At 41.9% G+C, this 57671-nt stretch carries 54 protein-coding genes and 4 pseudogenes (1 of these 58 cut by a window edge); 32 read left to right on the forward strand and 26 right to left on the reverse strand.

Annotation, left to right across the window (positions count from 1 at the left end):
* The first annotated feature begins 104 nt into the window (after positions 1 to 104).
* Entirely contained in the window at positions 105 to 356 is a 252-nt protein-coding gene (locus tag BGC07_RS12740; protein WP_069313417.1) for a hypothetical protein, read from the forward strand.
* Here the strand turns inward: BGC07_RS12740 and BGC07_RS12745 are convergent.
* The gene (locus BGC07_RS12745; RefSeq protein ID WP_069313418.1) at positions 353 to 1498 is read right to left on the reverse strand and encodes a hypothetical protein; all 1146 of its coding nucleotides are present in this window, start codon (positions 1496 to 1498) and stop codon (positions 353 to 355) included. The two genes, BGC07_RS12740 and BGC07_RS12745, sit on opposite strands and share 4 nt — an antisense overlap.
* Positions 1499 to 1658: 160 nt before the next feature.
* On the opposite strand from BGC07_RS12745, the gene miaB reads away from it, so the two are divergent.
* From miaB to lnt, 5 genes are all read left to right on the forward strand, one after another.
* Complete coding sequence (miaB, locus tag BGC07_RS12750) at positions 1659 to 3005, forward strand: tRNA (N6-isopentenyl adenosine(37)-C2)-methylthiotransferase MiaB (RefSeq protein ID WP_069313419.1); 1347 nt, start codon at positions 1659 to 1661, stop codon at positions 3003 to 3005.
* A gap of 114 nt (positions 3006 to 3119) precedes the next feature.
* Positions 3120 to 4124 (forward strand): PhoH family protein, encoded by a 1005-nt coding sequence (locus tag BGC07_RS12755; RefSeq protein WP_069313420.1) that lies wholly within the window; start codon positions 3120 to 3122, stop codon positions 4122 to 4124.
* Positions 4114 to 4605, forward strand: coding sequence for an rRNA maturation RNase YbeY (gene ybeY / locus BGC07_RS12760; RefSeq protein WP_235603181.1), 492 nt, complete (start codon positions 4114 to 4116; stop codon positions 4603 to 4605). Before BGC07_RS12755 ends, ybeY begins: the two co-directional genes overlap by 11 nt.
* Entirely contained in the window at positions 4602 to 5441 is an 840-nt protein-coding gene (locus BGC07_RS12765; RefSeq protein WP_069313421.1) for an HlyC/CorC family transporter, read from the forward strand. Before ybeY ends, BGC07_RS12765 begins: the two co-directional genes overlap by 4 nt.
* Before the next feature lie 50 nt (positions 5442 to 5491).
* Positions 5492 to 6994, forward strand: a complete 1503-nt coding sequence (gene lnt / locus BGC07_RS12770; protein WP_069313422.1) for an apolipoprotein N-acyltransferase — start codon at positions 5492 to 5494, stop codon at positions 6992 to 6994.
* A gap of 151 nt (positions 6995 to 7145) precedes the next feature.
* Here lnt and BGC07_RS12775 read toward each other — a convergent pair whose 3' ends face one another.
* From BGC07_RS12775 to map, 7 genes are all read right to left on the reverse strand, one after another.
* Positions 7146 to 7730 carry a heme NO-binding domain-containing protein gene (locus BGC07_RS12775; protein WP_069313423.1) on the reverse strand — a complete coding sequence of 195 codons (585 nt, stop codon included), beginning with the start codon at positions 7728 to 7730 and terminating at the stop codon, positions 7146 to 7148.
* Positions 7731 to 7763: 33 nt separating this feature from the next.
* On the reverse strand, positions 7764 to 8048 hold the full coding sequence (locus BGC07_RS12780) for a hypothetical protein (RefSeq protein WP_139121695.1): 285 nt from the start codon (positions 8046 to 8048) through the stop codon (positions 7764 to 7766).
* Between the two features lie 234 nt (positions 8049 to 8282).
* Positions 8283 to 9104 (reverse strand): 2,3,4,5-tetrahydropyridine-2,6-dicarboxylate N-succinyltransferase, encoded by an 822-nt coding sequence (gene dapD, locus BGC07_RS12785; protein WP_069313425.1) that lies wholly within the window; start codon positions 9102 to 9104, stop codon positions 8283 to 8285.
* A 2-nt stretch (positions 9105 to 9106) separates the two neighbouring features.
* A complete protein-coding gene (locus BGC07_RS22490; protein ID WP_235603184.1) occupies positions 9107 to 9466 on the reverse strand; it encodes an L-asparaginase family protein in 360 nt (119 codons plus the stop codon).
* 163 nt (positions 9467 to 9629) lie between these two features.
* Positions 9630 to 10133: an asparaginase domain-containing protein gene (locus BGC07_RS22495; protein WP_235603186.1), complete on the reverse strand. Its 504-nt coding sequence runs from the start codon at positions 10131 to 10133 to the stop codon at positions 9630 to 9632.
* Complete coding sequence (gene glnD / locus BGC07_RS12795; RefSeq protein ID WP_069313426.1) at positions 10133 to 12691, reverse strand: [protein-PII] uridylyltransferase; 2559 nt, start codon at positions 12689 to 12691, stop codon at positions 10133 to 10135. Before glnD ends, BGC07_RS22495 begins: the two co-directional genes overlap by 1 nt.
* Positions 12692 to 12721: 30 nt before the next feature.
* Positions 12722 to 13531, reverse strand: coding sequence for a type I methionyl aminopeptidase (gene map / locus BGC07_RS12800; RefSeq protein ID WP_069313427.1), 810 nt, complete (start codon positions 13529 to 13531; stop codon positions 12722 to 12724).
* A 393-nt stretch (positions 13532 to 13924) separates the two neighbouring features.
* Between map and rpsB the strand changes: the two genes are divergently transcribed.
* The 9 genes and pseudogenes from rpsB to BGC07_RS12845 all read left to right on the forward strand — a co-directional run bounded on the left by rpsB (position 13925) and on the right by BGC07_RS12845 (position 21980).
* Positions 13925 to 14677, forward strand: a complete 753-nt coding sequence (gene rpsB, locus BGC07_RS12805) for a 30S ribosomal protein S2 (RefSeq protein WP_069313428.1) — start codon at positions 13925 to 13927, stop codon at positions 14675 to 14677.
* Between the two features lie 107 nt (positions 14678 to 14784).
* Positions 14785 to 15663 carry a translation elongation factor Ts gene (gene tsf / locus BGC07_RS12810; protein WP_069313429.1) on the forward strand — a complete coding sequence of 293 codons (879 nt, stop codon included), beginning with the start codon at positions 14785 to 14787 and terminating at the stop codon, positions 15661 to 15663.
* Between the two features lie 3 nt (positions 15664 to 15666).
* Positions 15667 to 16405, forward strand: a pseudogene (pyrH, locus tag BGC07_RS12815) (UMP kinase).
* Between the two features lie 3 nt (positions 16406 to 16408).
* Complete coding sequence (gene frr, locus BGC07_RS12820) at positions 16409 to 16966, forward strand: ribosome recycling factor (RefSeq protein WP_069313430.1); 558 nt, start codon at positions 16409 to 16411, stop codon at positions 16964 to 16966.
* 16 nt (positions 16967 to 16982) lie between these two features.
* Positions 16983 to 17708, forward strand: coding sequence for an isoprenyl transferase (locus BGC07_RS12825; RefSeq protein WP_394332123.1), 726 nt, complete (start codon positions 16983 to 16985; stop codon positions 17706 to 17708).
* 8 nt (positions 17709 to 17716) lie between these two features.
* Entirely contained in the window at positions 17717 to 18502 is a 786-nt protein-coding gene (locus BGC07_RS12830; protein ID WP_069313432.1) for a phosphatidate cytidylyltransferase, read from the forward strand.
* Between the two features lie 221 nt (positions 18503 to 18723).
* Positions 18724 to 19599 (forward strand): lysophospholipid acyltransferase family protein, encoded by an 876-nt coding sequence (locus BGC07_RS12835; protein WP_069313433.1) that lies wholly within the window; start codon positions 18724 to 18726, stop codon positions 19597 to 19599.
* A 31-nt stretch (positions 19600 to 19630) separates the two neighbouring features.
* Entirely contained in the window at positions 19631 to 20242 is a 612-nt protein-coding gene (locus tag BGC07_RS12840; protein WP_069313434.1) for a hypothetical protein, read from the forward strand.
* Between the two features lie 415 nt (positions 20243 to 20657).
* On the forward strand, positions 20658 to 21980 hold the full coding sequence (locus tag BGC07_RS12845) for an exonuclease/endonuclease/phosphatase family protein (RefSeq protein ID WP_069313435.1): 1323 nt from the start codon (positions 20658 to 20660) through the stop codon (positions 21978 to 21980).
* Between the two features lie 26 nt (positions 21981 to 22006).
* Here BGC07_RS12845 and BGC07_RS12850 read toward each other — a convergent pair whose 3' ends face one another.
* From BGC07_RS12850 to BGC07_RS12870, 5 genes are all read right to left on the reverse strand, one after another.
* Positions 22007 to 22489, reverse strand: a complete 483-nt coding sequence (locus BGC07_RS12850) for an isopentenyl-diphosphate Delta-isomerase (protein WP_235603188.1) — start codon at positions 22487 to 22489, stop codon at positions 22007 to 22009.
* Between the two features lie 106 nt (positions 22490 to 22595).
* Positions 22596 to 23462, reverse strand: coding sequence for a diphosphomevalonate decarboxylase (mvaD, locus tag BGC07_RS12855; RefSeq protein WP_235603189.1), 867 nt, complete (start codon positions 23460 to 23462; stop codon positions 22596 to 22598).
* 91 nt (positions 23463 to 23553) lie between these two features.
* Entirely contained in the window at positions 23554 to 24516 is a 963-nt protein-coding gene (locus BGC07_RS12860; protein ID WP_069313436.1) for a mevalonate kinase family protein, read from the reverse strand.
* Positions 24504 to 26711 carry a hydroxymethylglutaryl-CoA synthase gene (locus tag BGC07_RS12865; RefSeq protein ID WP_069313437.1) on the reverse strand — a complete coding sequence of 736 codons (2208 nt, stop codon included), beginning with the start codon at positions 26709 to 26711 and terminating at the stop codon, positions 24504 to 24506. The genes BGC07_RS12860 and BGC07_RS12865 overlap by 13 nt, the downstream gene beginning before the upstream one ends.
* 1 nt (position 26712) lies before the next feature.
* Entirely contained in the window at positions 26713 to 27771 is a 1059-nt protein-coding gene (locus BGC07_RS12870; RefSeq protein ID WP_139121696.1) for a hydroxymethylglutaryl-CoA reductase, read from the reverse strand.
* 266 nt (positions 27772 to 28037) lie between these two features.
* Between BGC07_RS12870 and bamA the strand changes: the two genes are divergently transcribed.
* The 13 genes and pseudogenes from bamA (at position 28038) to BGC07_RS12925 (ending at position 42559) form a co-directional block, all read left to right on the forward strand.
* Positions 28038 to 30056: an outer membrane protein assembly factor BamA gene (gene bamA / locus BGC07_RS12875; RefSeq protein ID WP_268801666.1), complete on the forward strand. Its 2019-nt coding sequence runs from the start codon at positions 28038 to 28040 to the stop codon at positions 30054 to 30056.
* Positions 30011 to 30439 (forward strand): annotated as a pseudogene (locus tag BGC07_RS23410) (BamA/TamA family outer membrane protein); the annotation flags it as partial. The gene bamA and the pseudogene BGC07_RS23410, both read left to right, overlap by 46 nt.
* Positions 30440 to 30464: 25 nt before the next feature.
* The gene (locus BGC07_RS12880) at positions 30465 to 30992 is read left to right on the forward strand and encodes an OmpH family outer membrane protein (RefSeq protein WP_069313438.1); all 528 of its coding nucleotides are present in this window, start codon (positions 30465 to 30467) and stop codon (positions 30990 to 30992) included.
* A gap of 12 nt (positions 30993 to 31004) precedes the next feature.
* Complete coding sequence (gene lpxD / locus BGC07_RS12885) at positions 31005 to 32036, forward strand: UDP-3-O-(3-hydroxymyristoyl)glucosamine N-acyltransferase (protein WP_069313439.1); 1032 nt, start codon at positions 31005 to 31007, stop codon at positions 32034 to 32036.
* 18 nt (positions 32037 to 32054) lie between these two features.
* Positions 32055 to 32519 (forward strand): 3-hydroxyacyl-ACP dehydratase FabZ, encoded by a 465-nt coding sequence (gene fabZ / locus BGC07_RS12890; RefSeq protein WP_201258146.1) that lies wholly within the window; start codon positions 32055 to 32057, stop codon positions 32517 to 32519.
* The gene (gene lpxA / locus BGC07_RS12895; RefSeq protein WP_069313440.1) at positions 32519 to 33292 is read left to right on the forward strand and encodes an acyl-ACP--UDP-N-acetylglucosamine O-acyltransferase; all 774 of its coding nucleotides are present in this window, start codon (positions 32519 to 32521) and stop codon (positions 33290 to 33292) included. The genes fabZ and lpxA overlap by 1 nt, the downstream gene beginning before the upstream one ends.
* Before the next feature lie 15 nt (positions 33293 to 33307).
* A complete protein-coding gene (locus BGC07_RS19550) occupies positions 33308 to 33562 on the forward strand; it encodes a glycosyltransferase family protein (protein WP_077216902.1) in 255 nt (84 codons plus the stop codon).
* Complete coding sequence (lpxB, locus tag BGC07_RS12900) at positions 33531 to 34448, forward strand: lipid-A-disaccharide synthase (RefSeq protein WP_077216903.1); 918 nt, start codon at positions 33531 to 33533, stop codon at positions 34446 to 34448. Before BGC07_RS19550 ends, lpxB begins: the two co-directional genes overlap by 32 nt.
* Before the next feature lie 56 nt (positions 34449 to 34504).
* Positions 34505 to 35071, forward strand: coding sequence for a ribonuclease HII (rnhB, locus tag BGC07_RS12905; RefSeq protein ID WP_069313441.1), 567 nt, complete (start codon positions 34505 to 34507; stop codon positions 35069 to 35071).
* 9 nt (positions 35072 to 35080) lie between these two features.
* Positions 35081 to 38543: pseudogene (dnaE, locus tag BGC07_RS12910) on the forward strand (DNA polymerase III subunit alpha).
* Between the two features lie 78 nt (positions 38544 to 38621).
* Positions 38622 to 39581: an acetyl-CoA carboxylase carboxyltransferase subunit alpha gene (locus BGC07_RS12915; RefSeq protein WP_069313442.1), complete on the forward strand. Its 960-nt coding sequence runs from the start codon at positions 38622 to 38624 to the stop codon at positions 39579 to 39581.
* The gene (tilS, locus tag BGC07_RS12920; RefSeq protein WP_069313443.1) at positions 39556 to 40920 is read left to right on the forward strand and encodes a tRNA lysidine(34) synthetase TilS; all 1365 of its coding nucleotides are present in this window, start codon (positions 39556 to 39558) and stop codon (positions 40918 to 40920) included. Before BGC07_RS12915 ends, tilS begins: the two co-directional genes overlap by 26 nt.
* A 109-nt stretch (positions 40921 to 41029) precedes the next feature.
* Positions 41030 to 42559 carry a SulP family inorganic anion transporter gene (locus BGC07_RS12925; RefSeq protein WP_069313444.1) on the forward strand — a complete coding sequence of 510 codons (1530 nt, stop codon included), beginning with the start codon at positions 41030 to 41032 and terminating at the stop codon, positions 42557 to 42559.
* A gap of 55 nt (positions 42560 to 42614) precedes the next feature.
* Here the strand turns inward: BGC07_RS12925 and cdd are convergent, their stop codons facing one another.
* The 4 genes from cdd to BGC07_RS12940 all read right to left on the reverse strand — a co-directional run bounded on the left by cdd (position 42615) and on the right by BGC07_RS12940 (position 44573).
* Positions 42615 to 43019 carry a cytidine deaminase gene (gene cdd / locus BGC07_RS12930; protein WP_069313445.1) on the reverse strand — a complete coding sequence of 135 codons (405 nt, stop codon included), beginning with the start codon at positions 43017 to 43019 and terminating at the stop codon, positions 42615 to 42617.
* Positions 43020 to 43241: 222 nt separating this feature from the next.
* Positions 43242 to 43583, reverse strand: coding sequence for a CBS domain-containing protein (locus tag BGC07_RS12935; protein ID WP_158006938.1), 342 nt, complete (start codon positions 43581 to 43583; stop codon positions 43242 to 43244).
* Positions 43584 to 43944: 361 nt separating this feature from the next.
* The gene (locus BGC07_RS20735; protein ID WP_158006939.1) at positions 43945 to 44106 is read right to left on the reverse strand and encodes a hypothetical protein; all 162 of its coding nucleotides are present in this window, start codon (positions 44104 to 44106) and stop codon (positions 43945 to 43947) included.
* A 41-nt stretch (positions 44107 to 44147) separates the two neighbouring features.
* On the reverse strand, positions 44148 to 44573 hold the full coding sequence (locus BGC07_RS12940) for a universal stress protein (RefSeq protein WP_069313447.1): 426 nt from the start codon (positions 44571 to 44573) through the stop codon (positions 44148 to 44150).
* A 426-nt stretch (positions 44574 to 44999) separates the two neighbouring features.
* Here BGC07_RS12940 and BGC07_RS12945 point away from each other — a divergent pair, with 426 nt between their 5' ends.
* Both BGC07_RS12945 and BGC07_RS22500 read left to right on the forward strand, forming a co-directional pair.
* Positions 45000 to 45905: an MBL fold metallo-hydrolase gene (locus BGC07_RS12945; protein ID WP_235603191.1), complete on the forward strand. Its 906-nt coding sequence runs from the start codon at positions 45000 to 45002 to the stop codon at positions 45903 to 45905.
* Positions 45877 to 46359: an MBL fold metallo-hydrolase RNA specificity domain-containing protein gene (locus tag BGC07_RS22500; RefSeq protein WP_235603192.1), complete on the forward strand. Its 483-nt coding sequence runs from the start codon at positions 45877 to 45879 to the stop codon at positions 46357 to 46359. Before BGC07_RS12945 ends, BGC07_RS22500 begins: the two co-directional genes overlap by 29 nt.
* Positions 46360 to 46784: 425 nt before the next feature.
* On the opposite strand, the gene BGC07_RS12950 is transcribed toward BGC07_RS22500, so the two are convergent.
* Both BGC07_RS12950 and BGC07_RS12955 read right to left on the reverse strand, forming a co-directional pair.
* Positions 46785 to 47096, reverse strand: a complete 312-nt coding sequence (locus BGC07_RS12950; protein WP_069313448.1) for a hypothetical protein — start codon at positions 47094 to 47096, stop codon at positions 46785 to 46787.
* Between the two features lie 219 nt (positions 47097 to 47315).
* Positions 47316 to 48188 carry a hypothetical protein gene (locus tag BGC07_RS12955; RefSeq protein ID WP_069313449.1) on the reverse strand — a complete coding sequence of 291 codons (873 nt, stop codon included), beginning with the start codon at positions 48186 to 48188 and terminating at the stop codon, positions 47316 to 47318.
* 215 nt (positions 48189 to 48403) lie between these two features.
* On the opposite strand from BGC07_RS12955, the gene BGC07_RS12960 reads away from it, so the two are divergent.
* Together BGC07_RS12960 and clpB are read left to right on the forward strand one after the other, a co-directional pair.
* Entirely contained in the window at positions 48404 to 49051 is a 648-nt protein-coding gene (locus BGC07_RS12960) for a phospholipase D family nuclease (RefSeq protein WP_069313450.1), read from the forward strand.
* Positions 49052 to 49264: 213 nt separating this feature from the next.
* Positions 49265 to 51850, forward strand: coding sequence for an ATP-dependent chaperone ClpB (gene clpB, locus BGC07_RS12965; RefSeq protein ID WP_069313451.1), 2586 nt, complete (start codon positions 49265 to 49267; stop codon positions 51848 to 51850).
* Between the two features lie 87 nt (positions 51851 to 51937).
* Here clpB and BGC07_RS23415 read toward each other — a convergent pair whose 3' ends face one another.
* From BGC07_RS23415 to carA, 7 genes and pseudogenes are all read right to left on the reverse strand, one after another.
* Positions 51938 to 52264: an orotidine 5'-phosphate decarboxylase / HUMPS family protein gene (locus BGC07_RS23415; RefSeq protein ID WP_268801667.1), complete on the reverse strand. Its 327-nt coding sequence runs from the start codon at positions 52262 to 52264 to the stop codon at positions 51938 to 51940.
* A 34-nt stretch (positions 52265 to 52298) separates the two neighbouring features.
* Positions 52299 to 52700 (reverse strand): orotidine-5'-phosphate decarboxylase, encoded by a 402-nt coding sequence (pyrF, locus tag BGC07_RS23420; RefSeq protein WP_268801668.1) that lies wholly within the window; start codon positions 52698 to 52700, stop codon positions 52299 to 52301.
* Entirely contained in the window at positions 52697 to 53236 is a 540-nt protein-coding gene (gene pyrE / locus BGC07_RS12975; RefSeq protein WP_069313452.1) for an orotate phosphoribosyltransferase, read from the reverse strand. The genes pyrF and pyrE overlap by 4 nt, the downstream gene beginning before the upstream one ends.
* 35 nt (positions 53237 to 53271) lie before the next feature.
* Positions 53272 to 54225 carry an aspartate carbamoyltransferase gene (gene pyrB / locus BGC07_RS12980; protein WP_069313453.1) on the reverse strand — a complete coding sequence of 318 codons (954 nt, stop codon included), beginning with the start codon at positions 54223 to 54225 and terminating at the stop codon, positions 53272 to 53274.
* A 76-nt stretch (positions 54226 to 54301) separates the two neighbouring features.
* The gene (locus tag BGC07_RS23425) at positions 54302 to 55129 is read right to left on the reverse strand and encodes an ATP-binding protein (protein WP_317135155.1); all 828 of its coding nucleotides are present in this window, start codon (positions 55127 to 55129) and stop codon (positions 54302 to 54304) included.
* The gene (gene carB, locus BGC07_RS12985) at positions 55089 to 57488 is read right to left on the reverse strand and encodes a carbamoyl-phosphate synthase (glutamine-hydrolyzing) large subunit (protein ID WP_268801669.1); all 2400 of its coding nucleotides are present in this window, start codon (positions 57486 to 57488) and stop codon (positions 55089 to 55091) included. The genes BGC07_RS23425 and carB overlap by 41 nt, the downstream gene beginning before the upstream one ends.
* Positions 57489 to 57490: 2 nt before the next feature.
* Positions 57491 to 57671 (reverse strand): annotated as a pseudogene (gene carA, locus BGC07_RS12990) (glutamine-hydrolyzing carbamoyl-phosphate synthase small subunit) (it continues 877 nt past the right edge of the window).

A 57671-nucleotide genomic window follows, 5' to 3' on the forward strand; every position in this document is an offset into this window, starting at 1 on the left:
TTCCAAAACCCCGATCTTCTATGAGGTCGGGGTTTTTTATTATCTGAGCAAGATTTATAGTATACTGGCAAAGTGTTTTGATAGTTGTTTTCTACAGAGGTCGTATGCTAAAGCGATTACTATTCATTCCTGTTTTTCCATTGAGCCTATTTTTAGGGGTGGCGAGCGCAAGTGATTTAAGTGACGCAATTGCTTTATCAACAGTACAGACGGTTTTAGGCACAGGCTCGAAAATCATTGAGCGTAATCATGGTATCACTCCAGATAATCAAGCTAATAATCTCTCTATCAATAATAATCCATCAGTAAATAATTCAGATAACTCTCAAAAAGAAGACTTTGCTAATCTTAATTAATTCGATTTGTTTCTCTGTTTTTCAATAAGTTCTAAACGCTTTTCTTTGATTGCTCTACCAATTTGAGCGCCTTGCAAACCTTGTTTTATAAACTGGGCTGGGTTAATGTTTTCTGCAGATTGAATATAATTTTGTAATTCTTCTTTGTGACTAGTCTGATTAGCTTGATTTAAATCACAGGCGTGGGCAAAATGACTGAGAAGTTGAATTTGTCTAAAAGCATCAAGTTGATTGAGTAAATCTAAAATTTGTTCAGAATTTTGCTGAGAAAGTGAATAATAGATGGGATGTAATTGCGCGGTTTTTAAAATTAACTGACTAAATGATTTAGGAATGCGCAAACGTTCAATCATCTCATCAAGATCAGAGTGTTCTAAGTAATGGGTTGTTTTTAATGCACTAGCCAAACGAATATGTGATGCAGCATCTTGATTTAAACAACTTAAAAAGTGTAGCCACAGGTTGCACTTTTTCTCCCAAGCTGTTTTCTTTACTTGGTTAATTAAGGCGTGAATGTCGGGAAATAGAATTTCAAGCGCACCACATTGCTCAAGTGTGGAGAAGAAATAGCTTGGTGTTTTTTCACGTAAAGCTTTTAATGATTCTTGCCAAACACGTTCAGCAACAAGGGAGTCCACTTCGCCCGCTTTAACCATTTGTTGCATGAGTTTTAACGTTTCAGGGGCGATGCGAAAGCCAAGATGATGATAGCGAGCAAGAAAACGGGCAATGCGTAAAATACGGACTGGGTCTTCACGAAACGCCGGGCTGATATGACGCAATAGTTTGTTTTTTATGTCTTTTTGTCCATGATAGGGGTCGATGATTTGCCCTTGATGGTCTTTAGCCATCGCATTAATGGTTAAATCGCGGCGGATGAGGTCTTCTTCGAGGGTGACCTCAGGGTCGGCATGAACAGTAAAACCATGGTAGCCTTCAGCGGTTTTGCGCTCTGTGCGAGCGAGGGCGTATTCTTCTTTGGTTTTTGGGTGTAAAAATACCGGGAAGTCTTTACCGACAGGGCTATAACCTTGTGTTATCATTTGTTTTGGAGTGCTGCCAACGACGACCCAGTCTTTATCTCCCATTGGGTAGCCCAGTAACTCATCACGCACTGCGCCACCGACTAAGAATACTTTCACAAGGACCCCCTTAATTTAGCTTATTGTTATTTTTTAATTATACCCAAAGTGAAAATGGATATTGAGTAGATCCATAGTAATTTTTTTGTAGATTCTGGTATTCTGTAGCGTCTTTTAAGTGCATATTTTAGCGAATTTTTAGGGTGCGTTGGAGCGAGTAATGAGCAAAAAGCTATACATTCAAACTTATGGCTGTCAGATGAACGAATATGATTCGGCAAAGATGGCTGAACTACTCGGTGAAAGTGAAGGGTTTGTTAAAACTGACACGCCGGATGATGCTGATGTGCTGCTGGTCAATACGTGTTCCATACGTGAAAAAGCTCAAGAGAAAGTGTTTCATCAGTTAGGTCGTTGGCGCAAATTTAAAGAGAAAAACCCGAGTGTGATGATAGGTGTCGGTGGCTGTGTTGCCAGTCAAGAAGGCGAGAACATCGTCAAACGTGCGCCTTTTGTGGACTTAGTGTTTGGTCCACAGACTTTGCACCGTTTGCCAGAGATGATGGAAGAGTCTAAGAATGACCAGCGCTCTGTCGTCGATATTTCGTTTCCTGAAGTCGAAAAATTTGATAACTTGCCTGAGCCTAAGGCTGATGGACCAACGGCTTTTGTCTCGATTATGGAAGGGTGTAGCAAGTATTGCACTTTCTGTGTGGTGCCTTATACACGAGGGGATGAAATCTCTCGTCCATTGGATGATGTGCTCGCTGAAGTTGTTTCTTTGGCTGAGCAAGGTGTGCGTGAAATCAACTTTTTAGGACAAAATGTTAATGCTTATCGTGGTGTGATGCATGAGAGTGAAGAAAAGGCTGATTTAGCGATGTTAATTAGCTATACCGCAGCGATAGAAGGCATTGATCGCATTCGCTTTACGACCTCGCACCCTGTTGAGTTCACAGATAGCTTGATCGAAGCCTATGCCACTGTGCCTGAACTTGCCAGTTTCTTACACTTGCCGGTACAAGCCGGTTCTGATCGTATCTTGGCGGCGATGAAGCGCGGACATACGACTTTAGAATATAAGAGTAAAATCCGTAAGTTACGCAAGGCGCGCCCTGATTTGTGCTTATCGTCTGACTTTATTATTGGCTTTCCTGGTGAGACGGATAAAGACTTTGAGGATACGATGAATTTGATCGCTGAAATTGGTTTTGATAATTCGTTTAGCTTTATTTATAGCCGTCGTCCAGGTACCCCGGCTTCTGATCTTCCTGATGATATCCCGATGGAAGTAAAACAAGCGCGTTTAGAACGTTTGCAAGATCGTATTAAACAGCAGACCATGGCAATCAGCCGTCGCATGCTTGGCAGCACTCAAACAGTATTGGTGACAGGGGTGTCTAAGAAAAACCCTAATGAATTACAAGGGCGTACAGAGAATAACCGCGTTGTGAATTTTGTTGCCCCAGAAAGTGCGATTGGTGGCTTTGCTGATGTGAAGGTGACTGAGGTGCTCGGTTTTTCTTTGCGTGGAGAACTTGTTTCTTTAGAAAATAAACTAAACTAAATATGTAGAGGCACACTCTAATTAAGAAAGTGACAAGGGCTTGATTGTTCATTGAAAAAGTCGGTATTCTTAGGGTAGAGTGTGGGTTACAACGTTAATATAAAGCGGAAATTATTGGATACACAGTTAGAAAGTAGTCGATTAGAGCTTGTTCCTGAAGACAATCGGCGGTTAGCGGAAGTTTGCGGTCAATGTGATGAGCACTTGCGCCAGATCGAGCAACGCCTGGGCGTTGAAATTAGCAGTCGCGGTAATATCTTTCAAATCATTGGCTATAAAAAGCCGGTTCGTGTCGCTGAGCGCATTATTCAATCTCTTTATTCAGATGCAGAAAAGCTAGGCAGTTTGGATCCTGGTCAAGTGCATCTCTATTTGCAAGAAGAAAGCAATGATCTTGTCGAAAGCAAGGGATCCACTGAGGCGATTGAGTATGATGATGGTTTGGTGATTCATACGCGCAAATTGCAAATTAAGCCTCGTGGTAAAAATCAAAGTTACTATATCCAAAATATTAATAATCATGATATTAATTTTGGCGTTGGCCCTGCTGGAACGGGTAAAACCTATTTAGCCGTTGCCTGTGCTGTGCGTGCTCTAGAAATGGGCAAAGTGAAGCGTATTTTACTCACTCGCCCTGCGGTAGAAGCCGGTGAGAGCTTAGGCTTCTTGCCGGGTGATTTAGCGCAGAAAGTCGATCCTTACCTACGGCCACTTTATGATGCTTTATATGAAATGCTCGGTATAGAACAGGTGGATAAACTCATTAGCCGCAATGTGATTGAAGTTGCGCCTTTAGCTTATATGCGTGGACGGACGTTGAATGATGCCTTTGTCATTCTTGATGAGAGTCAAAATACCACAGCAGAGCAGATGAAAATGTTTTTAACTCGTTTGGGTTTTGGCACAAAAGCGGTGATTACTGGCGATATTACGCAAGTAGATCTGCCAAGAGGGAAAATGTCAGGCTTAAAGCATGCGATAGAAGTGCTCTCTGATGTTGCTGGGATTAGTTTTACTTTTTTAAGAGCGCGTGATGTGGTGCGTCACCCATTAGTGCAACGTGTTGTTGAAGCGTATGATAGTCATGATGCAGAGCGAGACCGAAAGCATGGATCTTGAAATAGAGTTTCAAAATATGTTGGCGAGCGATGATGATGCCAGCTTGAAAGACTTGCCTAGCGAAGAAAAAATGACAAGCTGGATAAAACAAGTGTTGCAAAAAAATCAGCGTAATCAAGCTGAATTGTGTGTACGTATTGTCGCAGAAGGCGAGATCCAGGACTTAAATGCGACCTATCGTCAGAAAAATAAGCCAACCAATGTATTGTCTTTTCCGGCAGAATTACCCGAGGAGATAAAGTCACCGCTATTGGGTGATATTGTTATTTGCAAAGCAATCGTCGAGCAAGAAGCGGTTGTGCAAGAAAAATCACTAGAAGCTCATTGGGCGCATATGTTAGTTCATGGTGTGCTGCATTTATTAGGCTTTGATCATATCGATGATAAAGAAGCTGAAGCTATGGAAGCATTAGAGATTGATATTCTAATGCAACTTGGCTACTCAAATCCCTACCAACAGAAGGAAGTACCTCCCTTATGAACGATGACCCCGGCAGTAGTCACTCGAGCCGCTCTTGGTTAGACCGCTTAGGTCTAGGATTTTTAGGAGAACCTAAAGATCGAGAAGATTTGCTCGAGATGTTAAAAGATTCCGTTGACCGTAAACTCATTGATTTAGACACGATGACCATGATAGAAGGCGTTTTGCAGATTTCTGAAATGCAAGTTCGCGATATTATGGTGCCTAGAGGGCAAGTTGTTGTCGTTGATCATGATGCTAAGCCTGATGATTTTTTACCGACGATTATTAAGTCGTCACACTCACGTTTTCCTGTGATCGGCGAAAATAAAGATGAGGTCATTGGCTTATTGCTCGCGAAAGATTTATTGCCTTATTGTTTTTGTAAGCAAGAGGATATAGAGCTTGCGAAATTATTACGGCCTGTGCTCTTTGTGCCTGAAAGTATTCGTTTGGATGCCTTACTCAGTAAGTTTCGTAGTACGCGCAATCATATTGCCATTGTCATTGATGAATATGGTGGTGTAGCTGGCATTGCGACGATTGAGGACATCTTAGAAGAAATCGTGGGAGAGATTGAAGACGAGCATGATGCGGTGCCTGATGAGCTGATTAAGCAGCAAGCTGAAAATCGCTATTTAATTCGCGCGCTCACACCCATTGATGATTTTAATGATTTTTTCAAGACTGAGCTTGATGATGAAGAGTTTGATACCGTCGGTGGCTTGGTTACCCATCAGTTTGGTTATTTGCCGCAAAAAGGTGAGTCTGTGGTGATTGAGCAATACCAATTTACGGTATTAAGTACGTCGGGCCGTCGAATTCAACTATTACAGGCAGAACCTGCAAAAAATTAAAATCAGTGTACAATTGAGAGATTATGCAACTGATACAGGCAAATGTTTGAGTGGGATTTTTGAGTTTTAAACGTTGGGGTGGTGATGGGCTTGCCTTACTCGGGGGTGTTTTAGGCACCTTGAGCATGGCACCCTTTAACCTCAGCTATTTGGCGATTATTTCTGCCTTCTTATTTATTTTTACTTTGAGTCATATTCATTTTCGCCGTGCGATGTGGCGTGGTTGGTTATATGGCTTAGGGCTGTTTTTAACAGGTAGCAGCTGGGTTTATGTGAGTATTGCCACTTATAGCGAAGCGGGTGTGGTTGGTGCGGCGGCGCTTGCTTTATTATTTGCTAGCATTCTGGCATTAACTTCTTTGACTAAAAGTATTTTGATTCGCCGCTTTTTTAATTTGCGTTCTCCTTTAGTTTTACTTACGGCCGTACCGGCCATTTGGGTGTTGATTGATTGGATACAAAGTTGGTTATTTACCGGATTTCCTTGGCTTTATTTGGGTTATAGTCAACTTGCAACACCTTTAGCTGGATTTGCTCCGATTTTAAGCGTCTATGGTGTGACTTTGGCGGTTGTGCTATCAGCAACTTTGCTCATATTAATTATCCGTGGGCCAAATAATTGGCGTTATTTATCAATTGCCGGGTTAATTATTTTATTTGCTTTTGGTGCGGTTTTGAAAAAAGTGCCCTGGACACAGCCTGATAGTAAGCCATTTAGTGTCGGTTTAGTGCAGGGTAATGTGACAATGTCGATGAAGTGGAACCCCGATCAATTATTAAAAAACATTGAGCATTACCAACGATTATCTAAGCCGCTTCTTGATAATAATATTCGTTTAATTATCTGGCCTGAAACGGCAGTGCCTGTGTTAGCCCATCAAATTCCGACGATACTCGCAGACTTTAATAAGCAAGCTAAAGCGAAAAATGCCGGCTTAGTCTTTGGTATTCCCTTGCAATTTCGCGGTCAATTTTTTAATAGTATGCTCGGGGTGGGTGATGCGCGCGGTGTCTATATGAAGCGCCATTTAGTGCCTTTTGGCGAGTATTGGCCGAGCTGGTCTGAGTTTTTTGGCCGTTGGTTGGATTTGCCAATGTCAGATTTTACCGCAGGTCAAGATGATCAGAAGCTCATGCGCCTTGGTAAAATACCCTTTATTTCTTTAATTTGTTATGAAGTGGGGTTCCCTGAGTTAGTACGAGAGGGGTTGCCTTGGGGTGGGTTTATCGTCTCAGTAAGTGATTCAAGTTGGTTTGGTCATAGTATTGCAAAATATCAGATGTTAGAGATGGCAAGAATGCGCGCCCTTGAAACCGGTCGTTATTTTTTAAATGTCGATAATAGTGGTGTGACTGCAGTTATTAGCCCTGTGGGTAAAATTTTAAATGAAGCAAAGCCTGATCGACCTGAAGTGATTACCAGTGAAATTACCAGCATGCAAGGCACAACACCTTGGGTGAGTGATGGCATTCACTTAATTGGCTTAGTTGTTTTATTATTGATTGCTGTAGCGGTATTTATTCAGACACGCAGTAAAGAGTTTGATAAGTAAAGTATTAATGTTTAATACTTTACTTTTGTCTGGTTAATTATAAAGTTTAATTTTTTCATTAATAAAGCTCTTAAAGCAATTAATTTTTGCTAGTGTTGCATCTTCTTGTCGATAGAATATATGGGCCATTAAAGTTAAAGGTTCATTGACATTAAATCTCAGACTCTATAGCTATAGAAATTACACAATGGCTATTATTATCCAGCATACAAGGGGTATGACTGAATTGGCCCTTTTTAGAGAAGTGCTTAGATGCGGCAACAATGACTCCTTCTATAACTTTGCATAATTTTCTAGGAGATTGATAGGTTACTGAATATGAGTGTGGTTGAATTTCTTTAAAGGCAATTTTTGGTAAATCGCCTTGTGGAATAATTGAGCGAAGTTCCTTGTGAACTAATGACTCTAAATGCACTAAAAACTGTCTAAAGCTGTCACCTTTATAGCCAAAATTTTTTTTATAATGCCTAAATAAATAAGGGAAAATATGTTCGCCAAACAGTAGCATCATGTCTAAAAAAGGTCGCCCGGTTAATTTAGACAGGTCGCGAATAATGTCCAACATTCTAGTATCAATATCGCTCTTACTGCCGATAAGGTAGTCAGTAAGAGAGTCGTTCAGGTTCATTTTTTTTAAAGTTTCTTCGCGGAAATTGTCTTCAATAAACTTTAGAAATATATCTGGAAGATGACTATCTATCGTATTAATAATATCAACCTGTTCATAATTTAGCACAATAACGAATAGTTATTATTATAGTAATAGAAATTAAAGATTTTTGACAATGCCATAAGTATATGTCATTGATTCCGATGGTTTTTGCTCTGTAAATCGAGCACTTGATAAATAGGATGAAAGGTTAAGGGATTTGTAGCCTTCTTGATAAGAGTGATAAATGTAGTCGACCACGGTTTCAGCAGCCTTTATATGCTCACTACCGAGTCTGAGAAATTTATCTTCATTTGTCCCATGGAAAGTGAGAAGGTCTTGCTTAACCGATACCCTGATTGATTTACTAAAATCAATCACTTCCCCTTGGTAGATGATTAGCATAGCACAACCTTGCATGTTCTCATGCATCGCCCTTTCTACGGTTAGAGAAAAAAATATAAAAAAAGTTTCCTGCTAGAGCGAGCGCCCTATAAATGCTGTAATAAACTTAACAGTGAATGCAATGTCGCCGAGCTTTATTAACTGATTGCTCTTGGTTGTTTAAAAGAGAGGCGGTTGTGTATTGCTTTGAAGAAGGTGGGGAAAAGCCGTATCAATACGGCTTAATTTTATCTGTTATATGGTGCGCAATAATTCATTAATGCTGGTTTTCGAGCGTGTTTTTGCATCGACACGTTTAACGATGACGGCACAATTGAGGTGGCAGCGTCCTTCTTTGGAAGGTAGGCTGCCCGCAACAACAACCGAACCGCTGGGAACACGGCCATAGTAAATCTCATCGTTTTCACGATCATAGATTTTTGTGCTTTGGCTGATAAATACACCCATACCAATCACTGAATTTTCTTCAACGATGGCGCCTTCAACGATTTCAGAACGTGCGCCAATAAAGCAATTATCTTCAATAATTGTTGGTGTGGCTTGTAACGGTTCGAGTACGCCACCGATACCAACACCACCAGAGAGGTGGACGTTTTTACCAATTTGTGCACAAGAGCCGACAGTCGCCCAAGTATCGACCATGGTTCCTGAGTCAATATAAGCGCCGATATTGACATAACTTGGCATGAGTACGCTGTTAGGAGCGATATAGGCACCACGACGCGCAGTGGCTGGTGGGACGATACGCACGCCTTGTTGCTCATAGTCATGCTCGCTATAATTTTGATATTTTAGCGGAACTTTATCGTAAAACTGTTGACGTTGATTGTTAATGATCTGGTTTTCGCTGGTGACAAAGGAGAGTAAAACCGCTTTTTTCAGCCACTCATGGGTGTGCCACTTGCCATTAATTTTTTCGGCAACCCGTAAGCTGCCCTGATCAAGCTGTTTGATCGTTTCTTCGATAGCCGCTTGTTCATGGCTTTGTAAGTCGCTTGCCTTTAAATGGGAGCGTCGCTCGAACAAATCATTAATTGTAGATTCCAGTTGAGTCATATTTATAGCACCTTTTCTTCAGTCAGTTCGCCGCGTAAATTCTGAGCCATTTTGGCTTTAATGTCTGTGATATCTTGATGGCTGCTAAATAACCAAGAAAGCTTGGTCAGCGCAGCCTCTGGCGTCATATCATAACCACTAATCACACCGGCATCGAGTAAAGCATGGCCGGTGCTATAATTTTGCATTTTCACGGAGCCTTGTAAACATTGTGTGCAGTTGACGATGACAATGCCACGGTCGTTTGCTTGCTGTAAGGCGCTTAAGAAAGATGGATTTTGATTAGGGGCATTGCCTGTGCCATAACTTTCTAAAATAATACCGTTAATCTCTTGGGCCAGGACATGCTCTAAAATAGTCATCGAAAAACCAGGAAACAAGCGAAAAGCGGCGATTTTCGCGTCATGCCAGTCAGGCAGTTTTATAGAAATATCGGAAGAGGGAAGAATAAGGTGATCCCTGATCTTTATATCAATACCAATTTCAGCTAAAGGGGGGAAATTGGGTGAGCGAAAGGCACTTAGTCTATCTGCATAGGATTTTTTGACTGCGATTGCCGCGCAGTAAGTAATTATTAAAGTATAAGCAGACCTCAGGGATTGGGTGATGGTTGGCAATAAGCAGAGAATCGATAATATTACGAGCAGCATCGTTGCGAATTTGGCCGATGGGAATTTGTGAGCCGGTGACAATTACTGGCTTATTTAAATAAGGTAGTAAGAATGAAAGTGCAGAGGCTGTATAGGACATGGTATCTGTACCATGCAAAATAACAAAACCGTCATATTTGTTGTAATTTGCTAGAATATCCTTGGCAATGCTTACCCAGTCTTGAGGGGTTGCATTGGACGAATCAATCAGGTTTTCGTACTCATTAAGTACATAGTTCGGCATTTTTTCATGAGCAATTGCTGGAAGCTGAGCCACTTGTTTGGCGAGAAAGCCTGGAAAAGAAGTAAAGCCTTGTTTTGTCGGCTGCATGCCTATGGTGCCACCGGTATACGCAATATAAATTGTTTTTTTTGTCATTACGATGATTCCTGAATTTTATCAAAATGGTAACACAGACTCTGTTCTATTTTTGCAAGAAGCTGTTTATCGTCTATGGTTTGGCGTTCTTGGTCGGTGATATAGAGGGTATCTTCAACACGTTCACCAAAGGTGCTAATTTTGGCGTTGTGAATGACGAGATTATGTTGTGAAAGTGTTAAGCCAATATAGGCAAGTAACGAGGGTTGGTCTCGGGTGATGAGTTTTAATGCCGTCATGCCAGAGGGTGTGACTTGAAAGCTAACCTTGCTGGGGACTCGAAAATGGCTGAGCCTGGCATTAGCGCGGCGTTTAACCAGCTTTGGAAGTTCCTGGTTTGCAATCGCGCAACTGAGTTGTTGTTGAATTTCTTCTAAGCGCAGCTGACCTTCTGGAGGGGTATTATCCTGCTCGAAAATTACATAGTGATGTAAGCTATAACCATTTAGTGTCGTGCTTAATACTGCGTCATTAACACTGATATTCAGCCGATCGAGCGCATTAACGATTCGAGTAAATAAATGTTCACTGTCTTGACAATAAATAAACACGCGGGTGATGCTAGGGTATCCGCTGTGTTGGAACTCAATAATGGGCAAATCAGTATGGGTTAAAACAAGCGTGGTGTGCCAAGCAATACTTTGGGCTGAGTTTTTAATAAAGTGGTCGTTGTGCCAATATTGCCAAAGGTCGAGTACTTGTTGAGAGGTAAATTGTTCCATGTCCATTAGGGCCAGGGCATCGGCTTGGTTTTCTTGAATTTGTTCGGCAATAAAATGATGAGTATCACCACGTTTTAACGCCTCTTTTGTCGCAAGATAAAGATTTTTGAGTAAGGTTTCTTTCCAACTGTTCCAAAGTTTTGGGTTGGTGCCTTGAATATCGGCAACAGTTAAAACATATAAATGATTTAAGTGGGTAATGTCTCTGACCTTATTGGCAAATTCATTAATGACGCTCGGGTCTTGTATGTCTTTGGTTTGCGCGGTTTGTGACATGAGTAAATGATGTAAGACCAGCCAGTGGATTAAGCGTGTTTGATAAGGAGAATAGCCATGTGTTTGGCAAAACTCATGGGCATCGACAGCACCTTGTTCAGAGTGCTGGCCACCGCGGCCCTTTGCGATATCATGGAAAAATGCCGCGGTATAGATAATACAAGGGTCCCCGAGCGTCTGACTGATACGTTCATAGTGTAAGCGCTTATTAACCTCCGTATCACGAAATTTTTCGATATTTTGCATAACAAATAGGGTGTGAGTGTCCACGGTATAACTGTGGAATAAGCTGTATTGCATTTGACCGACAATGGCCCCAAAAATAGCTAAATAAGCACCGATAATGCCAAAGCGGTTCATGGCGCGTAATGTGCTTGGATATTGTAATAATTCAGTGAATAAGCGTTGATGATGTTTATTATTACGATAACTTTCATTGATCAAAGAGATGCTTTCCATCAGTGCTTTACTGGTTTGTGCATCAAGATCGATAAGATCCGTTTGTTTGGCGAGGAAAAGGAAAATTTCTAAAATAAGCTCAGGTTGTTTTTTAAAGCTATAGCCATCGGCAAGGCCAATATAGTGCCCGGTTTTGATAAAAGGTGTGCTGGGAATTACTCGGCTTTTTGCCTTAGAAAAGGATTGTTCAAATTGGCGCATTAGGATGATAAAAAGTAGACGCAAATCAGCAGCATGACGAAAGTAATTTTGCATCATTGCACTTGCCGCATTGTTGCTAGATTTCCCCTGAAAACCCAGAAATTCAGCAAGTTTAGGCTGATGGTCGAATAATAAGCGGTTTTCTTTTTGATTACAGCTAAGGTGCAAGCCTAGCCTAATTTGTGCAAAAAACTTCTGAGCTTGAATGAGCTTACGGTATTCTAATCGCGTGACAAGTTTGCGTTTATACAGGTTAATCAGGTGAATATCACCAAAGTGGTGGAGTAATAACCAGCGCAGCGTGTCTAGGTCACGCAAGCCGCCTGGGCTATTTTTAATGTCTGGCTCTAGGTTATAAACCGTGTTTTGAAAATGTTGATACCGCTTTAGGCTTTCTTGTTGCTTCTCTTTAAAAAAAGCCTGTTTGGACCAGATTTTGAGTGCTTGTGCCTTTTGCTGTAATTGTTCAAAAAGCTGGCTATCACCATTGAGGCAGCGTGTTTCTAAAATGCTAGTAAAAAATACTGCATCTTTGCTGCAATCTTTAAGACACTCTTCTAAGGTGCGAACACTGTGGCGGATTTCCAGTCCAGCATCCCAGCATTGTGTTAAAAATGAACTGATCTGACTTTGATACTCATGAGTTGGTTTTTTGGTTAAGATGAGCACATCAATGTCAGAGTAAGGGTAGAGTGTGCCGCGGCCATAGCCTCCGGTGGCAATAAGTGCACAGTGATCTAATTTAGGCCAGGCTTGATTGAGAATGCGGTCGATGGTTTTAGCGCGCTGGCGCAATAGTTGATAGGACCGCTGTGGCGCTTGTTGCAAAACAACTTTTTGCTTCTCGTTTAAGGTAAGTAGTTTCTCACGTGTTTGTCGTACCCACGCCACTGCATCCATAAATCGGTCCTGTGATTTGAAGGTATACTTTTAAGTTAGATAAAGCGTTTGCTCTTGCTCACGTTGCGTTAAAATTTCAACACCATTGGCGGTGACTAATAAGGTATGTTCCCATTGTGCTGAGAGCGAGCGATCTTTGGTTTTTACGGTCCAACCGTCATTTAGGGTTTTTAGCTGATGTTTACCCATATTAATCATCGGTTCTATCGTAAAGGTCATGCCTTCTTCGATAATAACGTCTTTGATTTGAGCGTCGTCATAGTGAACGACTTGGGGTTCCTCATGGAAAACAGCACCAATACCATGACCGCAATACTCACGAACCACCGAATAATTTGCTTGCTCGGCATGGGCTTGAATGATGCGACCGATTGCCTTTAGGCTGGCTCCGGGTTTGACTTCGGCAATGCCCTTAAATAAGCACTCACGGGTGATTTGAATGAGGCGCTCACGGGCTTGGTATTGAGGGGTTTGCTTTTCTTTATCACTAAAGTTGCCAATATGGAACATCATGCTGGTATCACCATGATAGCCATCTTTGATCACGGTAATATCAATGTTGAGGATATCGCCTTTTTTAAGCTTACGATCTCCTGGGATACCATGGCAGATAACATCATTAATTGACGTACAGATGGACTTTGGAAAGCCGTGATAGTTCAGTGGCGCAGGAATGGCTTGTTGTTTTTCAGTAATGTATTTGTGGCAGATTTGATCGAGTTCGCCTGTGGTAACACCTGGCACTACATGGGGTGTAATCATTGTCAGCACTTCTGCGGCTAGACGTCCTGCGATACGCATTTTTTCAATTTCGTCGTTGGTCTTAATTTTAATCGTCATAGTTGTTCGTGCTCTTTGCTGCTTGAATCATGTGTTTTTATAGTGTGTGATATCGTTTATTAAGTTATGTCGTCTGCATCGTGCCATTAGTGTAATAGATCAAAGGCTACGGCACCATAGATCATGGTGAATTTTGTTGTTTTGGGCTGTTATCTCTATGTAGTTAACATCAGCTTTAAATTTGAGCGCCCTATATTAAAACTCATGCGAAATCCAAGAGACCGAATACATTGTCTTTGCTAATGATTTATGGTATAAAATGGCGCTGCAAGGGTGTTTTTGCCCTAGCAGATTTTTAACGACACACACATGCTAGATACTATATCTCGGGTGCCTAAGGGTTGAAATATAGGGCGTGTGGAGGTTTAACCCTTTGAAATTTTAGGAGAAGTCATGGCTACAGTGACCATGCGTGAAATGCTACAAGCCGGAGTACACTTCGGACACAAAACTCGTTTTTGGAACCCAAAAATGAAACGCTTCATCTTCGGTGAGCGTAACAATATTCATATCATCAATTTAGAAAAAAGCTTACCGCTTTACAAAGATGCAGTGAACTTCGTTAGCAAGCTTGCTTCTCAAAAAGGTAAAGTTCTTTTTGTTGGCACAAAGCGTGCGGCATCTAACATCATTCGTGAAGAAGCACAGCGTTGTGGCATGCCATACGTTGATCACCGTTGGTTAGGTGGTATGTTGACGAACTACAAAACTGTTCGCCAATCAATCAAGCGCTTAAAAGAATTACAAGGCCAAGCGGCTGATGGTACTTTCGAGCGTGTAACGAAAAAAGAAGCACTGACATTACAACGTGAAATGGACAAACTAGAGCGCAGCTTGGGTGGAATCCAAAACATGGCGGGTCTTCCTGATGCGATTTTCGTTCTTGATGTTGGTCATGAGAAAATTTCGATTGCTGAAGCGAAAAAATTAGGTATTCCTGTCATTGGTGTCGTTGATACTAATAATAGCCCTGATAATGTTGACTATGTCATTCCGGGTAATGATGATGCGATTCGTTCTATCCAGTTCTATGCACAAGGAATGGCTGATACTATTCTTGAAGCACGTGAAGTTGCAAAAATTGCTGCGACTAAAGGTGATGAATTCGTAGAAGTTACAGGCGAAGAAGCGAAAAAAGACGCATAAGCCTTAGGGTGAGCGAATTTCGCTGAGTTTGATTTCAAAGAGGGGGCTTATTTTAGGACCCCTCTTTTTCGTTAAATAATTGAGTAATCTAAAGAGGAATTAAGACGATGGCAATTACTGCTGCAATGGTTAAAGAATTACGTGAACGTACAGGTGCTGGCATGATGGAGTGCAAAAAAGCACTTTCTGCGACAGGAGGTGATATTGAAGCGGCAATCGAAGAGATGCGCAAATCAGGCGCTGCTAAAGCAGTGAAAAAAGCGGGCCGTGTGGCGGCAGAAGGCGTGATCATCATTAAAGCCTCTGCTGACAACAAAAAAGTTGCAGTGACGGAAGTTAATTGTGAGACTGACTTTGTTGCGCGTGATGCAAGCTTCTTAGCATTTGCAAATGAAATTGGTGAGTTAGTGTTAGAGCAAGGCTTAACTGATGTTGCTGCATTAGGTGACGTTAAAGTGGCTGATGGCCAAACGGTTGAAGAGAAGCGTACGGCACTTGTGGCTAAAATCGGTGAAAATATCTCTGTGCGCCGCGCTCAAATCATCGAAAGTAATGGTGTGATTGGTGCGTATACACACGGTGCGCGTATTGGTGTTGCCGTTGAGCTTGAAGATGGTGATGCCGAGCTTGCTAAGCAAGTGGCGATGCATGTTGCAGCCTCTAATCCAATGGTGGTTAACCCAGAAGACATGCCGGCTGAAGTGGTAGAAAAAGAAAAAGAAATCATCAAAGCGCAACCTGATATGGCAGGTAAGCCTGAAAACATCGTTGAAAAAATGATGGGTGGTCGTATTAATAAGTTTCTAGCGGAAAACGCCTTAGTCGGTCAGCCGTTTGTGATTGATCCTAATGTGAAAGTGGGCCAATACCTAAAAGAGCGTGGCACGAAGGTTCTTGGTTTTGTGCGCTTTGAAGTCGGTGAAGGCATCGAGAAGAAAGAAGACGATTTTGCTGCAGAAGTGATGAAAACTGTCCAAGGAGGCTAATCCATGACAGCAGAGACATCACAAGCGCTGAAATATCAGCGTGTTCTATTGAAATTGAGCGGTGAATCTTTGATGGGGACAAATCCGGCAGGGATTTCACCGAGGACAATAGAACGTTTTGCCCATGAAATTAAGCAAGTGATGGCTTTGGGGGTGCAGGTCGGTTTGGTGATTGGAGGAGGCAATTTCTTGCGAGGAGTTGCCCTTTCTGAAGCCGGCCTGAGCCGTGTGACCGGTGATCATATGGGAATGCTGGCAACAGTGATCAATGCGTTGGCAATGCGTGATGTGTTAGAGCGCATTGATGTGCCGGCGCGGATTATGTCAGCGATTCCTATGAGCGGTTTGGTCGATCATTATGATCGTCGTAAGGCAATGCACCACTTGTCCGAAGGACGAGCGGTGACTTTTTGCTGCTGGAACAGGTAACCCGCTGGTCACAACAGACTCGGCAGCAAGCTTGCGTGGTATTGAAGTTGAAGCTGATCTGCTATTAAAAGCGACACGTGTTGATGGTGTGTATACTGCAGACCCTGAAAAAGATCCAAAGGCAAAGCGCTATTCGTTTTTAAGCTATGAAGAAGCCTTGAAAAAAGAGCTAGGGGTGATGGATTTAGCGGCTTTTTGCCAATGTCGTGATCACCAGTTGCCAATTCGAGTCTTTAATATTTTTAAGGAAAAATCTCTTCTTCGTGTTATTTTAGGTGAAGATGAAGGTACGCTAGTCAGTGGTGGAGAATAAAAAGTGATAGAGCAAATAATTGAAGATGCCCAAGCGCGCATGGAAAAAAGCTTGGATGCATTGCGTGATAATTTAGCGAAAATTCGTACAGGCCGTGCACATCCTAGTCTACTAGAGCATATTACTGTGGATTATTATGGCAGCGATACGCCATTGAGCCAGGTTGCTAATGTGACTATTGCTGATGCGCGAACCTTGCAGGTTGTGCCCTGGGAGAAAACCATGGTTGCCGCCGTAGAAAAAGCAATTATGACCTCGGATTTGGGTTTAAACCCCGCATCAGCCGGTCAAGTGATTCGTGTGCCGTTACCACCATTAACAGAAGAGCGCCGTCGTGATCTTGTGAAGATTGTTAAAGGTGAAGCTGAAAATGCACGTGTTGCGATTCGCAATATTCGTCGTGATGCGAACAATCGTTTTAAAGATTTGCTTAAGCAAAAAGAGATGAGTGAAGATGATGAGCGTCGTGCTCAAGATCGCGTGCAGAAAGTAACGGATAAATTCATTAATGATGTTGAATCTACGATTCAGGTCAAAGAAAAAGAACTGATAGAGATTTAAAGGATAGATGAGCTCCATGAACGCTGAGGTGATTCCAAAACATATCGCAATTATTATGGACGGTAATGGTCGTTGGGCAACCTCTCGAAAGCTGCCTCGTGCCGCAGGTCATCGCGCCGGCGCTGAGACAGTACGCCGTATTGTCAAAGCGAGTGCTGAACGTGGTATTGAGGCATTAACTTTGTTTGCTTTTAGTAGCGAGAATTGGAATCGCCCTGAGCGTGAAGTTAAGTTGATCATGGAGCTATTTTCTTGGACATTGAGCCGAGAGTTAAAACGTTTACAAAATGCCAATATCCGCTTGGAATTTATTGGTGATTTATCGGCGCTATCTGAAAAATTACGTAAGAAATTATTGGCGGGTGCTGAGAAAACCGCTGAAAATACGGGTATGAAATTGGTTGTTGCGGTGAATTATGGCGGCCGTTGGGACATTACTAATGCGACTTTGAAAATAGCACGCGCTGTGCAGTTGGGTGATTTAACCACTGAGAGTATTAATGAACAGATGCTTTCAGAGTATCTTTCAACAGCACACCTTCCTGACCCTGATCTTTTTATTCGCACCAGCGGCGAGTTGCGCATTAGTAATTTTTTAATGTGGCAGTTGGCTTATACTGAGCTTTATTTTGCCGATGTCCACTGGCCGGACTTTGATGAGGCCGAATTGGATAAAGCGATTACAGATTTTTCGAATCGACAACGACGTTTTGGCAAGACGCCAGAGCAAATCGGTGAGTAATTAAACATATGCTAAAACAACGTGTTTTAACGGGTGCTTTATTAATTATTTTCGCACTCTTGCTCTTCTTTGCGGCCCCTAAGCCATTATTTACTGTGATTATTTTAGGAATTATTTTTTGGTCAGCTTGGGAATGGTCGAACTTATCGACATTAAAATCACTAAAAACGCGCTTTGCTTATAGTGCCATTGTGTTGATACTGACCTATCCTGCAATCAAATTCACTCCGCTTTTTTTGCTATTGGCGCTAGTTTGGTGGTGTGTTGCTCTTGTGGCAGTGATTAGTTACCCGACGTCGACAAAATGCTGGGCGAAAGGGGCGAATATACGGCTTATTGCTGGGTTATTTATATTATTACCTGCTGCTGCTGCCTTATTAAATATTTACAATCAAAGTGCCGGCTTGTTACTTGCTGCAATGGCCTTGATTTGGGGGGCTGATATTGGTGCTTATTTTACCGGTCGTGCTTTTGGTCGGCGCAAACTTGCAGTTGCGGTTAGCCCTGGAAAAAGTTGGGAAGGGCTTGCCGGTGGTGTTATTTGCTCTGCTGTGATTGGGTTGGTTTTATTGCACTTTATTTTTAAATTAGCCATCGTCGATAGTCTGGTGATTGCCACTTGTGTTTCTTTGGTCTCCGTATTGGGAGACCTTACAGAAAGTATGGCAAAGCGTCAGCGTGGTATTAAAGATAGTGGGACATTTTTGCCTGGACATGGTGGTGTACTTGATCGCCTCGATGGTGTTGTGGCAGGGTTACCTATTTTCTTACTGCTTTGGCAGTGGTTGTCCTAACGAGTTATATTTTCTGTTGGTGTTCTTTTTCAATGAACTTTTTTACGGGTTAGTTGCCCAATGGGCCAAGGGATGTGAATATACACTTAACATATTCTGTAGGTTAATGTAATCTCTTTGTAATTTCACAGTGATATACTGCTCGGTGTTGTTTGTATTGAATGATTTTTATTTTACATTTAAAAATCTAAATTTAGTGTTCTTGAAGGCATAGTATAGTGATGGCAGAAAAAAATACACTTTCAGATAAACTTGCCTATGGTGGGTTGTTATTTATCGTTGGGTTGACTCGAGTGTTAGGCGTTCGTGCTACGAGCGCTTTACTTTTCCCCTTATTATACCTTTCGCTGGTTAAAAAACGCTTTGGTTTTATGATGGACAATATTGCCAAGTCGATTCCCGGAAAATCAGATGATGAGTATAAAGTTATTTTAAAAGGAAGCTTAAAACATACCTTAAAAGTGATGTTGACGAATATCGCTCAGAAAAAGCTTTATTCAGAGCTCGTCATTGAAAATGAATATTTAATTGATGATATTATAAAAAATGATGAAAAGGGTGCAATGATTGTGGCTGCCCATCATGGTAATTGGGAAGCGTTATCGGCATTTTTTCGCTCAAAGCCAGAGCTGACGGTGGGAGCGTTTTATAACAAACCTGCGAATAACTATATTGATCGCTTTTTAATTAAGATCAGAAAAGTAAAACTTTATCCTGCAGGGCAGGGCATAAAGAAAACCTTATTGAAGCAATATAAAACTGCAAAACGCTTATTAACTGTTGTTGTGATTGATCAGCGACCAAAAAAGCATGGGCTAAAAATCAATTTATTTAACCGAGAAGCTTCGATTTCGCCAGTCGCTGTAAAAATGGCAATGCAGGCGCAAATACCGATTATTGTCGTTACAACACCGGTGATTGATGGTAAAACGCATATTTGCTTACAAAAAATAGAGCTTGACCACTATCGAAACCAAGAAGTTGACAAAAATACAACAGTTAAGGCGGTGCTGCAAAATGTGATGGACCGCTTATCTGCTGCGATTACTTGCCACCCTGAGCAGTGGATGATGTGGTCGCATAATTTTTGGAAATAATAAGCTATTTATTTATTGTAAGGAGCGAGATATGATTCAATATTATCAGGGCTTGGATATTGTTGAATTATTGCCGAAATTGCATCGCTGCTGTGGTGAGTTTTTAAAAGGTTTTCCCTACTGGTATGCACCTTTTGAAGACCAAAAAATTAACCCCTCTGATACGATGTATGTTAATGATTATCGAAGTCTAGTGATTATACATCGTTGCGATAACTCTGGTGAAATAAATCTTGTTGCTGCGGGATTACCTTTAGACTCTAGGTATTTATTGCGAGATTATTTCTCGGCTGATCTAATCGATCAATTCACAAAAGCAGGTTATTATCCTGATAATATTTGGTATATGGGCTATTTCTTGCCCAATGATAAAGTACAACAAAAAGATCTTATTTTAGATATGTATCAGCAATTTAAAACACATGCACTCAGCCTTAATTTTCAGCAGCTTTGTTATGTAGATATTGTAAACCCATTAAAACATGACCACACTGACTGTTCGCCTGAGCCTTGGGGTGAGGTTATTCCAGGGTTTGTAGATAGCTCGGTGCGGATTAAGGCAAGCTGGCCGACCTATCAACGTGAAGGTCAAATATGTGAAGTTGAGCATGAGCTTGCATTTTATCTGAAAAGTTGGAATTAAAGTAATAAGTTAGGTTGGTAAGTTTCGCCGTTTTAGCTTTTTTAACCGAATAATAATAACTAAAGCATCTTTGGTGATGTATCCGGTCATGTATCCATTTGCTTTTTGAAGTGTGAAAAGATGCATGATGCGGTGATTGGTTTATTCAGCAATAAATTCAAGTTTGACAAGGCTATTTAACTGAGCAATCAAATGGATGCGTGATCACCATAGAAATCAATAAAATGCATCACCTTTATTTTATTTGTTCTAAGACTTAGATTTAAATATCGTTAGAGTACCGATAGTACTATTTAATATTTTCTTAATGTCAAAAGCTGAAAAATTTTAGTGTTATTGTCGTTGTTTTTATATGTTTATGGTGATTACATAGACCGTACTGTTGTACTTTGCTGTAGTAAGAGGCTTAGGTTGTATGGGTAAATATAAAGTTACTGCGCTCACTTGGAATATGGGAAATGAAAACGTTGGACCGGATAGTGTTGATACTTTGGTTGAGAGCTTAAAGAGAGACAAATCATCGAGTCCCGATGTTATTTTGGTGAGTACTCAAGAAGCCAAACGGACATGGGGAAATAGAACACTATCTGACCGTATTGCGAAGAGGATGGCGCACGAAGGCGAAAAATATCAAGTGTTGCATCAAAATGATTTTCGTGTTGTGACAAAGCCAAAAAATCCATTGACTTATTTTGGTAATATTCCTAGAACTCATCTTGGCATTATTGTAAAGCCGGGTGTTCATGTTTCTATTGACCATATTACTCCCCCGGGAACAATACGTGGCAATAACCTTAATAAAGGGGGGTTATATGCAGTTTTAACAATAGGTGATCAGAAAATAGGTGTGATTGGCTGCCATTTAGATTCTAATGATCAAAAGCAACGGGCGCAGGAGACTAAGCGTTTACTCCAGGGTGTAGACGGGAAAAAACTTGATAATATTATTTTTATGGGAGATTTAAACGAAAGGCTAAATAGTGAATCATTACAGACAATAGATACTAAACGTAAGCGGGCAGTGCTTAGAAAGGAAGAAGAAAATAAATTGATTGAAAATCATGATCCTATCTCAGGAGGGAAAGTGTCTCACTTTAATAAGCATGATATTAAGTTTAATCAGCTAGATAAGTTTACTTATCATGAACGCAAAAGCAAAGGAGAGATTAAATATAAGCCTAAACGTGGGACAGCTGATGTTGGTGTGCTTGATAATATTGGGCTTAAAAGTAAAGCAAAGACTGTGCAGGGGCTAGGATGTCGGGTGATCGATGTTCAGAATAAAGAAGGAAAGCAGGTCAGTGACCATAAACCTGTGATACGACACTTTGAAGTGACTAGCGAAAAAAGTGCAACGCCAGAATATAAATTAGCTAAGGGAAAAGATTGGGAAGCATTTAAAAAAATTTATAATACCTTATATAAAGCACAAAATTCTTTATTTAAATCTAAGAGTTCTGATATTAAAGACTTAGATAGGTTAAATAAAAAGCTTAAGCAGCCTGGTATAGATGGCACTCGGACTGGTAAAGCTTATCAGCTTTTACGAAAATATAATGGGAATTTAAAAGACATTGGGTTATTAAAAGAAATTTATGGCTATAGTCGCAGTAAGCAAGCAGTAAAAGACCCAATAACTCCTACTTTTAGCGATTCTGAGATATTTTGTCAGTATGCGCAGAAAAATAGCCATACGCGAACGGCAACGATTGCAAGGGAGCTTGGAATACTCGTTTAGATTTGTTGAAATTAAAATGTTTTTAATTATTTATATTCTAAAACTGTTTTTGCCTGCTCTAGTGCAATGTCTAAGGCAGGCTTAAACCATGGGGTATAGTGCTCTGGAGACTTTTTAAGCGTGTTGATTAATTCTGGAATTGTTATCCATTGATAATCATCGACCTCTACTGGATTGACTGTAAATTCTTGTGGATTAAATTCGGCGATTAAGACATGGTCATATTCATATTCGGTCAAGCCGTTCGAAAATTCAGCCTTATAAGTAAAATGACCGACAGCCGTGAGTGATTGGGTAATTCCCATCTCTTCAACTAAACGCCTTTCACCTGCTGCTGTAACAGATTCACCTGGGCGAGGGTGAGAGCAGCAAGTGTTCGTCCAGAGCCCACCACAGTGGTATTTTTGTGCTTGACGCTGCTGTATAAGTAATTCGAGTCGATTGTCTTTATTTTTTCCGAAAGATAAATACCGAGAATGCACGATGTAATAATGCGTTTTCGTGGGCACTCATTTTCTCATCGGTGCCAATTTCATTGTCGTTTTCATCAACGAGGATGACATAGTCTGAAAAGCTCACGAAGTAAGGTCCTTAAAGGGCTGGATAATGGTTAAATTAGGAAAAATATCTTGGATTATTTTTTTGATCTTTTTCTTGGAACAATAATTTTAAATTAGGTCCGGCATCTTGAGTAAAGTAGAGGTTTAAACCTTCTTGGCGCACTTGCCAGGTTTTTTGCATGGCGCCGATAGTCTCAGTCGTTGAATACATGAGTGCTGGGCGAGCACTTTGCATGGTTGCATGCATGGCCATAGCGTTACCCTCAGCAATCTGGCCGAGAGCATTAAAATCACGATTATTAATGGCACTTTGCATGGCAGTCATATCATTTTGAACGGTTTTGGGCCAGCTTTTATATAAGGGTGAGGTGGCTATGGTATGTTGCATGCCTGCGCGTGAACTCATAATCTTTTCACCAGACTCAAAGATCAGTAAGCCAATACAAAGCTCTGGCCATTCTTGCTCGAGCCGATATGCATAGCTATCATCACCATTATCGAGTGTTCCGGCTTGCCAGTGGACAAAGCCATGATAGATAGAGCGTGAGGCACTGCCACTGCCGATGCGTGCGAGTATCGAGAGCTTTTGGTTGGATAATTGCCATTGATATAGATCATTTAAGGCGAGAATCAGGGCAGCAAAGCCACAGGCTGAGGAGGCGAGTCCTGCTGCAATTGGAATATTGCTTATGGTGCTCACTTGATAATAAGTATTGTCAGTCGGGCGAAAAAGATCGAGCATGGCTTTGAGCCGTTCAGAAAACTTATGATGCTGGTCTATAGCTTGGCCATTTAAAATAAACTCATCTTGGTTTTCACATTCTTGAATCGAGGTTTTTGCACCCAAATGGCCCAAACTAATCGATAAACTGTCAGTGAGCGGTAGATTTAATTCGGTTTGGCGCTTACCCCAATATTTCACCAAGGCAATATTGCTGGGGCAAAGGCCTGGCCTACACCTTGTGCATGATAGTCTGCACCAAGTAAGGTGCGAATATAATCTTGTTTAGTCATCAAAACGTAAAACCTGTCGGGCAAATTATGGCAGGCAAATATTCTATGCCTTGCTGTTCTTGTACAGTTGTTAATTGTGGAGTATCAGCCGTTTGGCTTAAAGCAATAATGCAATCTCCCAAGCCTGAGCCTGAAATTTTAGCCGCTAATATATTAGGATCATTATTAAGATGATCAATAATATGTTGTAATTTTTCGGTGTTAACACCCAACTTACTCATCAGCTTTTGTTGAGATGTCATGGCTGTGGCAAGCTCTATCAAGTTGGGCCAGCCTTGCTGGCTGATGAGCGAGTTTAAGCCTTGTTCGCTGCATTGGCCGATTGCTTGATAAATATGATTTAGCTCATCAGGTTTGTCCTCAAAGTTTTTAGCAACTTGAGCAAGAACGTTTGGCGTGGCTGTTTTATTGCCTGAATAGATTAAATGGATATATGGATAATTTGTTTTTATCGGGCTCAGTATGAGGGGCTTTGTTTGGTAGTGAACGATACCTCCATAAACACTGGCAGCAACATCAGCGCCTGAACCACGGTTATTTTGGGCAAGCAGTATGGCATTACGGGCGAGTTTAAATAATAACTCGAGCTTTAGCTCTTGCTCGCTGTAACGCAATAATACACCTAGAGTGGCGACGGTGACCGCGGCAGAAGAGCCAAAACCGACCGTAGCTTTGAAATCAGCTTGGATATCCAGATTAAAGCCGAATTTTAATGAGTTTTTAATTTGCTGAACCGCTGCGAGGACAAAGCGAAATTCAGACTGGTTTTCTAATTGGTCGAGCGTGCTTTGATAATGGCCAAGCTCGGAATTAATAATGATTTGTTGATCATCTCGTGTTTCAAGCGAGACGGATATACGTTTATCGAGTGCACAAACAAGGGCCGGCTTGCCTGCTAATACGGCGTGCTCGCCGAGTAGAATCGAGCTACCCGGAGCAGAGGCTTTAATTAAGACAGACATTCGGCGCCGTGATTGCTAATTTCGATCTGTTCTACTTGATAACCATATTGCTTGGCGATTGTATTGACTGAGTCGTGATCATTGCTAATAACAAGCACCATGCCTGCTTGATCGCCTTTTATTGTGCCGGCACCGCACACTTTTGCGGCAGCCCCCGCTTCTTCTAGCTCACCGATTAAAGATTGTACTTTATTAGGGACAATACCAAGCTCACAGAGTAATCTATGATTAGCGCGGATGGAATTTGTGAACTCAGTTTGATCTTGGTTGGTAATCGCTTGCTCAAATTGGCGGGTAATCACCGCAAATTGTTCGGTTAACGCTGGATTATTTTCAAAATAATGACGTGTAACCTCTACACATTCTCCGGTTGTACTTTGTGGTGTGCCAGTATTAATGACCATCAAAGGGAACGTTGGCGTGGGAAGCGCTCTCGCTTCACCTTGCTCAAATTGCCGGCAACCACCGTGTAAGCTGATCATCACGTCGATACCGCTAGATTGTCCATGTTGCATGTTTTCGGCAGTAAGGCTTAACTCAAATTGCTCTTTATCTGAAACGCTTTGTTTGAAAAAGGTCGACATGGCATAGTTCAAGCTAACAATTCCGGCAGCAGAGGATCCCATGCCGCAGCCGATGGGGATATCAGATTCAGTATGAATATTCGCACCATGCGCGAGTTTCGAGGGCTTGATCATATCGATGCTATGACTAGCCGTGAATTGTAAGAGCTCAAAGGGCTTTTGCAAGACTTCACGAATGCCAAGCTCGCCGTTCATAAAGCGATGATGGGCGCGCTTAACGCGATGCTTTAACTCGCGTAATTTGTCATAAGTATGCTCGCTTTTGTGCTTTAAGCTTTCAAAGTGAAAACTTAAATCTTGCTGTTGTTTGCTGACCGTTGTTGTTGTATAGCGGTTGATGGCAATGGCAATGGCCGGTGCGCCGTGCACAACGGCGTGCTCACCGCTTAAGATAAGCTTGCCTGGAGCACGCACGTGGACTTCTTCAGGGGCTTTATCAGCGGTGGCTTGGTAGATGCGCTTGTGGTTGTTAAAGCCAGAGAGGCGATAGCGTCCTGTAGTGTGTTCTGGGATAATTAAGCTTGAGCCATCCTTAGGGTAGTTAAAACTATAGAATTTTTCATAATCTGTAATATTAAGTGCAGTGCGGTTAGCAATCATCGCCTGATTGTCAGCTGTTTGTAAAACGTTTTGATAGCCTTCTTGGACAATACCACTGAAAAACTCACCAACACAGCCTGAACCATAGCTGTAAAAACCAAGGCGTTTACCGGTTAAGTCGTCTTTGCTTAAATCCAGCAGTGAAAGTAGGCCGATGTATAAAGATGCGGTATAGCAATTGCCGACTTGCTTACTATAACTTAGGCTTGTGCCAATTTCGTCTTCTAGTATCTGCTTAGTGGGTCGAGGTTGCTTATTGAGCATCGCCAGCTTCTGATGGGCTTTTTCGGCGAGTTTGGGTACCGGAATATGATATAAAAACTGATCATGGTCAGAGTGCTCACGCCCGGTGACTTCTTGGTAACGTTGCCATGATTTTTTCAGTGTTTCTAGGTAGAGTTCTATTGAGTGCTTGCCTTCGACCAGCGCCTCGTCACGGTAATTTGGTCGCCAAAAATCCATGACATCTTGAGTGTGATAACCGCTGCCAGGCTCGATGCGAATCAGGCGTGGATTGGTTGAAAGCACCATCGCAATCGCACCGGCACCTTGTGAGGACTCACCCGTGCTACCTAGGCCATAACGGGCAATATCAGCAGCGATTAATAAGATTTTTTTATTGGGTTGTTGTTGCAGCATCGCTGTTGCCATCTGCAAACCGGCGGTGGCGCTATAACAAGCTTGCTTTAATTCGATAACACGGCAAAACTCAGGAAGTTTTAATAGCTGGTGAACATAAATACCAGCGGCTTTCGATTGGTCAATGCCGCTTTCCGTCGCAAATAGCACAGTATCAATGGTATTGATATCAATATCTCGCAGCGCTTTCTCGGCGGCGTTGGCTGCCATAGTGACGATGCTTTCGTCAGGAGCAGGTACCCCCATTTGGTATTGGCCTAAGCCAACATGGAGTTTTTTTATCTCTATATTACGAGCATGAGCTAGCTCTTGCATGTCTAAGTAGAAGTTTGGCGTGTAAAAGCCGAGGGTATCGATTCCAACCTGTTGCATGTTAGTTTCCACTCATAGTATGACGATTGTCACGTTCGAAGACGACATGACTATGCATTAGCTCGCCTGGGTTGGTCAGTGCTGCCATCAGTGATAATTCTCCACACAGCACCGTTGCGCCAATGATCATGGCAAGGCGACGGCGATTGACTCCTGCTTCGGCCTCAGAATCATTACAGCCTAAAGCATTGAGGTTATCCGTGACGAACTCATGGTGTTTACCATTGCCAACGGTGCCGACAATAATATTCGGTAAGTTCACGGAAAAGTGCAAAGCGCCATCGGCGAGGACATCAACATGCGTTAAGCCTTGAGAACCTTCGACGATGTTAGCAGCATCTTGGCCTGTCGCCAGATAAGTTGCTAGCAGCATATTAGCAAAGTGGGCATTAGCAGACAGTAAACCACCGGAGACGATGCTGCCGGTTAAATTCTTTTTCATGTGTAATTCACGAACAAGCTCGGGTGTTGTACGTAAGTGTTTTTGGCAAATATCACGAGGAATGATTAACTCGCTGACGACATGCAAACCACGCCCTAATAGCCCATTGACTGCAGAGACTTTTTTATCGGTACACCAGTTGCTAGATACGGAAACATAACGTAGTTTTTGGTATTCTTTTAAGAGCCATTGCATAAGAGCATCGGCAGATTTGGTCACCATGTTATGGCCAGAAGCATCGCCTGGACGAATTGATAAGCGTATATAAAGTATATTACCGACTAAGCGAGTATTTAGCTCATCGAATTTAGCAAAACGGCTAGAGCCTTGAACGACAGCAGCAATCTCTTCTTGACGTTCTTTAAGGCTTGCTATTACCTCATAGCCATAGCGGCTGGTTGGTGCCTCGACCGCAATTGCGCGCGCCATATTATCGCTTAAGATCATCGTGTCGATGCCACCACAAAGGCGTGAGAGCTTGGCACCACGGGCGGTGGACGGCCAAAGGGTGGTTTCAAACGTAGCCATAGGCACACGAACTTCGGTGTTTAGTTCTGAACCTTTTATTAAAATTGGGCCGATATGCTTCATCGGCACAGCTGCAAACTGCTTGGTCACTTTGGCTTACCTACGTATGATCGTATAAAATTGGAGTACATCAAGAGAAGTATTATCTTAGAAAGCACACTCAAATGCAATCGATGTAAAGATTGCTTATCAATACCTTAAGTATTGAAGTGAGAAACGTTGGTTTTATAACTGGGTGAGGGGATACTTTGTCTTGGCGGTGTAATTTGCTATGATGGGTGCGTTTTACAAGAAATTCAATAAATAAAGCGCTGTAAGAGCCAATAAGGTCAAGAGATAAAAGCGAGCCAAATACAATGAAGAAGGTAATTGTAAGTGCATTACTGGGGGTGCTGGGGACCGCTGCGTGGGCAGCACCTGCCGGGTTTGTAATCAAGAACATTAAAGTTGAAGGCTTACAGCGGCTTTCTAAGCAGCTTGTTCTGACAAACTTACCCGTTAAAAAAGGACAGACGTTAACGAGCACTCTGTCGTCTGAAGCGATCCAAAATTTATACAGCAGTGGCTACTTTAATAATGTTGAGTTAGAGCGTGAGGGCTCAACTTTGGTGGTTAAAGTCCATGAACGTCCTGTGATCGGTGAAATTGTCACCGAAGGCCATCATTCAATTCCAAAAGAAGCTTTGCAACAAGCCTTAACCAGTACCGGCTTAGTGCAAGGTCATATTTATAATGCGTACTTGCTCAAGCAGATTAAGCAGCAGTTACAAGATGAAGAATATAACCGCGGCTTTTATAATGCACGTGTGACAACGAAGCTGACCAAGCTGGAGCGTAATCGTGTCAAAGTCACGATTGATATTTCAGAAGGGGTGCCATCGGTCATCGGTGGCATCAGCATTGTCGGCAATAAATCGTTCTCACGTAGTGAGTTACTCGATCAGTTTAAATTATCAACACCGACACTATTTTCTTTTATTACTGATAATGATAAATATACTAAGCCTAAATTAGATAAAGACATTAAGAGTCTCACTGATTTTTACATGAACCGAGGCTTCGTTGAGTTTCGTGTCAATTCAGATACCGTCTCTCTTTCCTCAGATCGCAAAAAAGTTTATATCAATATCAATGTTCATGAAGGCGCTAGATATCATTTGTCTGGCTATAATTTTGTTGGCCGTTCAGTGCTTAATCAAGACGAGCTTGATAAGATCGCTAAAGAACACCTTAAGATAAATGAGTTATTCTCTCGAGAAGATTTATTAGCGGTGACGAAGGCAGTGAAAACAGCATTGGGTGATAAAGGTTATTTCTTTGCGACAGTGACCCCCGTTCCAGACTTGAACAAGAAAAATCATACGGTCAGTGTGAACTTTGTCATCGACCAGAAAAATCTGGTCTATGTCAACCGTGTTAAATTCATCGGCAACAACTCGACCAATGATAAAGTGTTGCGTCGGGGCACTAACTTGTATGAAGGTGGCTTGATGACAACCAGCGGCCTAAGAAATTCGAATCAATACCTCAATACTTTGGGTTATTTTGACTCTGTAAAAGCAACGACCCCTGCAGTTCCTGGCAAGCCCGGTTATGTCAATGTTGATTACAAAGTTAAAGAAAATACCCGCTTAAATTCCGTACAGTTCTCTATTGGTTATTCTCAGCTTGATAAATTGCTCTTAGGTTTAGGCTACTCAACACCGAATGTGCTGGGGACAGGGAATACTTTAAGCGCGAATATTTCTTGGTCGCGTCCGTCTCAAAGTGTCAATATTAGCTTTACTGACCCGTATTGGACTGAAAGCGGTATTAGTCGCACCATCAGCGTTTATGGCACTAAAACTGATGCGGCTGAGCAGGGTTTAGCTGACTACTCGACTGATAGCTACGGTACCTCGATGATTTTTGGTATTCCGTTAACTCAGCACTCTAAAGTTAATGCTGGGATGAGCGTGAATCACACTTCTCTTTCTCCGGGGACAAATGGCTCCGTAACCGTTCAGAATTTTATTGATGCTCAAAATGGTAAGCAAAAATATAACGACTATCGCATGATCTTAGGTTGGAGTTACACTAATCTGAATAAATGGCCCTTCCCAACCAGTGGTGAAAAGCTTGGTGTAACGGGAACGATTACCGGGCCGGGCAGTGACCTGTTATGGTACACGGGTACGGTGGATGGTCGTTGGTATTATCCAATTAATAACACCTTTACCTTCTCGTTACGGGGTCGCTTTGGTTATGGCAACTCGTATGGCTCAACAAGTCGGGGGGCTGCCCCTTTTTTAATAGTTTTGGTGCCGGTGGCTGGTCAAACTCGCCAAGCTGGGGCATGGTCCGCGGCTATGATAGTTTGGGTCCACAAGACTTGACTAATTGTACAGGCGGGACAAACTGCTCAGTCGGCAATGCAATTGGTGGTAATATGCTTGTTAACGCAGGTGCGAGTCTTTATTTTCCGGTGCCGTTTGTTAAAGACAGTTCAAAAATGCGTTTAGAAACTTTCTTTGATATGGGGAACGTTTATCTAACGAACCCGACAGCTAAGACTGTTTCAGATTACGATGGGGATGGAAAAGGTTATTTGTTGGGAGACAGACACCCTAATTTCAGCAATTTGGCATACACCTTAGGAGTCGGCTTAGAGTGGTTCTCACCACTTGGAGCCATCGACTTTAGTTTAGCAAGTACGTTAAACACTAAAGTCCAAGGATCTCGAGCAGCCTTCCAATTCTCCATTGGAACTGCGTTTTAATATTTGAAGTTGTGAGGAAAATGAGATGAAAAAACTATTATTAGCAATTATGACATTAAGCTTGATCGCTCCGGCTTTCGCTGCAAACACAGAGAAGCTCAAAGTGGGTGTGGTGAACTTGCAAGAAGTTTTTAAGGCGGTGCCGCAAGGTGAAAAAGCTTTAAATGCTGAGCGAACTAAGCTGCAAGCGGATAATAAAAAAGCGCTAGATGGCCTGCAAGGCGAGCGCAAGACTTTGCAAGAAAAAGTGGCTGACTTCCAGCGCAATGCACAAATCATGAGTGCTGCGGATAAAGAGAAAAAGCAAGCTGAAATCATGAAAGAGAACCAAGCGTTGCAACAAAAAGCGATTAACCTGCAGCAAATGGCTCAGCAAGATGAGCAAAAAGTCTTGGCGAGCTTTAATAAAGCGGTAGGTCAAGCGGTGATAACTGTGGCAAGCGAGCAAAAGCTAGATTTAGTTTTGCGCCAGGCGGCGACTTTATATGCGCTTAAGACGATGAATATCACGCCAGCGATTATTGCGCAAATGGAAAAGAGCGCTAAAGCCTAAAGGATAACGATTATGACAAAGAGCTTTCTCGCCACTGAAGTTGCAACACACGTCGGTGGCAAGCTCTGTGGCAGCGATGTCACTTTGACTGAAATTAATGGCATAACCTCGGCAGGTCCGGGGTCTTTGACGTTTTTGACGGATGCGAAATATGCCGCGACGCTCCCGCAAAGCCAAGCCTCGTGTATTTTTGTGAAAAGCGCAGCAGGGTTGGAAGTTGGGCCGAAGACTAGCTTAATTGAAGTCGCTGATGTGTATGTGGCGCATGCTAAGGCGATGGCGTTATTTTACCCGCTGCCAGAAGTTAAGCCGGGCTGTCATGTTAGCGCAGTGATTGCTGAGACCGCAGAAATTGACCCCTCCGCAGAGATTGGCCCGAATGTGGTGATCGAAGCCGGTGCTGTTATTGGTGCTAATTGTAAGATTGGCGCAGGCTGCTTTATCGGTGAGCACAGCCAGCTTGGCCGTGATTGTCGTTTGATGGCCAATGTAACGGTCTGCCACGATGTTGTGCTGGGCGACCGAGTAATGGTGCATAGTGCAACAGTGATCGGTTCAGATGGTTTTGGCAACGCCAATGACAAAGGGCGTTGGGTCAAGATCAACCATATTGGCCGTGTGGTGGTTGAAAATGATGTTGAAATCGGTGCTGGCACGGCGATAGATCGCGGTGTGCTGGGTGATACGGTGATTGGTGAGGGGGCCAGGCTAGATAACTTAATTCAGGTCGCTCATAATGTATCGATCGGGGCTCATACGGCAATCGCGGGCAGTGTTGGCATTGCAGGTAGCGCAACCATAGGGAAGTATTGTATGATTGGCGGCGGTACAGGAATTGCAGGTCATGTGAAGATTCATGATGGCTGTATTGTGACTGGAATGACGATGGTGACTAAGTCGATTCGTCGGCCGGGGGTTTATTCGTCGGGCATTCCTGTGAAGCCACAGAAAGTGTGGCAAAAGAATGTGGCACGCTTTAATCGCAGTGAAGAACTGGCCAAACGCGTGAGTGTGTTAGCAAAAACAACTCAAAGAGTTAACTGAACAAAAGGCAAAATCCTGATGGCAGACGAGATTGATATGGACAAGATGGATATACAAGCGATTTTAGAGCACTTGCCGCATCGCTATCCTTTTTTACTGATCGATCGTGTACTATCTTTAGAACCAGAGAAGTCTCTGGTAGCGATTAAGAATGTGACGATTAACGAACCTTATTTTCAAGGCCACTTTCCTAAATACCCTGTCATGCCAGGCGTGCTAATTGTTGAAGCACTTGCCCAAGCTACCGGTGTGCTTGCATTTAAATCGATGGGTGTCCTACCTGGTGAAAATCGTATTTTCTTGTTGGCAGGTGTTGATAATACGCGCTTTAAGCAGCCTGTACTTCCGGGTGATCAGCTACAGCTAGAAGTCGAAATTGTCTCTTCTAAGCGTAATATCTTTAAGTTTAAAGCTCAGGCAAAAGTAGACGGTAAGTTGGTCTGCTCTGCAGAAATGATGGGCGCATATAAGGAAGTCCAATAGTGATTGATGAACGTGCAATAGTTCACCCGACAGCGAAAATTGCAGATAACGTCAGTATTGGCCCTTGGAGCTTGATTGGCCCCAACGTTGAAATTGGCGAAGGCACTGAGATTGCCTCTCATGTGGTTGTGAATGGCCCGACAAAAATAGGCAAAGATAATAAATTTTATCAATTCGCATCGATCGGTGAAGACCCTCAAGATAAAAAATACCAAGGCGAAGATACTTGTCTGGAAATTGGTGATCGTAATACCTTCCGTGAGTGCTGCACTATTAATCGTGGTACCGGTGTGGGTGGTGGTGCGACACGCATCGGCAACGATAATCTGTTTATGGCTTATGTTCATGTCGCGCATGATTGTGTGATTGCAAACCATACTATTTTTTCAAATAATTCTGGGGTTGCCGGTCATGTTTATATTAATGACCATGTGACACTCGCGGCCTTTGCCGGTGTGCACCAGTTTTGTAAAGTCGGTGAGCACTCTTTCGTTGCTCGGCATACCAATATTGTCCAAGACTTACCGCCGTATATGCTCGCTGCTGGTGGTTACAATGCGACTGTCTATGGCCTTAACGTGGAAGGTTTGAAGCGTCGCGGCTTTAACGCAGATACTTTGCTGCGGCTACGTCGTGCCTATAAGGTGATTTATCGTCAGGGCTTGACGGTGCCAGAAGCATTAACAAAATTGGCAGATATGGTTGATGAATGTCCAGAAGTGACTGCTTTAATTGACTTTTTACAACAATCTGAGCGTGGGATTGTGCGCTAAGGCGTATTTAAATCGATGACGCAAATCGCAATTATTGCGGGTGAAGCCTCAGGGGATCTGCTCGGTGCGGGTCTTTGTGAGGCTTTATTGGCTATAGATTCAAATATTCAACTTTCTGGCGTTACCGGCCCCTTAATGGAGCGAGTCGGCTGTGCCAGTATTGCTTCGATTGAGCGTTTATCGGTCATGGGCTTTTCAGCGGTGATTGCTAAGCTACCGAGTATTATCTCTTTTCATTATGAATTGCTCGCTTATTTTAAAAAAAAGTAAGCCTGATTTAATCATTGCCATTGATGCGCCGGATTTTAATTTACGTTTAGAAAAAAAATTAAAAGCCCTGAATATTCCAGTGATTCACTATGTCAGCCCGACGGTTTGGGCCTGGAAAGAAAAGCGCATTTATAAGGTGCAAGCGGCGTGTGATCAATTACTGACTATTTTTCCATTTGAGCCAGAGTACTATAAAAAAATAGACCATCCTGCGCATTTTATTGGTCACCCATTGGCCGACCAGATCCCATTAGAGTTAAGCCGTGATGAAGCCTGTAAGGCTTTAAAGCTTGATAAAGCGAAACGTTATGTGGCGTTATTACCGGGTAGTCGAGGTAGTGAATTAGAGTTATTAGGTCCGGAGTTTTTAAAAACGGCAAAATCACTCACTCAAAAGTATCCAGGTTTAGAGTTTATCGCACCGATGGCGAATGAAAAGCGCCTTTCAGAATTTAAAGAATTATGTCGAGAAATTGCTCCTGAATTAATTGTGCACGGTTTTTTAGGACAAACACGAGACGTAGTTACGGCAAGTGAGGTGGTTTTAGTGACGTCTGGTACGGCGACTCTAGAGACGATGTTATTAAAACGGCCGATGGTCGTGGCTTATAAAATGTCAGCTTTTAACTACTGTTTAGCTAAACGTTTAGTAAAAACGCCTTTTATCGCGATGCCGAATATTATTGCGAATGAGCGATTAGTGCCAGAGATTATTCAGGATCAAGTTGAACCTGAGCGTTTATGTGATGAAATTTCTAATTGGTTAGATCACCCTGAGAGAATAATAGAAATTAAAAATAAGTTTAATGAATTGCATTTATCCCTTCGTAAAAATGCGAGCGAAAATGCAGCAAAAATTGCTTTAAATTTAGTTAATAAAGATTAAACTAGATAGAACATAATATAATATTTTTAAAATTATAAATAAAGAGAATAATTACTATGCTGATTGCTGGGGTTGATGAAGTCGGTCGTGGGCCATTGGTGGGAGCCGTGGTTACGGCAGCGGTGATTCTAGATCCAAATAAGCCGATAGCCGGTCTGGCAGATTCTAAAAAATTGACTGAGAAAAAGCGTGAGCTGCTCTATACACAGATCAAAGAGCGCGCTCTCTGTTATGCCTTGGGGCGAGCAGAAGTGGCTGAAATTGATGAATTGAATATTTTACATGCAACGATGCTGGCGATGCGTCGAGCGGTGTTGGCTTTGCCAACCATGCCAGATAAAGTGCTAATTGATGGTTCTCGAGTGCCTGATTTGCCGATGGCAACTGAGGCGATTGTCAAAGGTGATATGAAAGAAGCGTGCATTAGTGCTGCGTCGATTTTGGCAAAAGTAACGCGGGATCGAGAAATGAGTGAATTAGAGGTACAATATCCAGGTTATGGTTTTGCTCAGCATAAGGGATATCCAACAAAAGTGCATATGGAGGCTTTAGCACGGTTAGGAGCAATACCTGAGCACCGTCGTTCGTTTGCGCCGGTGAGACGTGTATTAGAGCAGGTTTAAGGTTAATTAATGTCTGAATTATCGAGCGTACCACCACAGTTTGTTCATTTGCGTGTGCATACTGAGTACTCGTTGATTAAAGGCATTGTGCGCATTAAACCTTTGATTAATTTCATTCAAGAGCAAGGCATGGTGGCGGTGGCGGTGACCGACCATGCGAATCTATTCGGCTTGATCAAATTTTATCGCGCAGCACGTGCGGCCGGTATTAAACCGATTGTCGGAGCTGAGATTTGGGTGCAACATGGTGATGAAGAAGCGCTTTATCCGTTATTATTGCTTTGCCAGAATAAACAGGGTTATGACAATTTATGCAGCTTACTCTCTAAAGCTTATCTTTATGGTCAAGCACAAGACAAAGCAATTATTAATAGCAGTTGGCTAACGTGTTGTTCAGGTGGTTTGATTGCCTTATCAGGAGGCAAGCTTGGTGATGTCGGTCAGGCTTTATTGCAAGATAAATTTGATTTAGCCCAAACACGGTTAAATGCTTGGTGCGAATTATTCCCCGGGCGGTTTTATTTAGAATTGCAGCGAACCTCTCGCGCTCAAGATGAAGATTATATCCACAATGCCGTTCAACTCGCCAGTCAAACCCAAGTGCCGGTTGTCGCAACCAATGATGTTTGCTTTCTGAAAAAAGATGATTTTGATGCCCATGAGGCACGAGTGTGTATTCACGATGGCGTGGTTCTAATTGATCCAAGGCGTGAGAAAAATTATTCTGAAGATCAGTATTTGCGCACTGAAAGCGAGATGGCTGAATTATTTTCAGATATTCCAGAAGCCTTACAGAATTCGATAGAAATTGCCAAGCGCTGTAATTTAACCTTAAATTTAGGCAAGCCCTATTTGCCGAATTTCCCAATCCCAAAAGGGAAGACGACAGAAGAATATTTTGTCGAGCAGGCTTATATTGGTCTAGACAAGCGTTTGGAAATTTTATTAGATAAAAATTCAGCAGATTATCAAACGTGCAGACAAGTTTATTTAGACCGCCTGGATTTTGAGTTAAAAGTGATTAACCAGATGGGGTTTGCCGGTTACTTCTTAATCGTCGCTGACTTTATTTCTTGGGCTAAACAAAAGCAAATTCCAGTCGGCCCGGGGCGGGGGTCGGGCGCAGGCTCTTTGGTTGCGTATTCGTTTTTAATTACTGATCTTGACCCTCTGGCCTATGACTTGCTGTTCGAGCGCTTTTTGAATCCAGAACGTGTTTCTATGCCGGATTTTGATATCGACTTTTGTATGGAAGGTCGAGATCGGGTGATTGACTATGTGGCTGAGACTTATGGGCGTTATTCGGTCTCACAGATTATTACTTTCGGTGCGATGGCGGCAAAAGCGGTCGTGCGTGATGTCGGGCGTGTGTTAAGCCAGCCTTATGGCATGGTGGACAAAGTCGCTAAATTGATTCCCAATGATTTAGGCATGACTTTAACCAAAGCTTTAGCGGAATCGGACGAATTGTCCGAGCGTTATAAAAATGAAGAAGATATTGCTGCACTGATTGATTTGGCGCTCAAGCTTGAAGGGGTGACCCGAAATGTCGGTCGCCATGCGGCGGGGGTGGTGATTGCGCCGTCTGTCGTTAGTGATTACACGCCGATTTATTGTGAATCCGGTTCTGATAGTTTAATTACTCAATTTGATAAAGACGATGTTGAATCCGCCGGTTTAGTCAAATTTGACTTCTTAGGTCTTCGAACGCTGACGATTATTGACTGGGCTTTAAAGACCATTAATGCAAAACGCATTGCTGAAAATAAAGAAGCGATTGATATTGCCCGGATTGCTTTGGATGACCCGAGCGCTTTTGATGTTTTAAAAGCTTGTCAGACGACTGCGGTGTTTCAGCTAGAGTCGCGCGGCATGAAAGAGCTGATTCATCGCTTACAGCCCGATTGCTTTGAAGATATTATTGCCTTGGTGGCCCTTTATCGCCCAGGGCCACTCGGTTCTGGTATGGTGGATGATTTTATTAATCGTAAGCACGGCCGTGCTGAAATTGAGTATCCGCACCCAAGCTTGGAAGGGTGTTTAAAGCCGACTTATGGGGTGATTTTGTATCAAGAGCAAGTGATGCAAATCGCTCAGGTGTTATCGGGTTATACCTTGGGTGGCGCTGATATGTTGCGTCGAGCCATGGGTAAGTAAAAAACAAGAGGAGATGGATCGCCAGCGCGTTATTTTTGTTGAGGGTGCGGTTAAAAATAATGTCGATAAAGACCAAGCTTCAGCGATTTTTGATCTGGTCGATAAATTCGCCGGTTATGGCTTTAATAAATCGCATTCGGCTGCTTATGCTTTACTTTCTTACCAAACTGCCTGGTTAAAAGCTTATTATCCTGCCGAGTTTATGGCGGCAGTATTATCCGCGGATTTAGATAATACCGATAAAGTGGTTTTATTAATCGAGGAGTGTGAGAGTCTAAAGTTAAACGTCGTCTTTCCTCATGTTAATCACAGTGAATACCAGTTTACAGTAAACGGTGAAGGCGCTGTGGTTTATGGCTTGGGGGCGGTCAAAGGCGTCGGCCGTGTGCCGATCGATGAGTTAATCAAAGCACGAGCTGATGGAGCATTTAAAGATCTATTTGATTTTTGCCTGCGCGTGGATTTAAAGAAATTTAATAAACGCGTCTTTGAAAGTTTAATTCGAGCGGGGGCTTTAGATGGCTTGGGGCCGCATCGGGCAAGCTTATTGGAAAATTTACCCCGGGCGCTACAGTTCGCTGAGCAGCAACAGGCCAATGATCAGCAGGGCATTAATGACTTGTTTGCTATGGTTGAGGAAACGGTCAGAACGCCTGAGTTAATAAAGATTGAAGAATGGTCGGATGATGTTCGCTTAAAGGCTGAAAAGGAGACTTTAGGCTTGTATCTTAGTGGCCATCCGATTGATCAGTATTTAACGGAAATCTCGGCGATGACGACCTGTCGGTTAGCCGATTTACAGGTGACATCGACCAAAAAAACGGTGGTCATCGCAGGAATTGTGATTGCGCTGCGGGTGATGAAAACCAAGCGTGGCACTCGCATGGCGATTTTAACGCTGGATGATCATGGTGCACGGGTTGAGATGGCGGTCTTTAGTGATATTTTTGAAAAGTCGCGTGAGCTATTAATTACTGATGAATTGGTGGTTGTTGAGGGTGAAGCAGGCATTGATGATTACAGCGGTCAGCGTAAGATCAGTGCTAAAAATGTGTGGAACTTAGAGAGTGCTCGAGAGCAATTCGCATCGCACCTCTTATTAAAAATTAACGACAAAAATCTGGATATTGCTGCTTTTAAAACCTTACTATCAGAGTATTTAGGCGAGTGTCCGGTTCGTATTGACTATCATAATCATCAGCTTGCAGGTCAGCTGCGTTTGGGCATGGATTGGCGAGTGCGTTTAGCTGATGAGTTAATTGCTAAGCTAAAACAAGGATTTGCGGATAAGAGTGTTGAGGTATGCTATGCTTAGCTTGATTTTTTTAAAGGGCAGTGGCAAGATGGGCGTTTTTGCCTGGCCTTCTTACATTCGAGTGGGAAGTTAAATTAGATGAATTTAAACTTTTTAGATTTTGAACAACCAATCGCTGAACTAGAAGCGAAAATTGAGACTCTACGCAGTGTTTCGAATGCTGATATTAATATCAGCAATGAAATCGAGTCTCTAGAAGAAAAAAGCCGCAAGCTGACAGAGACGATCTTCTCTGATTTGAGTGCATGGCAGGTCATACAACTTGCACGCCATCCGCAGCGTCCTTATCTATTGGATTATATTCAGCGTGTTTTTACTGAATTTGATGAGCTGCATGGTGATCGCGCTTTTGCGGATGATAAAGCAGTAATCGCTGGTATTGCGCGCTTAAATGGTCAGCCGGTGATGGTGATCGGCCAACAAAAGGGCCGTGATGCCAAAGAGCGGACCTATCGCAATTTTGGTATGCCTCACCCTGAGGGGTATCGCAAAGCCTTACGCTTGATGAAGATGGCTGAGCGCTTTAAATTGCCTGTGGTCACTTTTATTGATACTCCGGGGGCTTATCCTGGTGTTGGTGCAGAAGCACGTGGCCAGGCCGAAGCGATCGCTCGTAATCTCTTTGAAATGTCCAAGTTGCGCGTGCCGGTGGTTTGTTGTGTGATCGGTGAAGGCTGCTCTGGAGGGGCTTTAGGGATTGGTGTCGGCGATACCACCTTAATGCTACAATACAGCTATTACGCGACGATTTCTCCAGAAGGCTGCGCGGCTATTTTATGGCACACGGCTGAAAAAGCGTCAGATGCGGCTGAAATCATGGGTATTACCGCAGATCGCTTATTAGAACATGGCATTGCTGATGAAATTATCCCTGAGCCTTTAGGGGGCGCACATCGTGATCTTAATGCGATGAGTGATAATATCCGTGAAAGCTTATCCCGTCATATCGAACGTTTAAAGGCACAGCCGATAGAGGATGTGCTCGAAGAGCGTTACCAGCGCTTTATGCGTTGTGGAACCTTTGAAACACAAAACTGATCAAGCAACAAGCCCTATTGCTGCGAATGCAGTGATTCGGGCAATGAACATCTGTCTGCCGCGTCTCATTTTAGCGCGGCATTTGTATTTAGGCTTGAGTGGTGGCATTGATTCACGTGTGCTTTTAACTGCTTTCATTCAACTCTCAGCACGCTACCCAAAACATACGCTTACTGATAAATTAACGGTGGTTCATATTCATCATGGCTTGAATAAAAAAGCCGATGGCTGGGCGATGCATTGCCAAAAGCTTTGTGAGCAATATGGTATTCATTTTATTTGTGAAAAAGTGAGCTTAACTGACTTTTCTTTGGGTGTAGAAGCGGCTGCACGCAAAGCTCGCTATGCTGTTTTTCAAAACTTAATGACACAAAATGATGTTTTGTTATTAGGTCAGCATAGTGATGATCAGGTTGAGACTGTTTTATTGCAGCTATTTCGAGGCGCAGGACCACGCGGTTTAGCTGCGATGGCCAAAGAGATGAGTTTCGGTGATGATGGACTATTATTGCGACCGTTTTTAAAAATCACACAAGCTGATATCGATCATTATGCACGTGATTATAAACTAGATTGGCTGCATGATGATTCGAATGATGATTTAAAATTTGAACGTAATTTTTTGCGTCATCAAATTTTGCCTAAGTTAAACCAGCGTTATCCAGCATTACATGAAACAGTCCGTCGTAGCGCCCGTTTATGTGCGGAGCAAGAGGCTTTGCTCGCTGATTATCTGGAGCAAGACTTAAAAAAACATGGAGTGACAGGGAATAGTAGTCTGGATTTATGTTTTGATCTCACCGGTTTTAATCACTATTCGGTGATACGTCAAAAAGCGTTGCTGCGCGCTTGGCTTTCGAGTTGCCAGGTCTTGATGCCGAGTGAAGTGAAACTAGAACATATGCTCACCGATGTGTGTGCGGCTAAGATCGATGCTGAACCTGAAATAAAGTGGGGAAACTGGTCATTGAGGCGCTATCGTCACCAGCTATATTTATTGGACCAGATCAAGCTTGATGCCATGAATAATGCGAATATAAATATGCAAGATCAGCCGTGGCAGGGTGAAAAGTTAACACTGAAAAGCGGACAAGTTATCTCGAATCAGGATCTTATTCATTTAGGCGTTAATTTAGGCGACTGGGATTGGCAGGGCGTGACGATAGGCTATCGTCAGGGCGGTGAGCGCTTTCACCCCCAAGGACGCAACCATTCTCAGCCTTTAAAAAAGTTTTTGCAAGAGTGCCATATTCCACCTTGGCAGCGCAATAAATTAATTTTGGTTAAACGTGATCAGAAAGTATTGGCTATTTTAGGGATTGCCCTGGCAGCGCTTTGATCAATCTGGATTTTGACGATTGCGCTGCACAATAGTATGATAAGCGGTCGAATTTTCTCGAACTCTTGATTTCACTGAACTAACCCATTGATAAAAAAGGGACCTAAATATGTTAGGGCTGATTAAGCGCAAAACTGCGAGTGTAAAAGATGAGTTATTGTCCGGAATTACTGTGGCAATGGCTTTAGTACCGGAGGCCGTCGCCTTTTCTCTAGTTGCTCATGTTGCACCCTTAGTGGGCTTATATGCTGCGTTTATCATGTGTACGTTAGCGGCTGTTTTAGGGGGACGACCTGGCATGATCTCTGGGGCGACAGGCTCTATGGCGGTGGTCATTGTTAGCCTCGTTGCACAATATCCTGGATGGCAAGGACTGCAATACCTCTTTGTAACCATTATTATGACTGGAATTTTGGAGATTTTAGTCGGTGTGTTCCGTTTAGGGCGGGTTGTGCGTATGTTGCCACAGCCGGTGATGTTTGGTTTTGTTAATGGCCTTGCCATTGTTATTTTCTTAGCACAATTGCACCAATTTCAGTTTAAAGGTGCGAATGATATTATGCAATGGGTCAGTGGTAGCTCGCTTTATGTCATGTTAGCTTTAGTTGCCGTGACGATGCTGATTGTGCACTTTTTGCCAAAAATCACACGCTTATTGCCTTCTGCGCTGGCTGCGATTTTAGTGATTACAGCCATTGTGCATATTTTCGGCTTGGATACACGCACTGTCGGTGATTTAGCCTCGACGGCAGGGGGCTTTCCTAAGTTTCATGTGCCGGATGTGGTGCTCAGTTGGGAGACGATTAAAATCTGTCTGCCTTATGCGGTAATTCTAGCGATTGTCGGCCTCACTGAATCTCTAATGACTTTATCTTTAATTGATGAGTTAACCGAAACGCGTGGGCAGGAAAACCGTGAGTGTGTCGCTCAAGGTGTGGCAAATGTAACCTGTGGTTTTTTTGGCGGTATGGGGGGCTGTGCGATGATCGGTCAGAGTATGATTAATGTTAGCTCTGGTGCGCGTCGTCGTTTGTCAGGAATTGTTGCAGGTTTAGGGCTGTTAGCAATTATTCTTGGTGCTTCTCCCTTGATTGCTCAGATTCCACTGGCGGCTCTAGTCGGTATTATGTTTATGGTGGTGATTGGAACCTTTGAGTGGTCGAGCTTTCGTATTTTGCATAGAATCCCGAAAATCGATGCCTTTGTATTAATTTTAGTTTCAGCAGTGACGGTTTTTACCAATTTGGCAACAGCGGTGATTGTCGGGGTGATCGTTGCCGCTTTGGCTTTTGCTTGGAAAAGTGCCAAGCATACTCACTCTAAAACCTATATTAATGAATCAGGCAGTAAAGTTTATCAGCTAGAAGGACCATTATTTTTCGCATCGGTATCGAGTTTTAAAGCACTATTTACTCCAAACGAAGACCCACAAGATGTGATTGTTGATTTTGATAATTCGCGTGTCTGTGATCATTCTGCACTAGAAGCGATTAATCAGCTAGCCGAGCGCTATGATGCGGCAGGCAAAACTTTACACCTAAAGCACTTAAGTCCAGACTGCCGAGCTTTATTGTCTAAGGCCAAAAATAAAGTTGAAGTGAATGTCTTAGAGGATCCGACTTATCACGTTGCTGATTGAAAAATAGGCTTAATTTTATAAAAAGGGGGGCTTTAAAATCCCCCTTTTTGTTTTACTATATGGTTTTATTTTTTTGATACTCTTCGGCGGTATAGCCCAATGGAAATAAGTCACTAAAGGGCAGGTGTTTTTCTTCACCTTCTTCATTGCCGATGATGATTTCTGTGCTCGGTGTTGCAAATTCACTAATCACTTGACGACACAGACCACAGGGGGGCCAGCCGGCGCGAGTGTAAATATAGACTTTGTCGATATGTGCTTTGCCTTGCTTGCTAATCATTTGAGCGATGGCTGAGCGTTCGGCACAAATTGTTGCACCAAAACTACTGTTTTCTATATTGCAGCCGCTGTAGATTTGGTCGTTTGTGGTAAGAACAGCGCTACCGACTTTGGCTTCTGAATAAGGAGAATAAGCGCGATTTGCGGCGGTGATGGCATGTTGACGTAGAGTATTTATCACGAGTTGCCCTCTATAAAGTCAATTTGGGCGGACCATTCTACGGATAAATTGATCTAGAGTAAAGTGTAAGTTAGAAGATGACTGAATTGAGACTGCTGACAGAAGTCTTGAAGAAGGGGTTGAACATCGCCGTATTTTAAAGTCTATAAGCGATAATACTTTCTTTTAGGTAATGTAATCGCATACAAATAAAGTTGTATGTCAATTGATTATGCCGTTATTTTACTTTAAAAACCTAAAGTCGATAGAACCTTCACTTTCAAGACCTTTAAGTTCTTTCATAAATTGTTGAAGTAAGTTTTTTAGGCTGACTAATCCGCTTAAATTATTTTCTTTATTTGTTACGGGTAAACATGAAATGTTGTGTTCTAACATGAGCTGAATGGATTTATAAATTGAGGTTTTTTCGGATACACAAATAGGATCGCTTGTCATAATCTCGCTTGCACACTTTTCCTTACTATCGGTTGCTCCAAGAGCGTTAAGTATATCGCGGTCGGAGATTACGCCGGCAATATTACCTGCATCCATTACAACTAAATGGCTGAATTTTTTTTCTTTCAAAAAAATCATATATCCTCTCGATTGGTGTATCCTTGGTTGTTGTTATTGCCGGAGAGGTCATAATATCTTCAATAATCTTACTTTTTTTTCATATTTTAAATACCTATTATAACTGCAGATATTATATTTTTTAGCATAAATGATAAGCATCAGCCAACAAAAGTTAAAATTAGCAGTAAGAGAGCAAGTTAAGGGTTAATCATTGATTTAAGACTCTTAATCAGTTTTTTCAGTTATTTCAATATGATTAACATGCGAGTCTATTGGCTCTAACTCAGATGTATAACAACCAACTTCTCCAAGGGGTTCGTCACCTAATGGGTAAAATTTTAGGTTATCTTCGTCTGATTTTTCATTATCATTAGCATTTGGCGGGTGCAAAAAAAGCGTTCAACTCTAGTAAACCATCTTTTGTTATGGATAACTGTACCAGTTTTTTGCCTTTTCCAATGGCTTTAAGCACTACGTTTTCGACTGCAGGCTTAGCTCTGTCTATTTTTTTAAAAGCAAGTTCATTGCTCATACATTACTCCTAATATTGCCAATAGAATAGAGTGATATTGGCTATTTTTGGTTTTTATCGTTATCAATGATTAACACATCACACTGAGCTTTATTAACAACGTAATTTGTTGTTGCTCCTAACATCTCTAGCCAGTTATGTCGATGACTGTTAAGTATAATTAAGTCTATATTGGCTTTTTCTGCAAACATTAAAATTACTTCTTTAGGACTTCCCTCTATCACGTATTGATCACTTTTTGGTATGCCAAGCGCTTTAGCTATTTTCATTATTTCTGCTTTCGATGTGTCCAAAATTTCTTCATAAAGTTTAGCGCTTCCCATCGCTAAGTCGCTTATTGAATCTGGTGCAACATGAAGTAGACTAAATTTATCACTTAGGGCACGTGATAAATCTAAGGCTTTTCTCACATTATGAAGACTACCATCGTCAATGTCTGTTGCAAAAAGTATATGTCGGTATTGCATATCTCAAACCTCTCTCATTTGATTATACGCCTTTATTTCATTGACATCATGATTAAGTGAGAAGTGTGACCAGTAGCCATGAAGCTGGAATAGCTGCTAAATTTAGTAATAGCCAGGCTTTAATCATTTGGGTTTGCTGAACCTGTCCGGTGCTGTAGGCTAGGGCATTAGGAGATGTTGCGACAGGCAATATAAAAGCACATGTTGCTGCTATGCTGACTCCAAAAACAACAGAGTGGGCGACTGTCGGATTAAATTTGGTTTAATTGCTTATTGTAGTAAAGAGAAGGGAGTTTGTGATGGGAGTACTATTAAAGGGGTGAATAAATTAATTTGCTTGAGGCATGTAGAGAGCAATAAGGCTCCTAGCTTTTTCTTTTTCATTGAGAATAATATGTATATATATTACTCATATCATTTGGAGATATGATGAAATTAACATTTCTGGGCGCTACAGGAACAGTAACTGGTTCAAAGTATCTCATTGAAGAGGAGCGGACTAGAATTCTGGTGGATTGTGGACTATTTCAAGGATATAAAAAACTACGTCTTAAAAACTGGGAGCCTCTACCCTTTGATGCTTCACAGCTTGATGCGGTCATATTGACTCATGCACATATTGATCACAGTGGCTATATTCCTCTTTTAGTAAAACAAGGGTTCAATGGGAAAATTTATTGCTCTGAAGCAACATTTAGCCTCTGTCGCATATTATTGCCAGATAGCGGTTATCTGCAAGAAGAAGATGCTAGACGAGCAAATAAATATGGATATACCAAGCATAAGGTTGCGCTGCCATTGTATACAAAAGACGAAGCCGAACATTCACTTAATTTTTTTCACACAGTTAGTTTTGGTAAGCCGCAGTATATAACTGATGAATTACATTTTACATTGTCTCGCTCAGGGCACATTCTTGGGTCAGCTTTTATTAGCTTGTCAAATGATCAGGATACAGTAACTTTTTCGGGTGACTTAGGACGAAGTAGTGATCCCATTATGCATTCGCCAGCAAGGTTGCAACAAACTGACTATTTATTAATAGAATCGACTTACGGCGATAGACTACATAGTCTAACTGATCCAGCTTTAGAGATTGGTGAAATTATAACTAAAACTATTGCTAGAGGCGGCAGTATACTAATTCCTGCGTTTGCCGTAGGTCGGACTCAGTCAATTCTTTACTATATTTATAAATTAAAAGAAGCTGGTGAGTTTACTCATATTCCAGTATTTCTTGATAGCCCTATGGCTATTAATGCAACCAAATTGCTTGATCAGTTTAAAAATGAGCATAAGCTTGATGAAAAAATCATGCCAAGCTGTTTGTAATATAGCTAGATATGTCACGACGATTGAGGAATCAAAAAGCATCAATTTATCCCCTATGCCAAAAATTATTATTTCTGCTAGTGGGATGGCAAGTGGCGGACGTGTATTACACCACTTAAAAAGTCTAGTCGGCGATCACCGCAATACAATTTTATTTGCAGGCTATCAGGCGGGCGGAACTCGTGGCGATAGGATGGTTAAAGGAGAGAGTAAAATTAAAATTCATGGTGATATGCACCTCATAAAAGCGAGGGTGGTGAATCTTAGCAATTTATCGGCTCATGCAGACTACAATGAAATATTGTTCTGGCTGAGTAATTTTAAGAAAGCACCAAAGAAAGTTTATATTACACATGGAGAGCCTGAGGCTGCGCAATGTCTATGCGAAAAAATAATTAAAAAATTTAACTGGAATGTTTTAATTCCTGAATATTTGCAGTCAGTTGATATTTAAAAAATATTGATTACTGTTTGTTATATGGACGATCCTTGGGTATGCGGTATGATGTTTGTCTAAAGCATGCAAGGCGACAAAATATGCAACTCTTAAATACTAAATTGAAACAATGCCTATGAATTACATATCTTAGCTCATACATAGAGTCGGCCTGGAAATACTCCAGTGCCGATGCATATATACCACATTTTTCTTTTTTTCGTAAAGAGTGGTTCATTTTAATTGAAACGATACATATGAATTACATAGTTTAAAGATCAGAAGATAAACTTAAATAGTTTTCTTGAGGACTTTCGCTTAATGACTGATCTAGATCTAGGAAAATTGTTACTGCTTGCTTGTGAGATTTAGAATTACGATAACGAGGAAATGAGACATATGAAGATTGTGTATTTTTCATGGTGGTCTTTTTGTATCAAAATTTATAATTGCGCTAAAAATATTTCCACTTTTATTTTCGTTAAAAAATTTCTAATTGTTGTGCCTCTTCCTAATGAATTATGAAGTTTATCACTCCATTGCGTTAGAAAATCTTTTAAAGATTGGACGCTATCAAAGTCCTTTACTTTTAAAATCTCCCATTTCATCCTTTCTAGTAAGTGAATTCGCATACTCCTTTTGTCTTTCGTTGATTTCCATCTCCGTTTTTCATTGTTAAGTTTATTTTGAATATCTTCTTTAATCCCGTCAATTTTGTCAGCAACTAGATATTTTAACTCTGTAGGTATAGCCATATTTTTAAATCCTTTAACCGCAAACTAAAAGTCATGGGACTTGCTTCCTGTGGAGTGCAGTCCTCTTCGAAATTTACTTTCTTACGAAAGTAGTTTATCTATACCTTAGGAATGCAAGTTTGGTAATGGGAAAACTACAGCAATATTTAGGTGCTTTTTAGGCTCTGGGCACTCCTACTAAATATGGGTCAAAAGCACAAATCTGCTGCTTTGCCCTTTTTAGAAATTATAAGAAGCACCGATACCGAATGTGAGCAGACGAGTGACACTGTCAGGTTCGGCGGCCAGTGCTAGGGTTGATGGGGCGAGAGTAACGACGGTGGTTGAACTTTCACCATATTCGAAGCTCTTGTAGCGGATAAAACCGGTAATGCTAAAGTGGTTAGAAATGAAATACATTGCATCAAGACCAAATTGATAATAAGGTTTTTGGCCGAGCGCTAGAGTATCTTCAACATGAGTGGCAGGCTCTACGGCACTGAAATCCATCACTGGGTTCAAGGTAGACCCCGCGCTAATATGTGGAGAAAGTACGAAGCGTGAACCAATTTGTATATCAATTTTTACGCCTATGCCAGCGAAGTAATGCCTATAAATCTCATCAATGGCAATCCCTCCAGAGACAGGAGGGGCAATAAGGTGTCGATCCCATTGATAATACCCAAACTCACCATAGGGCGTGAGGTGCAAGTGCGAGCTCATCTTGATTCGATATCCTAGTTTTCCTGACAGGTTATAAAGAGGACGATTATGGTTGAAGCTAAAAGGAACGGTCGCGCCTCCACTGCTGTATCCGCCATCATAAGTGTATTCACCGGAATATAAGCTTACATTAGCATGAAGGTAAACATTTTCTACTGTTTTGCTTAAAGAGAGATCAATGCCTGGAACAGTGCCTTGCTCTTCATTGAAGATACTGCCGTTGAGTGTTTCTTTGTAGTTCATATGCAACCCTGCAATGTTTGCCTGAATATTATTATTGACCTTATCAATTACGGAGTTGCCCGCAGCGTAGCTCGATAAGCTTATGCCTATTGTGCTGATTAATAAGGTTAAAATGTTAAAGTAGGTTGACTTGCTATATCGTGCCATCACTCAATCCTTGAGTTGATCTTCATTGTTAATTGTATCGGCAAGGAAAAAGCAAGGTTGAGTGTTACTATAAAATTTTTTTAATTCAAAGGACTATTTTTGAATTACTGGGATGAATGCTATATTGTGTTGGGCTAAATTAGAATTTTAAGATTCTGCTAATGACTGATCATTAGAATGTAGAATAAATTGACGATAGTGAAGGTGGTAAGACAATGAAAAAATTGCTGATAAGCACGGGAGTAAGTTTGTTATTGATGTCTTCTGCTTGGGCAGTGAATGGCAGTCAGAATGTGGCTGCAGATGTTTGTTTTACGCCCAGTGGTCAATGTGGCAATTTGATTGTAAAAACAATTGCTGAGGCAACACAATCAATTGACGTACAAGCCGAAAATTTCACCTCACAGCCGATTGCTGATGCATTGGTTGCTGCGCAAAAGCGTGGAGTTAAAGTGAAAGTGTTGTTAGATAAGGTCAATGTTAATAGTCGTAATAGCGTAGTTTCATTATTAACTAAAAATAAAGTTCCTTTCTTAATCGATTATAAGCCAGCAGTTGCCTATAACAAGGTCATATTAATTGATAATAAAACGGTGATCACCGGTAATTTTGCTTTTACAAAAGCAGCAGAGACCCAAGATGCAGGGAATATCCTCATTATGCGTAACCCGGAAATCGCAGGGATTTATCAAAGTAATTTTGACAAGCGTCAGAAAGACTCCGAGCAGCTTGCAACATACTGCCAGTCTTCGACAAAATGTCAGCTTGAATCTGTTGCGAATAAAGCGGTGGATGCGACTTCAAAAGCTGCCAATAGTGCTTGGAGTTCGACTAAAGAGTTTTGGAATAAGCATACGTCTTAGCGGGAAAATAGTAGTTCAACTTAAATATCGTGAAAGCCACATTAATTGTGGCTTTTTTACTTTAAATTAAGAATGATTGAATTTTGTTTGCTAGGGTGTTGGCTGAGCTTGAAGTGCTTTAGGTATTTTGTTTGATTTTTGTTTGTCCCCTTGAGATTGCTAACTTAGTCCCAATATATTAAAGCAAGCATGAATTTAAAGGGGGTAGATACAATGAGAATGGATCGATTGACAAATCAGTTTCAAGTTGCAATCGCTGATGCGCAGTCTTTAGCATTGGGGCAAGATCATAACTTCATAGAGCCGGCGCATTTATTAAAGGCATTACTCGATCAGCAAGGTGGCGCAGTCAAGCCGATTTTGCAAAATGCGGGCGTAGATACTAATCAATTAGAGCAAGGGATAAATGGCCTGTTAGAGCGTTTGCCACAGGTTGTAGACCATAGTGGTCAAGTTCACGTGTCAAATGATTTATCACGCTTATTGAATTTAACGGATAAATATGCGCAAAAGCGTGATGATCAATATATTTCTAGCGAGTTATTTGCGTTAGCCGTTTTTGAAGATAAGGGGGAGCTTGGGCGCTTGTATAAGAGCGCGGGTGCGAATGCTAAGAAGGTCGAGGCGGCGATCGAGAGCGTGCGTGGTGGGCAGAATGTGAATGATCAGTCTGCTGAGGAAAATCGTCAGTCACTTGATAAATATACTATTGATTTAACAGAACGGGCTGAGGCGGGAAAAATTGATCCGGTGATTGGTCGTGATGATGAGATTCGCCGGACGATTCAGGTCTTGCAACGTCGGACTAAGAATAACCCTGTATTAATCGGTGAGCCGGGGGTGGGTAAGACGGCTATTGTTGAAGGTCTTGCGCAGCGTATTGTCAATGGTGAAGTCCCTGAGGGGTTGAAAAATAAGAAAATCTTGGCTTTGGATATGGGCGCTTTGGTTGCCGGTGCGAAATTCCGTGGCGAGTTTGAAGAGCGCTTAAAAGCGGTTTTAAACGAATTATCTAAGCAAGAAGGTCAGGTCATCTTATTTATTGATGAGCTACACACCGTGGTTGGTGCAGGTAAGGCCGATGGAGCGATGGATGCTGGAAATATGTTAAAGCCTGCATTAGCGCGTGGTGAGTTGCATTGTGTGGGTGCGACGACGCTCGATGAATATCGCCAATACATAGAAAAAGACCCCGCTTTAGAGCGCCGTTTTCAAAAAGTACTGGTCACTGAACCGACGGTCGAAGACACCATTGCGATTTTACGCGGTTTAAAAGAGCGTTATGAGGTGCATCACGGGGTACAAATTACCGACCCGGCGATTGTTGCCGCGGCGAATTTATCACACCGCTATATTACTGACCGTAACTTGCCGGATAAAGCCATTGATTTAATTGATGAGGCTGGTAGTCGGATTCGTATGGAAATCGACTCTAAACCCGAGGCGATGGACAAACTTGATCGTCGTTTAATTCAATTAAAAATTGAAGGCGAAGCGCTGAAAAAAGAAACCGATAGTGCATCATTAAAGCGTTTACATAATTTAAATCAAGAAGTCACTAAACTTGAAAAAGAATATGCAGATTTAAATGATGTTTGGCAGGCAGAAAAGGCATCTTTGCAGGGGACTCAGCATTTAAAATCTGAATTAGAACAAGCACGTTTAGATTTAGATGCAGCGAATCGTACCGGTGATTTAGGCAAAATGGCTGAATTACAATATGGCAAAATTCCTGATTTAGAAAAACAATTAAAGGCAGCAGAAACATCGGTTACCGGTGATGAGAAAAAACTTGTGCGTTCGAGTGTGACCGATGAGCAAATCGCCGAAGTTATTTCAAAATGGACGGGGATTCCGGTGACGCGAATGATGCGTAGTGAACGTGAAAAATTATTGAAAATGGAAGAAGTCTTGCATGATCAAGTAATCGGCCAAAGTGAGGCGGTCACCGCCGTGTCGAATGCAATTCGTCGCTCGCGTGCTGGTTTATCTGACCCATCGCGTCCGATTGGTTCTTTCTTGTTCTTAGGGCCGACTGGAGTTGGTAAAACTGAATTATCTAAGGCATTAGCTCGCTTCTTGTTTGATACCTCTGAGGCGATGATTCGCATTGATATGTCAGAGTATATGGAAAAACATGCGGTGGCCCGCTTAGTTGGGGCACCTCCAGGATATGTGGGTTATGAGGAAGGTGGCCATTTAACTGAGCAAGTGCGTAGACGCCCGTATTCTGTTATTTTGTTTGATGAAGTGGAAAAAGCCCATCCGGATGTCTTTAATTTGTTACTGCAAGTTCTGGATGATGGCCGTTTAACCGACAGCCAAGGGCGCACCGTCGATTTTCGTAATACCGTTGTCATTATGACGTCGAATTTAGGGTCTGATGTGATTCAGTCTGCCGGTGCTGAGTTAAGTTATGATGAGATGCGCTCGGCTGTCATGGGTGTCGTTAGCCAGCACTTTAGACCGGAATTCATCAATCGAATTGATGAGTCTGTTGTTTTCCATGGTTTAAGTCAGGATAATATCGCTAAGATTGCCGAGATCCAATTGAAAAAGCTAGGTGTGCGCCTAAAAGACAAAGAGCTGGGTTTTGAAGTCAGTGATGCGGCGATGAATTTAGTGACAGAGCGTGGTTATGATCCTGTCTATGGAGCACGACCCTTGAAACGGGCGATTCAAAATCTAATTGAAAATCCACTGGCAGAAAATATCCTCGAAGGAGACTTTGTGCCGGGTGATACAATTGATGTAGAGCTTGATGGAGATAAAATTATTTTTAATAAAAAGAAAAAGTAATAATATGGGATTAATCACATTTTAAAATAAAAGGCTCTAATAGAGCCTTTTTTATTGTTCAAAGAAGAGAGTTCGGCCGAGTGAGTATTATGAGCGTTTTAGGTAGGCTTGCCAGCCTGCTTGGCGATAGGCTTGAGCGGCTTTTAATGGGTCATCATCTTTATAAATACCACGACCGACGATGATAATGTCATTGCCTAGCTCGTTAATGACATGATCAGGAGTGAGGTAACGCTGGCCTAAAGTATCTTGGCCTTCTTTTAATTGAACGCCTGGAGTCATATGAATCATACCTGGCTTATTACTGAGTTTCTCACGAGAAATAAAGCCCATAACAAAGTCACTATTTTCTTTAGCAAGGTTGATTGTTGTTTGAGTGTAATCAGCTTTAAGCAAATTACCCGCTGAACTCATTTGCGCAAGTAATAATAAGCCTACTTTTTCAAGGTCAATGGAATTTTTTTAAGCCATCGATAATGCCTGGGCCGGGGAGGGTGTGGGCATTGATAATATCTGCCCAAGAGGAGATATTATAAATTCCAGCGGTAAATTGCTTATGAACTGTATTGCCAATATCAGCAAATTTTCGGTCCTCAAAAATTAAAAACTGGTGTTGATCAGCAAGCTCTTTGAGCTTTTTAGTGAGTTCAGGTGTGAAATCTTCGATAATGTCAATATGTGTTTTAAGTAAGCAAATTTCAGGGCCGATTTCATCGGCCAGTTTAATAAGCTCAGCGGCAGAGGTTACATCGGCGGATAATGATAAGTTTGTTTGCTTCTCAGCCATTAATGTAAGTAATTTTTTGGATATTTTATTATCTGCCTGTCTGGCGCGCTCTAAGTAATTCATACATTTTTACCCTCTGAGGTTAAGTCGGATAAAGTGAGTAGACTATGTAATTGGTAGCCTTGTTCACGCAGTTTTTCGGCACCACCTTGTTCACGATTAACAATGGTAAAGACGTGCTCTATGTTTAAACCATGTTCTTTCAAGCATTCTGCAGTCGTTAAAATACTGCCACCAGAGGTAACAACGTCTTCAATAATCACACAGCTTTGATTAGCTGAGAAAACGCCTTCGATTTGTTTTTTCGTGCCATAAGCTTTGGTTTCTTTACGGTACATGATCATAGGGATGTTGGTATCGAGTGACAATGCGCTGGCAAGGGGTAATGCGGCATAAGGTACACCGCAGATCAACTCCGGATTGATTTCTTTTACCATTTCGGCAAATGCTGCACTGATAAGCTTTAATGTTTCGGGAAAGGAAATAATGCGACGCAAATCTGCATAAACATTGGATTTTTCGCCACTTTTAAGCGTAAACTCACCGTATTGGACGGCTTCAATTTTTTTAAGCTCAGTGATTAATTGTTGTTTATTCATGTTAAATTTCTCCTTATAATATATAATTAATAAAGTTAAAGTGTTGGGATGTTTTCAGTTAGAGCGAGTGCCAGCAAAGCTTGGCGTGTATAGAGGCCGTTTTCAGCCTGATTAAAGTAACTAGCATAAGGCGTTTGATCAACAGCAATATCAATTTCATTACCGCGGGGCAGAGGATGTAAAATTTGCAGTCGCTCTTTTACTTTATTATTTAGCTTATCGGCTGTCAAACATAAATCAGTAGGGTAGTTGTCTATATTTTGGTTATTATTAAAACGCTCTTTTTGCAAGCGTGTCATATAGATAACATCTAAATTCTCTAAATACTCTGATAAGAAATTAGATTTTTTGTAATTAATCTTATTTTTTTCAAGAAGTTTAATTAAATAATCTGGAATTTGTAAGCTATCATCACTAATAAAATATAAGCAGGCAGGTGTGTGGTAGGTCAAGGCCTCAACTAGAGAGTGTACAGTGCGGCCATATTTTAAGTCACCGCTAAAGCCAATATGCAAGCCATCAAGCGTATTATGCTTTTCAACGATAGTGACTAAATCAAGCAATGCTTGAGTTGGGTGTTGATTGCTGCCATCACCCGCATTTAAAATAGGTGCTGAGTGGCTGACTGTTGTTGCGCGCTTTGCTGCACCTGCTTCAGGGTGGCGCAAGATAATAGCATCGGCATATAAAGAAATAATTTGCATGCTATCTTCAAGCGTTTCACCTTTAGCTGTTGAAGTATTGCCTGCTTCTGAAAAGCCAATGACTTTAGCACCGAGCTTTAAGGCAGCAGCTTCAAATGAGAGGCGAGTACGTGTAGAAGGTTCATAAAAACAAGAGGCAATTATTCGATTATTGAGCAACTGACTCAGTTTTTTATGGCTGTTATGTTTTTTAAATTCTAGTGCGGTTTTGATAATAAGGTCGATGTTCTCACGATTTAGATCTTGTATGCTGATAAGATGCTGTTGATAGAGAGAGTGTGTCATTGTATGTGCAGGCTCCTAATAAAGACAGCGAAGAGAGTCGATAAAAAAAGAGAGGCTTTTAACCTCTCACTCTATCTTAATTTTGCACAAACTCTTGCCAAGATTTTGCATAAACCTCTTTGTCATGCAACTCTGCTAAACATTGCAAAATTAACTGTGCTGCTTGTAGGTTGGTGACTAGTGGAATGTTATGGTCAATGGCTAAGCGGCGTAGGCGAAAGCCGTCAGTGACTTGGCTGGAGGTACTACTGCGTGTACCTTGAGGTAGGTTAATAATCAAGCTAACTTTGCGGTCTTTGATGACTGTTGTTGCATTAGGCTCTCCCCCTTCGCTGGCTTTATTCACGCATTGTGAGGGGATGCCATTTTGGGCAAGAAATTCATGAGTGCCTGCCGTGGTATACAGCTCCCAGCCCAGCTTGTGTAATTCGGTGATTTCTTCAAGTAAACGCGGCTTACGGCTGCCGCCGATGCTTAAGAAGATTTTTTTCTCTGGCACTGACATTTCTGTTGCTTGCCAAGACTGGAAAAATGCATCGTTTAAGTCTTCACCAAGACAGGCAACCTCTCCAGTAGATGCCATTTCAACGTGGGGGACTGGGTTAGCCCCTTTTAGGCGACTGTATGAAAACTGCGGACTTTTTACGCCGACGTAATCTAAATCGAGGGTATTAAATGGTCCTGTTTCTCGAATCCCCATGATTGCTTTCGTCGCAATTTCAATGAAGTTATGATTTGTCACTTTAGAGACAAAAGGGAAGGAGCGAGAAGCACGCAAGTTACACTCAATCACGCGAATCTCATTGTTTTTTGCAATAAACTGGATATTAAAGGGTCCGGTAATATTCAGTGCTTTGACAATTTTACGTGTAACTTTTTTTCGTACGACGAATGGTTTCGAGATAAAGCTTTTGTGGAGGCAATACTATCGTTGCATCACCGGAGTGGACTCCGGCGTTTTCGATATGCTCTGAGATGGCTTCAATAATAATCTCACCATTCATTGCAACACCATCCATTTCTAGCTCTTTACCTTCTTGAATAAACTGGGAAAGAACAACAGGGTGATCCGGAGACACTGTCGATGCTTCTTTTAAGTATTTTTCCATTTCATCTTCAGAGAAGACGACATTCATGGCGGCCCCTGAAAGAACGAAAGAAGGGCGAATCAAAACGGGGTAGCCAACGTCTTCAGCAAAGGCTTTTGCGCCTTCAAGGCTGGTTGCCGCATGCCAAGCAGGTTGGTCAATGTTTAACTCATTGAGTAATGATGAGAATAATTCACGGTTTTCTGCTTGGTTAATATATTGAGCCGGCGTGCCTAATAGTTTATAACCGGCTTTATCCAATGGATTGACAAGGTTATTAGCTACTTGTCCACCCATAGCAACGACAAGCCCATGATGATTCTCAAAGTCGGCGATGTCTTGCACGCGTTCAAAAGTGAGCTGTTCAAAATAAAGGCGATCAGATTCATCATAATCGGTAGAGACGGTTTCTGGATTTGAGTTGATAATAATCGGGCGTTCATCAAGTTGCTTTAACGTTCTTGCCGTAGTCACACCGCACCAGTCGAATTCAACCGAGGAGCCGATGCTGTAAGGACCAGACCCAAGAATAATCGTTGCAGGGGTTTGAGATGGACGAATATCATGTTGATCACCGTGGTAAGTCAGATAAAGATAATTCGTCTTTGCATTGAATTCGCCTGCGAGTGTATCAATTTGTTTGACCACTGGGGTGATATTTAAGCTAATACGTTGTTGCCTGATAGTATTCTCGTCTGAGTCACTTAGGCAAGCAATGGCTTTGTCTGAAAAGCCTTTGCGTTTGGCGTCAACCAATCGTTCAGGGGTCAGCTGCTGGTTTTTAATTGCAAGCTCTGTTTGAGCCATAGCGTGCAAATGATGCAAGAACCAAGGATCAATATTAGAAAGCTTGTTAGCTTGTTCAACGGTGTTGCCTTGTAATAAGTAGCGATATAAGGCAAAAATACGGCGATCTGTCGCGTATTCAATTTCGTTTTCTATATTGTCGATTGGGTGTGGATAGTCACTTAAGCAAGATGCGCCGATATTAAGCATACCGATGGCTTTTTGTAGCGCTTCTGGGAAAGAGCGGCCGATGGCCATGACTTCACCAACACTTTTCATTTCTGTGCCAATGCGTCGCTCAGCTTTTTTCAGCTTGTGTGTATCCCAACGTGGAATTTTAACGACGATATAATCCAGCGCGGGTTCAAAAAAGGCACAAGTTTTCTTAGTGATGCTATTTTTTAGCTCATAAAGCTTATAGCCAAGTGCCAGTTTAGTAGCGATAAAAGCAAGTGGATAACCCGTCGCTTTTGAAGCGAGTGCACTCGAACGAGATAAACGTGGATTAATCTCAATCACACGATATTCACCGGTTTCTAGATTAAAGGCATATTGAATATTACACTCACCGATGATATTAAAATGATGTGCAACTTTAATGGCGATTTCACGTAAAAAATGATATTCAGTATTATTGAGTGATTGTGATGGAGAAACAACGATGCTCTCACCAGTATGGATACCCATGGGATCGAAGTTTTCCATGTTGCAAATGGTCAATGCGTTTTTAGCAGAATCACGGACAATTTCGTATTCAAACTCACTCCAACCGATTAAATTTTCTTCAATAAGTATTTGGTGGGCAACGCTAAAGACTTCGCTAACACGTTTTTCTAACTCTTCTTTGCTGTGAACAACGCCTGAACCTAAGCCCCCTAAAGAAAAACCGGCACGCATCATGATTGGATAGCCAATGGAGTCAGCGGCTTTTAGAGCATCTTCAGCGTTGGTAACTGCAATACTTTTTGCAGTTTTAACGCCAATTTCGTCGAGTTTATTTTTAAATAAGTCACGGTCTTCGGCATTGCGAATGGTTTCGACTGAAGAGCCAAGCACTTTGACATTATGTTTGGTTAGTATGCCAGTCTCTTCCAGGCGTAATCCTAAATTAAGTGCGGTTTGTCCGCCAAAGCCGAGTAAAATTGCATCGGGTTGTTCTTTTTCAATGATTTTTGTGACAGTTGCTTCATTTAAAGGCTGCAAGTAAACGCGGTCAGCCATATGCTCATCAGTTTGTACTGTGGCGATATTTGGATTGACCAGGATAACTTCAATATTTTCTTCTTTGAGAGCTTTAATTGCTTGGGAGCCTGAGTAGTCAAACTCACCTGCTTGGCTGATGCGCAGACCACCTGAACCTAACAAAAGTACTTTTTTAATTGATTGCATGCTTAGTTACCTTCACAGATGAGCTGATAGAATTTATTAAAAAGCCAGTGAGTGTCGACTGGGCCTGGAGCGGCTTCGGGGTGAAATTGGACAGAGAAGAAAGGTTTAGTTTTGTGCTCGATGCCTTGGACAGTGTTATCGTTTAGATTTCTAAAAGACACGCGCCAGTCTTTAGGGAGAGAA

Origin of the sequence: Piscirickettsia litoralis, from assembly GCF_001720395.1 — a bacterium.
In the GTDB taxonomy this organism is placed as follows: Bacteria; Pseudomonadota; Gammaproteobacteria; order Piscirickettsiales; family Piscirickettsiaceae; genus Piscirickettsia; species Piscirickettsia litoralis.

Coding starts and splice junctions, on each gene's coding strand:
- ybeY (WP_235603181.1), top strand. CDS start 4,114: ATGGATCTTGAAATAGAGTTTCAAAATATGTTGGCGAGCGATGATGAT.
- glnD (WP_069313426.1), bottom strand. CDS start 12,691: ATGGATGCAGTGGCGTGGGTACGACAAACACGTGAGAAACTACTTACC.
- BGC07_RS12740 (WP_069313417.1), top strand. CDS start 105: ATGCTAAAGCGATTACTATTCATTCCTGTTTTTCCATTGAGCCTATTT.
- BGC07_RS12765 (WP_069313421.1), top strand. CDS start 4,602: ATGAACGATGACCCCGGCAGTAGTCACTCGAGCCGCTCTTGGTTAGAC.
- BGC07_RS20735 (WP_158006939.1), bottom strand. CDS start 44,106: ATGAGCAATGAACTTGCTTTTAAAAAAATAGACAGAGCTAAGCCTGCA.
- lpxD (WP_069313439.1), top strand. CDS start 31,005: ATGACAAAGAGCTTTCTCGCCACTGAAGTTGCAACACACGTCGGTGGC.
- BGC07_RS12825 (WP_394332123.1), top strand. CDS start 16,983: ATGAACGCTGAGGTGATTCCAAAACATATCGCAATTATTATGGACGGT.
- bamA (WP_268801666.1), top strand. CDS start 28,038: ATGAAGAAGGTAATTGTAAGTGCATTACTGGGGGTGCTGGGGACCGCT.
- miaB (WP_069313419.1), top strand. CDS start 1,659: ATGAGCAAAAAGCTATACATTCAAACTTATGGCTGTCAGATGAACGAA.
- BGC07_RS12865 (WP_069313437.1), bottom strand. CDS start 26,711: ATGCAACAGGTTGGAATCGATACCCTCGGCTTTTACACGCCAAACTTC.
- pyrF (WP_268801668.1), bottom strand. CDS start 52,700: ATGAATTACTTAGAGCGCGCCAGACAGGCAGATAATAAAATATCCAAA.
- BGC07_RS12940 (WP_069313447.1), bottom strand. CDS start 44,573: ATGCAATACCGACATATACTTTTTGCAACAGACATTGACGATGGTAGT.
- BGC07_RS22495 (WP_235603186.1), bottom strand. CDS start 10,133: ATGACAAAAAAAACAATTTATATTGCGTATACCGGTGGCACCATAGGC.
- BGC07_RS12960 (WP_069313450.1), top strand. CDS start 48,404: ATGAAAAAATTGCTGATAAGCACGGGAGTAAGTTTGTTATTGATGTCT.
- BGC07_RS22490 (WP_235603184.1), bottom strand. CDS start 9,466: ATGACTATTTTAGAGCATGTCCTGGCCCAAGAGATTAACGGTATTATT.
- BGC07_RS23415 (WP_268801667.1), bottom strand. CDS start 52,264: ATGAGTTCAGCGGGTAATTTGCTTAAAGCTGATTACACTCAAACAACA.
- lpxB (WP_077216903.1), top strand. CDS start 33,531: ATGAATTGCTCGCTTATTTTAAAAAAAAGTAAGCCTGATTTAATCATT.
- BGC07_RS12915 (WP_069313442.1), top strand. CDS start 38,622: ATGAATTTAAACTTTTTAGATTTTGAACAACCAATCGCTGAACTAGAA.
- dapD (WP_069313425.1), bottom strand. CDS start 9,104: ATGACTCAACTGGAATCTACAATTAATGATTTGTTCGAGCGACGCTCC.
- tsf (WP_069313429.1), top strand. CDS start 14,785: ATGGCAATTACTGCTGCAATGGTTAAAGAATTACGTGAACGTACAGGT.
- BGC07_RS12830 (WP_069313432.1), top strand. CDS start 17,717: ATGCTAAAACAACGTGTTTTAACGGGTGCTTTATTAATTATTTTCGCA.
- BGC07_RS12845 (WP_069313435.1), top strand. CDS start 20,658: ATGGGTAAATATAAAGTTACTGCGCTCACTTGGAATATGGGAAATGAA.
- BGC07_RS12860 (WP_069313436.1), bottom strand. CDS start 24,516: ATGTCTGTCTTAATTAAAGCCTCTGCTCCGGGTAGCTCGATTCTACTC.
- BGC07_RS12925 (WP_069313444.1), top strand. CDS start 41,030: ATGTTAGGGCTGATTAAGCGCAAAACTGCGAGTGTAAAAGATGAGTTA.
- BGC07_RS12835 (WP_069313433.1), top strand. CDS start 18,724: ATGGCAGAAAAAAATACACTTTCAGATAAACTTGCCTATGGTGGGTTG.
- rpsB (WP_069313428.1), top strand. CDS start 13,925: ATGGCTACAGTGACCATGCGTGAAATGCTACAAGCCGGAGTACACTTC.
- pyrE (WP_069313452.1), bottom strand. CDS start 53,236: ATGAATAAACAACAATTAATCACTGAGCTTAAAAAAATTGAAGCCGTC.
- BGC07_RS12780 (WP_139121695.1), bottom strand. CDS start 8,048: ATGCTAATCATCTACCAAGGGGAAGTGATTGATTTTAGTAAATCAATC.
- BGC07_RS12880 (WP_069313438.1), top strand. CDS start 30,465: ATGAAAAAACTATTATTAGCAATTATGACATTAAGCTTGATCGCTCCG.
- carB (WP_268801669.1), bottom strand. CDS start 57,488: ATGCAATCAATTAAAAAAGTACTTTTGTTAGGTTCAGGTGGTCTGCGC.
- BGC07_RS12945 (WP_235603191.1), top strand. CDS start 45,000: ATGATGAAATTAACATTTCTGGGCGCTACAGGAACAGTAACTGGTTCA.
- map (WP_069313427.1), bottom strand. CDS start 13,531: ATGACGATTAAAATTAAGACCAACGACGAAATTGAAAAAATGCGTATC.
- BGC07_RS12950 (WP_069313448.1), bottom strand. CDS start 47,096: ATGGCTATACCTACAGAGTTAAAATATCTAGTTGCTGACAAAATTGAC.
- BGC07_RS12840 (WP_069313434.1), top strand. CDS start 19,631: ATGATTCAATATTATCAGGGCTTGGATATTGTTGAATTATTGCCGAAA.
- rnhB (WP_069313441.1), top strand. CDS start 34,505: ATGCTGATTGCTGGGGTTGATGAAGTCGGTCGTGGGCCATTGGTGGGA.
- BGC07_RS22500 (WP_235603192.1), top strand. CDS start 45,877: ATGAAAAAATCATGCCAAGCTGTTTGTAATATAGCTAGATATGTCACG.
- BGC07_RS19550 (WP_077216902.1), top strand. CDS start 33,308: ATGACGCAAATCGCAATTATTGCGGGTGAAGCCTCAGGGGATCTGCTC.
- pyrB (WP_069313453.1), bottom strand. CDS start 54,225: ATGACACACTCTCTCTATCAACAGCATCTTATCAGCATACAAGATCTA.
- clpB (WP_069313451.1), top strand. CDS start 49,265: ATGAGAATGGATCGATTGACAAATCAGTTTCAAGTTGCAATCGCTGAT.
- fabZ (WP_201258146.1), top strand. CDS start 32,055: ATGGCAGACGAGATTGATATGGACAAGATGGATATACAAGCGATTTTA.
- BGC07_RS12955 (WP_069313449.1), bottom strand. CDS start 48,188: ATGGCACGATATAGCAAGTCAACCTACTTTAACATTTTAACCTTATTA.